52 protein-coding genes and 1 pseudogene are annotated in these 56,663 nt (G+C 67.3%); 21 read left to right on the top strand and 32 right to left on the bottom strand.

What is annotated here, in order from left to right:
- Positions 1-58: 58 nt before the first annotated feature.
- From ABIC51_RS30760 to ABIC51_RS30730, 7 genes are all read right to left on the bottom strand, one after another.
- On the bottom strand, positions 59-1,249 hold the full coding sequence (locus tag ABIC51_RS30760; protein ID WP_060197317.1) for an HlyD family secretion protein: 1,191 nt from the start codon (positions 1,247-1,249) through the stop codon (positions 59-61).
- On the bottom strand, positions 1,249-3,117 hold the full coding sequence (locus ABIC51_RS30755) for an efflux transporter outer membrane subunit (protein ID WP_354006761.1): 1,869 nt from the start codon (positions 3,115-3,117) through the stop codon (positions 1,249-1,251). The genes ABIC51_RS30760 and ABIC51_RS30755 overlap by 1 nt, the downstream gene beginning before the upstream one ends.
- An 8-nt stretch (positions 3,118-3,125) precedes the next feature.
- Positions 3,126-4,076 carry a glycosyltransferase family 2 protein gene (locus ABIC51_RS30750; protein WP_175897699.1) on the bottom strand — a complete coding sequence of 317 codons (951 nt, stop codon included), beginning with the start codon at positions 4,074-4,076 and terminating at the stop codon, positions 3,126-3,128.
- A gap of 10 nt (positions 4,077-4,086) precedes the next feature.
- Positions 4,087-5,688 (bottom strand): DHA2 family efflux MFS transporter permease subunit, encoded by a 1,602-nt coding sequence (locus ABIC51_RS30745; RefSeq protein ID WP_027789743.1) that lies wholly within the window; start codon positions 5,686-5,688, stop codon positions 4,087-4,089.
- Positions 5,685-6,968, bottom strand: coding sequence for a glycosyltransferase (locus tag ABIC51_RS30740; RefSeq protein WP_226128087.1), 1,284 nt, complete (start codon positions 6,966-6,968; stop codon positions 5,685-5,687). Before ABIC51_RS30740 ends, ABIC51_RS30745 begins: the two co-directional genes overlap by 4 nt.
- A 17-nt stretch (positions 6,969-6,985) precedes the next feature.
- Complete coding sequence (locus ABIC51_RS30735) at positions 6,986-7,555, bottom strand: methyltransferase family protein (RefSeq protein ID WP_027789745.1); 570 nt, start codon at positions 7,553-7,555, stop codon at positions 6,986-6,988.
- 67 nt (positions 7,556-7,622) lie between these two features.
- Positions 7,623-8,525 (bottom strand): alpha/beta fold hydrolase, encoded by a 903-nt coding sequence (locus ABIC51_RS30730; RefSeq protein WP_027789746.1) that lies wholly within the window; start codon positions 8,523-8,525, stop codon positions 7,623-7,625.
- Positions 8,526-9,244: 719 nt separating this feature from the next.
- Between ABIC51_RS30730 and betI the strand changes: the two genes are divergently transcribed.
- Genes betI through betA form a run of 3 tightly spaced genes read left to right on the top strand, consistent with a single transcriptional unit; the run spans position 9,245 to position 13,057 of the window.
- A complete protein-coding gene (gene betI / locus ABIC51_RS30725; protein ID WP_027789747.1) occupies positions 9,245-9,829 on the top strand; it encodes a transcriptional regulator BetI in 585 nt (194 codons plus the stop codon).
- A gap of 32 nt (positions 9,830-9,861) precedes the next feature.
- Complete coding sequence (betB, locus tag ABIC51_RS30720; protein WP_021160332.1) at positions 9,862-11,331, top strand: betaine-aldehyde dehydrogenase; 1,470 nt, start codon at positions 9,862-9,864, stop codon at positions 11,329-11,331.
- Between the two features lie 25 nt (positions 11,332-11,356).
- Positions 11,357-13,057: a choline dehydrogenase gene (betA, locus tag ABIC51_RS30715; protein WP_027789749.1), complete on the top strand. Its 1,701-nt coding sequence runs from the start codon at positions 11,357-11,359 to the stop codon at positions 13,055-13,057.
- A gap of 84 nt (positions 13,058-13,141) precedes the next feature.
- On the opposite strand, the gene ABIC51_RS30710 is transcribed toward betA, so the two are convergent.
- From ABIC51_RS30710 to ABIC51_RS30655, 12 genes are all read right to left on the bottom strand, one after another.
- Positions 13,142-14,428: a type II toxin-antitoxin system HipA family toxin gene (locus ABIC51_RS30710; protein WP_146254160.1), complete on the bottom strand. Its 1,287-nt coding sequence runs from the start codon at positions 14,426-14,428 to the stop codon at positions 13,142-13,144.
- Complete coding sequence (locus tag ABIC51_RS30705; protein ID WP_146254159.1) at positions 14,421-14,738, bottom strand: helix-turn-helix domain-containing protein; 318 nt, start codon at positions 14,736-14,738, stop codon at positions 14,421-14,423. Before ABIC51_RS30705 ends, ABIC51_RS30710 begins: the two co-directional genes overlap by 8 nt.
- A 414-nt stretch (positions 14,739-15,152) precedes the next feature.
- The gene (locus ABIC51_RS30700) at positions 15,153-15,743 is read right to left on the bottom strand and encodes a dual specificity protein phosphatase family protein (RefSeq protein ID WP_021160329.1); all 591 of its coding nucleotides are present in this window, start codon (positions 15,741-15,743) and stop codon (positions 15,153-15,155) included.
- A gap of 13 nt (positions 15,744-15,756) precedes the next feature.
- The gene (locus tag ABIC51_RS30695; RefSeq protein WP_124840972.1) at positions 15,757-16,251 is read right to left on the bottom strand and encodes a hypothetical protein; all 495 of its coding nucleotides are present in this window, start codon (positions 16,249-16,251) and stop codon (positions 15,757-15,759) included.
- Positions 16,248-17,390 carry an MGDG synthase family glycosyltransferase gene (locus tag ABIC51_RS30690; protein WP_124546093.1) on the bottom strand — a complete coding sequence of 381 codons (1,143 nt, stop codon included), beginning with the start codon at positions 17,388-17,390 and terminating at the stop codon, positions 16,248-16,250. The genes ABIC51_RS30695 and ABIC51_RS30690 overlap by 4 nt, the downstream gene beginning before the upstream one ends.
- A 469-nt stretch (positions 17,391-17,859) precedes the next feature.
- Positions 17,860-18,951 carry a hypothetical protein gene (locus tag ABIC51_RS30685; RefSeq protein WP_146254158.1) on the bottom strand — a complete coding sequence of 364 codons (1,092 nt, stop codon included), beginning with the start codon at positions 18,949-18,951 and terminating at the stop codon, positions 17,860-17,862.
- Positions 18,952-19,185: 234 nt separating this feature from the next.
- Positions 19,186-19,692 (bottom strand): PraA/PraB family alkane oxidation protein activator, encoded by a 507-nt coding sequence (locus tag ABIC51_RS30680; protein ID WP_226128089.1) that lies wholly within the window; start codon positions 19,690-19,692, stop codon positions 19,186-19,188.
- A 180-nt stretch (positions 19,693-19,872) separates the two neighbouring features.
- The gene (locus ABIC51_RS30675) at positions 19,873-20,376 is read right to left on the bottom strand and encodes a PraA/PraB family alkane oxidation protein activator (protein ID WP_021160324.1); all 504 of its coding nucleotides are present in this window, start codon (positions 20,374-20,376) and stop codon (positions 19,873-19,875) included.
- Between the two features lie 121 nt (positions 20,377-20,497).
- The gene (locus tag ABIC51_RS30670) at positions 20,498-21,322 is read right to left on the bottom strand and encodes an OmpW/AlkL family protein (protein ID WP_175897704.1); all 825 of its coding nucleotides are present in this window, start codon (positions 21,320-21,322) and stop codon (positions 20,498-20,500) included.
- A 74-nt stretch (positions 21,323-21,396) separates the two neighbouring features.
- Complete coding sequence (locus ABIC51_RS30665) at positions 21,397-22,650, bottom strand: DUF2957 domain-containing protein (protein WP_027789760.1); 1,254 nt, start codon at positions 22,648-22,650, stop codon at positions 21,397-21,399.
- Positions 22,651-22,721: 71 nt separating this feature from the next.
- A complete protein-coding gene (locus ABIC51_RS30660; protein ID WP_059589851.1) occupies positions 22,722-24,317 on the bottom strand; it encodes a DUF2957 domain-containing protein in 1,596 nt (531 codons plus the stop codon).
- A gap of 617 nt (positions 24,318-24,934) precedes the next feature.
- Positions 24,935-25,231, bottom strand: coding sequence for a cupin domain-containing protein (locus tag ABIC51_RS30655; protein WP_175854173.1), 297 nt, complete (start codon positions 25,229-25,231; stop codon positions 24,935-24,937).
- 442 nt (positions 25,232-25,673) lie between these two features.
- Between ABIC51_RS30655 and ABIC51_RS30650 the strand changes: the two genes are divergently transcribed.
- From ABIC51_RS30650 to ABIC51_RS30635, 4 genes are all read left to right on the top strand, one after another.
- A complete protein-coding gene (locus tag ABIC51_RS30650; RefSeq protein ID WP_027789763.1) occupies positions 25,674-26,621 on the top strand; it encodes an ABC transporter ATP-binding protein in 948 nt (315 codons plus the stop codon).
- A 3-nt stretch (positions 26,622-26,624) separates the two neighbouring features.
- On the top strand, positions 26,625-27,386 hold the full coding sequence (locus ABIC51_RS30645; RefSeq protein ID WP_021160316.1) for an ABC transporter permease: 762 nt from the start codon (positions 26,625-26,627) through the stop codon (positions 27,384-27,386).
- Between the two features lie 160 nt (positions 27,387-27,546).
- Positions 27,547-28,968 (top strand): MFS transporter, encoded by a 1,422-nt coding sequence (locus ABIC51_RS30640; protein ID WP_059698476.1) that lies wholly within the window; start codon positions 27,547-27,549, stop codon positions 28,966-28,968.
- 203 nt (positions 28,969-29,171) lie between these two features.
- A complete protein-coding gene (locus ABIC51_RS30635) occupies positions 29,172-29,873 on the top strand; it encodes an oxygen-binding di-iron domain-containing protein (protein ID WP_175862650.1) in 702 nt (233 codons plus the stop codon).
- A gap of 46 nt (positions 29,874-29,919) precedes the next feature.
- Here the strand turns inward: ABIC51_RS30635 and ABIC51_RS30630 are convergent, their stop codons facing one another.
- The gene (locus ABIC51_RS30630; protein WP_027790668.1) at positions 29,920-30,150 is read right to left on the bottom strand and encodes a hypothetical protein; all 231 of its coding nucleotides are present in this window, start codon (positions 30,148-30,150) and stop codon (positions 29,920-29,922) included.
- Between the two features lie 209 nt (positions 30,151-30,359).
- Between ABIC51_RS30630 and ABIC51_RS30625 the strand changes: the two genes are divergently transcribed.
- The 5 genes and pseudogenes from ABIC51_RS30625 to ABIC51_RS30605 all read left to right on the top strand — a co-directional run.
- Positions 30,360-30,791, top strand: coding sequence for a YciI family protein (locus tag ABIC51_RS30625; protein WP_060358273.1), 432 nt, complete (start codon positions 30,360-30,362; stop codon positions 30,789-30,791).
- Between the two features lie 140 nt (positions 30,792-30,931).
- A complete protein-coding gene (locus ABIC51_RS30620) occupies positions 30,932-31,738 on the top strand; it encodes a DinB family protein (RefSeq protein ID WP_175862651.1) in 807 nt (268 codons plus the stop codon).
- Positions 31,735-32,529, top strand: a complete 795-nt coding sequence (locus tag ABIC51_RS30615) for an alpha/beta fold hydrolase (protein WP_175897706.1) — start codon at positions 31,735-31,737, stop codon at positions 32,527-32,529. Before ABIC51_RS30620 ends, ABIC51_RS30615 begins: the two co-directional genes overlap by 4 nt.
- A 79-nt stretch (positions 32,530-32,608) precedes the next feature.
- A complete protein-coding gene (locus ABIC51_RS30610; RefSeq protein WP_059552768.1) occupies positions 32,609-33,487 on the top strand; it encodes an alpha/beta hydrolase in 879 nt (292 codons plus the stop codon).
- 10 nt (positions 33,488-33,497) lie between these two features.
- Positions 33,498-33,740: pseudogene (locus tag ABIC51_RS30605) on the top strand (aldo/keto reductase); the annotation flags it as partial.
- Positions 33,741-33,833: 93 nt separating this feature from the next.
- Here ABIC51_RS30605 and ABIC51_RS30600 read toward each other — a convergent pair.
- Together ABIC51_RS30600 and ABIC51_RS30595 are read right to left on the bottom strand one after the other, a co-directional pair.
- Positions 33,834-34,067, bottom strand: a complete 234-nt coding sequence (locus ABIC51_RS30600) for a hypothetical protein (RefSeq protein ID WP_021160304.1) — start codon at positions 34,065-34,067, stop codon at positions 33,834-33,836.
- A gap of 207 nt (positions 34,068-34,274) precedes the next feature.
- Complete coding sequence (locus tag ABIC51_RS30595) at positions 34,275-35,174, bottom strand: hypothetical protein (protein WP_059620307.1); 900 nt, start codon at positions 35,172-35,174, stop codon at positions 34,275-34,277.
- A 78-nt stretch (positions 35,175-35,252) separates the two neighbouring features.
- Between ABIC51_RS30595 and ABIC51_RS30590 the strand changes: the two genes are divergently transcribed.
- The 3 genes from ABIC51_RS30590 to ABIC51_RS30580 all read left to right on the top strand — a co-directional run bounded on the left by ABIC51_RS30590 (position 35,253) and on the right by ABIC51_RS30580 (position 38,557).
- Positions 35,253-35,591, top strand: a complete 339-nt coding sequence (locus tag ABIC51_RS30590) for a helix-turn-helix domain-containing protein (protein WP_175897707.1) — start codon at positions 35,253-35,255, stop codon at positions 35,589-35,591.
- A 24-nt stretch (positions 35,592-35,615) separates the two neighbouring features.
- On the top strand, positions 35,616-35,816 hold the full coding sequence (locus ABIC51_RS30585) for a hypothetical protein (RefSeq protein ID WP_175897708.1): 201 nt from the start codon (positions 35,616-35,618) through the stop codon (positions 35,814-35,816).
- A gap of 812 nt (positions 35,817-36,628) precedes the next feature.
- Positions 36,629-38,557 (top strand): S53 family peptidase, encoded by a 1,929-nt coding sequence (locus ABIC51_RS30580; protein ID WP_060197380.1) that lies wholly within the window; start codon positions 36,629-36,631, stop codon positions 38,555-38,557.
- A 69-nt stretch (positions 38,558-38,626) separates the two neighbouring features.
- Here the strand turns inward: ABIC51_RS30580 and ABIC51_RS30575 are convergent, their stop codons facing one another.
- The 9 genes from ABIC51_RS30575 to ABIC51_RS30535 form a co-directional block, all read right to left on the bottom strand.
- On the bottom strand, positions 38,627-39,049 hold the full coding sequence (locus tag ABIC51_RS30575) for an ExbD/TolR family protein (RefSeq protein ID WP_146254152.1): 423 nt from the start codon (positions 39,047-39,049) through the stop codon (positions 38,627-38,629).
- Positions 39,046-39,789 carry a MotA/TolQ/ExbB proton channel family protein gene (locus ABIC51_RS30570; protein ID WP_124840982.1) on the bottom strand — a complete coding sequence of 248 codons (744 nt, stop codon included), beginning with the start codon at positions 39,787-39,789 and terminating at the stop codon, positions 39,046-39,048. The genes ABIC51_RS30575 and ABIC51_RS30570 overlap by 4 nt, the downstream gene beginning before the upstream one ends.
- Before the next feature lie 14 nt (positions 39,790-39,803).
- Complete coding sequence (locus tag ABIC51_RS30565; RefSeq protein WP_301763490.1) at positions 39,804-40,757, bottom strand: energy transducer TonB; 954 nt, start codon at positions 40,755-40,757, stop codon at positions 39,804-39,806.
- A complete protein-coding gene (gene pqqE, locus ABIC51_RS30560; protein ID WP_059698500.1) occupies positions 40,733-41,872 on the bottom strand; it encodes a pyrroloquinoline quinone biosynthesis protein PqqE in 1,140 nt (379 codons plus the stop codon). The genes ABIC51_RS30565 and pqqE overlap by 25 nt, the downstream gene beginning before the upstream one ends.
- A 1-nt stretch (position 41,873) precedes the next feature.
- Positions 41,874-42,155 carry a pyrroloquinoline quinone biosynthesis peptide chaperone PqqD gene (gene pqqD / locus ABIC51_RS30555; RefSeq protein ID WP_021160296.1) on the bottom strand — a complete coding sequence of 94 codons (282 nt, stop codon included), beginning with the start codon at positions 42,153-42,155 and terminating at the stop codon, positions 41,874-41,876.
- Positions 42,152-42,871 (bottom strand): pyrroloquinoline-quinone synthase PqqC, encoded by a 720-nt coding sequence (gene pqqC, locus ABIC51_RS30550; RefSeq protein WP_175897710.1) that lies wholly within the window; start codon positions 42,869-42,871, stop codon positions 42,152-42,154. Before pqqC ends, pqqD begins: the two co-directional genes overlap by 4 nt.
- Before the next feature lie 2 nt (positions 42,872-42,873).
- Entirely contained in the window at positions 42,874-43,797 is a 924-nt protein-coding gene (gene pqqB / locus ABIC51_RS30545) for a pyrroloquinoline quinone biosynthesis protein PqqB (RefSeq protein WP_060312868.1), read from the bottom strand.
- 61 nt (positions 43,798-43,858) lie between these two features.
- A complete protein-coding gene (pqqA, locus tag ABIC51_RS30540; RefSeq protein WP_006485436.1) occupies positions 43,859-43,933 on the bottom strand; it encodes a pyrroloquinoline quinone precursor peptide PqqA in 75 nt (24 codons plus the stop codon).
- A gap of 312 nt (positions 43,934-44,245) precedes the next feature.
- Entirely contained in the window at positions 44,246-46,264 is a 2,019-nt protein-coding gene (locus ABIC51_RS30535; RefSeq protein WP_027790657.1) for a sigma-54-dependent Fis family transcriptional regulator, read from the bottom strand.
- Positions 46,265-46,579: 315 nt separating this feature from the next.
- Here ABIC51_RS30535 and ABIC51_RS30530 point away from each other — a divergent pair, with 315 nt between their 5' ends.
- Positions 46,580-47,614: an alpha/beta fold hydrolase gene (locus ABIC51_RS30530; RefSeq protein WP_354006760.1), complete on the top strand. Its 1,035-nt coding sequence runs from the start codon at positions 46,580-46,582 to the stop codon at positions 47,612-47,614.
- A 46-nt stretch (positions 47,615-47,660) separates the two neighbouring features.
- Here ABIC51_RS30530 and ABIC51_RS30525 read toward each other — a convergent pair whose 3' ends face one another.
- Complete coding sequence (locus tag ABIC51_RS30525; protein WP_354006767.1) at positions 47,661-50,060, bottom strand: TonB-dependent receptor; 2,400 nt, start codon at positions 50,058-50,060, stop codon at positions 47,661-47,663.
- A 429-nt stretch (positions 50,061-50,489) separates the two neighbouring features.
- On the opposite strand from ABIC51_RS30525, the gene ABIC51_RS30520 reads away from it, so the two are divergent.
- From ABIC51_RS30520 to ABIC51_RS30500, 5 genes are all read left to right on the top strand, one after another.
- Positions 50,490-52,211, top strand: coding sequence for a methanol/ethanol family PQQ-dependent dehydrogenase (locus ABIC51_RS30520; RefSeq protein ID WP_027790654.1), 1,722 nt, complete (start codon positions 50,490-50,492; stop codon positions 52,209-52,211).
- 71 nt (positions 52,212-52,282) lie between these two features.
- Positions 52,283-53,524 carry a c-type cytochrome gene (locus ABIC51_RS30515; RefSeq protein ID WP_175897714.1) on the top strand — a complete coding sequence of 414 codons (1,242 nt, stop codon included), beginning with the start codon at positions 52,283-52,285 and terminating at the stop codon, positions 53,522-53,524.
- 87 nt (positions 53,525-53,611) lie between these two features.
- Entirely contained in the window at positions 53,612-53,926 is a 315-nt protein-coding gene (locus ABIC51_RS30510) for a high-potential iron-sulfur protein (RefSeq protein WP_027790652.1), read from the top strand.
- On the top strand, positions 53,910-55,817 hold the full coding sequence (locus ABIC51_RS30505; protein WP_175897732.1) for a sigma-70 family RNA polymerase sigma factor: 1,908 nt from the start codon (positions 53,910-53,912) through the stop codon (positions 55,815-55,817). The genes ABIC51_RS30510 and ABIC51_RS30505 overlap by 17 nt, the downstream gene beginning before the upstream one ends.
- Positions 55,818-56,094: 277 nt before the next feature.
- A partial coding sequence (locus tag ABIC51_RS30500; RefSeq protein WP_334045935.1) for an acetyl-coenzyme A synthetase N-terminal domain-containing protein occupies positions 56,095-56,663 on the top strand: 569 nt, incomplete at its 3' end.

Genomic DNA, 56,663 nt, shown 5'->3' with positions numbered 1-56,663 from the left:
CGTGACGCGCGGGGGCGGGCCGGTCGTCGCGACCGGCCGCCCCTCTCCCGGGCAGGCGCTACCCGCCCTGATTCTCGCGAATGATCGCGGCCGCCGCCGCTTCCGCGTCGCTCGCCACCCCGTCGTGCACGCGCGTGCTGACGGCCGGCGTCGGCGGCTCGCTGTCGAGCGCATGGCCGTTGCGGTCGTGCGTGTCGACCGTTGCGCGCATCGACAGCCCGACGCGCAGCGGATGCGCGGCGAGATCGCGCGGCTCGAGCGCAATGACGACCGGCACGCGCTGCACGACCTTGATCCAGTTGCCGGCCGCGTTCTGCGACGGCAGCATCGAGAACGCGCTGCCCGTCCCCGCCGAGAAGCCCTGCACACGACCGCGATAGGTCACGCGCGAGCCGTAGAGATCCGACACGACCTCGACCGGCTGCCCGATGCGCATGTGGCGGATCTGCCCTTCCTTGAAATTCGCCTCGATCCACAGCCGGTTGAGCTGCACGATCGACATCAGCGGCACGCCGGGCCCGACCTGCTGGCCGACCTGCACCGAACGCTGCCCGATCGTGCCGTCGACGGGCGCGACGATCGTCGTGCGCTTCAGGTTGCGGTACGCGAGCTTGAACTGCGCGGCCGCCTGCACGACGGCCGGGTTTTCGTCGACGGGCAGCCTGGTGCCGAGCGCGCGCGCCGCGTCGAGCTGCGCCTGCGCGGCCGCGAGATTCGCCTGCGCACCGGCGACCGCGGCCCGTGCACGCGCGAGCTCCTCGGGTGCGACGATCTCGACCGATGCGCCCGAGCGCGCGGCGAACGCGCGCTGCGCGAGCGACAGGTCGGCGCGCCGTGCGTTCACGGCCTCGACGTACATCGTGTTCGAGATCTTCGCGTTCGCGACCTGCCGTACGGCCTGTGCGAGCTGCGCCTTCGCCTGCGCGAACGCGACGGACGCCTCGGTGTCGTCGAGTTTCACGAGCGTCTGGCCGGCGCGCACGGCCTGCGTATCGGCGACCACGACGTCGGTCACCGACCCCGGGATCTGCGCGGCGACCTGGACGATGCTGCCGGCCACGTACGCGTCGTCGGTGTCTTCGTAATAACGATCGCTCAGCAACCAGTATGCGATCCATGCAAGCGCGGCCACCAGCACGACCGCGAAGAACACGATGAAGCGCTTGCGACGCGTCGCGCGGCGCGCGTCGAGTGCAGGATCGTTCAGTGCGGCCGGCGGCGCGGCGGTATGTAGGTTGTCGTGGTGCATCAGTCGCTTTGCGTGACGATCAGACGATCGTGCTGGAACAGGGGGATCGGCGGCATGACCGACAGGCTCGGCGCCGGAGTCGCGGCCGCCGTGCGCGCGGGAACGGGGGTGCCGCGAGGCGTCGCGCCGACGGCCGGCGTGCGTGCCGCGTCGTCGCGTCGTGCGGCCCCGGTATCCGATGCAGCGACGACCTGCGGGACGGACACGCTCCGCGCACGCGCATCGGCGGACGGCCCCGCCACCGATGTGCTCGCGTTCGCGGCGGATGCGGTCGTGGCGGTCGCAGCCGCCATCGCGGGCGCGGCGGGTGCGACGGTCGACGCACCTCGCTTCGCCGCCCCGCTACGCGCCCGATGCGCGGCCGGCGCCTGCGCGACCGTCGCGCCCGCATCGAACCCGCCGCCCAACGCACCGACCAGCCCGACGCGCAGCGTGCGCTGCCGGCCGAGCAGCGCGATCAACTGCGCGCGCTCGTCGATCAGCGTGAGATCCGCGACATCCACGTCCTTCTGCATCAGCACGCCGCGCCGGTGGCGGTCGGTCGCGATCTGCACGATCTTTTGCGCGGCCGCGACCGCATCCTGCTGCTGCGCGACGAGCGTCTGCGACGTCTGCAGCGACGTGACGAGCTGCGCGACCTGCCCGAGCGCGTCGTCGACAGTCTTGTTGTACAGCCCGATCGCCACGTCGGCCTGCGCGACGTCCGCACCGAGCTTCGCCTTCAGCCGGCCGCGATCGAAGACCGGCAGCGAGATCGCCGGGCCGACGGAACCGGCGAGCGCGTCGCGCGAGAACAGCGACGCGGGCGTCAGCGCGAACACGCCGCCGAGCGCGACGAGGTTCACGTCCGGATAGAACTGCGCACGCGTCGAATCGGCATTCGCGAACGCGGCTTCGACGCGCAACCGCGCGGCGACGATGTCGGGCCGGCGGCCGAGGAGTCCGGCCGGCAGCCGCGCGGGCAGCGCGCCGCCGGCAAATGCGCCGACGCGCGGCCGCTGCAGCGCGAGCCCGCGCTCCGGGCCGCGGCCCGACAGCACGCCGAGCTGCAGTTGAGCGAGCTTGATCTGCTCGTCGTTCTGCGCGATCTGCGCGAGCAGCTTGCTGCGCTTGATCGCGGCATCGCTCGCGTCGTATGCGTTGTCGAGCCCGCGCGCGGTGCGCTCGCGCAGCACGGTCGTCACGCGCTGGCTCACCTTCAGCTTCTGCTGCAGCAGTTCCTGCATCGCATAGGCCTGGTCGAGCTGGCAGTACACGGTGACGATCGCGACCGCCAGCGTGAGCCGCACCTGCTCGGCCTCGACCCGCGCCGCTTCACGCAGCGACATCAGGCTCTTCGTCGCCGCGCGGTTCTTGCCCCACAGGTCGAGCTGGTAGTTGAGCCCGACGAACACCGACGACGGCGATACGTTCGGATCGCCGAAGATCTCGACCGGCACACGATAGCCGCCGACCGACACGTTGGCGACGTCGTCGCCCGGCTTCGGCATCCGCGCGCGGCTGACCGTTGCGCCGGCCGTGCCCGTCAGCCCCGTCAACGAATCGAACTGCTGAAACTGCGCCTGCGCGATCCGCAGCCGCGCCTGCGCAACCTGCAGGTCGGGGTTGTTCTGCGATGCCTCGGCGACCAGCGCGTCGAGCTGCGGATCCTGCAACTGCTTCACCCAGTCGGGCGCGGGCCACGCGCCGTTCACGCCGGGGCCGGCCGTCTGCGCGAGCGCATCGTCGGCCGGCGCGTGCAACGACAGCGACGGCAGGAAGCCCGTCGGCACGCATCCGCCCAGTGCCAGCGACACCGCCGCGGCAACGATCACCGTGCCGCCCTTCATGCGATGCGCCCAACCCGCTGCTTGTTTCACACGCCGCATCTCGCTCCTCATCCCTGCTGAATGCGCCGCTCAACGCGCCGCGCCCGCTCGGCCAGCCGCGGCCGCGTGCGCTCGAGCGGGCCGAGCCGGCCGAACAGGCCGTCCGCGATGCCGAACAGGATGCCGGCGAGCTTCGCGCGCTTGTCGCGTTCGACGAGCGCGATCTGCGCGACCTGCCACACGGTCAGCAGGTTCGGCACGATCGCCACCGGAAAGCGCAGCCCGTACTGCATCCCGAGCTGCACCGCATTGCGTGCGCTGTAGTAGCGCCGTTGCCACGAGTGATTCATCGACGTCATTTCGAACGGGCCGATCGCGTGACGCTGCTTCGCGCCGATCCGGTGCGGCAGCACCAGCGACGGCACGACATAAAGCGGCACGTTGCGCGCCAGCGCGCGGAAGCTGTACTCGGTGTCGACGTGATCGATGAACAGCGTCTCGTCGAAGCGGCCGAGCACGTCGAACGCATCGCGCGACACGACGCAGCCCGACGAGATCAGGAACGCACAACGCTGCAGCGGCGCGCCCGGCTCGATGCGCAAGCGGCGCAGCCCGATCCCGTTGGTCGAGAGTTCGGGCAGGAAACTGCGCGCGTTCTCGTCGAAAATGCGCGGGCCGGCCAGGAACGCGCGCCCCGCGAGCCCGGCGCAGACGTCGCGCATCGCGGGGAAATACGCGGCGGGCACGGACGAATCCTGGTCGAACAGCGCGACGGCATCGACGCGGTCGCGAAACAGCGTCGCGAGGCCCGCGTTGTACGCGCCGGCAATGCCGCCGCGATTGCCGTGATGCAGCAGCGCGATGCCCTCGCGCGCGCACAGCTCGCGGGCCCGCGCATCGGGCTGCGGCGTGTTGTCGACGACGAGCAGCGCATCGCACGCGTGCCGCCAGGTGCCGAGCGCGTCGAGCTGCGCGTCGCTCGGGTAATACAGGATCACGAGTGCGCCGAGTGTCGTCATGTTCCTCTCCTCAATGCCCGAACGACGCGGCCGCGCCACGCTTCGGCCGCGTCAGCCACATCATCGCCGCGAGTGCGAGACACGTCATGCTCGCCATCCAGAACATGTCGTTGGTCGCCATCATGTAGGCCTGCTGCATCACGACCTGGTGCAGCGTCGTCAGCTCGCGTACGCCGTCCACGCCCATCGCGTTCAGCGTGTGCACGAAGCGCTGCGTGTTCGCCGATGCGTGCGTGACGGATTGCGACACGACGTCGTAGTGATAGGTCGCGCGGTTGTCCCACAGCGTCACGCTCATCGCGGTGCCGAACGCGGCCGACAGCGTGCGCAGGAAGTTCGACAGGCTCGACGCGGCGGCGAGCCTGTCGTCCGGAATGCGCGACAGCGTCGCGGCCGTCAGCGGAATGAAGAAGCACGGCAGCCCGATCCCCTGGATCAGCCCCGGCGCGGCGATCTGCGCGAACGTCATCTTCAGCGTGAAATGCGCATCCCACGCGAGCACGGCCGCGAACACGAGGAAGCCGAAGGTCGCGAGCACGCGCGCGTCGAAGCGGTGCGCGTGGATCCCGACGAGAATCGAGAACACCAGCGCGAGCACGCCGAGCGACGCCGTCGCGAGCCCCGCGTGAAACGCGTTGTAGCCCATCACGGCCTGCATCCACAGCGGAAACACGACGCCGACCACCGAGAAGCTCATCATCCCGAGCGAGATGATCAGCACGCAGAACGAGAACGTGCGATCGCGGAACAGGCTCAGGTCGACGACGGGATGCGCCTCGCCCGCCTCCCAGATCAGCAGCGACACGATCGCGAGCCCCGCGACCACCGCCAGCGTGACGATCAGCGGCGAACCGAACCAGCCGCGATCATGGCCGAGATCGAGCATCGCCTGCAGCGAGCCGACGCCGATCACGAGCAGCACGATGCCCGGCACGTCGATCGGGCCGGCCGTGCCGCGTTGCGCGTCGGGGCGCAGCATCGCGGTGCAGACCGCGAACGAGAACAGCCCGATCGGCAGGTTGATCAGGAAGATCCACGGCCACGAGAAGTTGTCGACGATCCAGCCGCCGACCACCGGCCCGAAGATCGGCGCGAGCAGCACCGTCATCGCCCACAGCGCGAGCGCGATCGTGCGCTTGTCCGGCGGGAACGTGCGCAGCAGGATCGTCTGCGACAGCGGCACCATCGGCCCCGAGCACAGCCCCTGCAGCGCACGGCAGATCACGAGCACGTGCAGGTCGCGCGCGAGCCCGCACAGCAGCGACGTCAGCGTGAACAGCAGCACCGCGCCGACGAACAACCGCAATTCGCCGACGCGGCGCGCGAGCCAGCCCGTCAGCGGCACCGCGATCGCGGCCGCGACCGAATACGAACTGATCACCCACGTGCCCTGGCTGTTCGATACGCCGAGACTGCCGGAAATGGCCGGCACCGCGACGTTCGTCACGGTCGAGTCGAGCACCTCGATGAAGGTCGCGAGCGACAGCGCGAACGTCAGCAGCGCGAGCCGGATACCGCGCACCGGTTGCGCGGCCGGTTCCGACGCCGGGGCCGGCGCGTCGAACGCGGACGCCGCGACGGGCCCGTCGTGAAGCGGCGACGCGGTGCTCATGCGCCGGCCACCGCGGCTTCGGGCCGTGCGGCTGGCCGCCCGCGCCGCGGCGCGAACCGCTCGATGAAATCGGCGGCGGCGGCGCAGCCGTCCCGCTCGGCCGCCAGCCGTGCGCGTGTACGCGCCGCGTGCGCCGCAAACGCGGGCTCGCCGAGCACGCGCGCGAGCGCCGCGCCTAGGCGCGCACCGTCGATCGGGCCGTCGACCCGCACGCCGCAGCCGCTCGCGGCAACCCGTTGCGCGTTGTCGAACTGGTCGTGCGCGAACGGCGTGACGACCTGCGCGATCCCGGCTTCGAACGCGAGCGCCGCCGTGCCGATCCCGCCGTGATGCACGAGCGCGCGGCAGCGTGGCAGCAGCGTGCGCATCGGCACGAAGCGGCGCACGAGCAAACGGTCGCCGTCCGGCGCCGCATCGTGCGGCGTCAGCAGGATCCCGCGCGCGCCGGTCGCGCGCAGCGCGTCCGCCACCGCGCGCGCGTAGGCCGCGTGATCGACGCGTGTCGAACCGGCCGTGAACACGACCGGGGGTTCGCCGGCCGCGAGAAACGCATCGAGTGCCACATCGTCGTCGGGAGTCGCAATATCGTTGAACAACGGAAAACCGCTTTGCAGATGATTCGACGGCCAGTCCGGCTGCGGCGGCGCGAACCAGCCGGGAAACAGGCACAGCACGCCGTCGGTGGAATGCAGCCAGCGGCCCAGCACGCGCCGCGCGGGCGCGAGCCCGAGATCGCGGCGCACCGCGTTGAGCGCGGGGCCGCATGTGCGATCGAGCACCTGACGCTCGATCAGCGTCATCAGCGCCGCCTTCACGGGCAGCGGCCAACGCGCGGGAATCGTCAGGCGCGGGTGGGTCGGCGGCGCATGCGCGGACAGCAGCGTCGACGGCGACACCTGCACCGACACGTACGGCGTGCCGTGCAGCTCCTGCATGAAGCGCGCGGAGAACGCCCACAGCGTGCCGACGAGCACCGTGTCGCCGTCGGCCAGCGCACGCAGCGCGTCGTAGTGCGGGCGCAGCGTCGGTGCGATCACCTGCCACAGCGTGCGAAACGACGTGCGCGAATCCCACAGCGCGGGGTTCGCCATCGCGGCCTCGTATTCGGCCGCGGTGCCGATCGGCACGAATTCGAACCCGCAATGGCGCACGGCCGCCTCGAACGGCGCGTGCGTGCAGAACACGACGTCGTGACCGCGCGCCGCGAGCGTGCGCGCGACGCCGAGCAGCGGATGCACGTCGCCCGCCGAGCCGATCGCGGTCACGATCATCTTCGCCATCGCGCGCCTCGCGGGGATCAGTAGAAGCCGGGAATCAGCGCCGCGACCTCGCGGCGGTACTGCGTGTATGCCGGCCCGAAATACCCGGTCAGCCAGCTTTCCTCGACGCGCACCTTGTACGCGAGCGACGCGAACACGAGCAGCACGCCGATCGCGCCGCGCCATTCGCCGCCGATCAGCGCGGCGCCGACGAGCGCGATCAGGCAGCCCGTATAGATCGGGTGACGCACGAGCGCGTACGGCCCGGTGCGCACGAGTTCATGGTCTTCCTTCAGCGTGACCGACACGCTCCAGTTCGTGCCGAGATGCAGCCGCGCCCACACCGAGAACAGCAGGCCCGCGACCAGCACCGCGAGCCCGCACTGCGCCTGCAGGCCGAAACGCTGCCAGTCGGGCACGAGCGCCTGCCACGACGGATCGGGCAGGATGATCAGCGCGCCGCCGACGATCAGCGGAATCGACTGCAGCGTGCGCGAGCGCGACGCTTCCTTGCGCACGGTCGCCTTCACGCCTTGCGAAGTGGCGATCCAGTAGGCGAGCCACGCGGCCCACGGAACGACGATGGCGATGGTCTGAACGATATTCACGGCTGGCCTGCCTCGTTGGGATGGGAATTCGGATGCGCGCTGCGTACCGGACGCACGGCGCGCGGCGTCACGACGACAGCGCGTGCATCGGCGCGGGCACGCACGCCTGCGCGGCGGCGAGCGCGATGCCGGCGGCGAGCGACGACTCGCCGCAGAAAAAGTCGAGCAGCGCCGCACGCGTGTATTCGCGCTGCGCGCGGCCTTCGATGTCGAGGAAGTGGCCGGCGTCCGGCACCGTCGCGAACCGCGCGCGCGGCACATGCGCGCCGAGCTGGCGCACGTCGGCGGGCGTCGTGTATTCGTCACGCTCGCCGTTCAGGAACAGGAGCTCGCAGCCGATGTTCGAGAACTCGCTGAGGTAGCGCTCGGGCTGCAGCGACAGGATCTGGTCGACGTGGAACGCGACCTGGTCCTGCTCGTCGCGCGGCAGGCGCGTGAGATAGCGGTAGTTGTACAGCTTCATGATGCGCGGCAGGTAGCGGCCGACGGTGTCGTTCAGCAACTGCGCGGCCTTCAGGTTCTCGCCGGCCGCGATGTGGTCGCGAGCGCGCGTCACGTAGTCGACCATCGCGTCGTTCAGGAACGGCGAGAACGAGCAGATCGCCGCGCGCCGCACGCTCGGGCAGCCGCGTGCGAGCGCGAACAGCGACGCCACGCCGCCCCACGACACCGACACGAGGTAGGCCGGCGCGAAACGCTCGACCAGGTACTGCAGGATCGCGGCTTCGTCGTCTTTCGTCAGGATGAAGCAGCCCGGGTTGTGCTGGCGCGACTGCCCCGCGTACGGCAGGTCGAAGCAGATCGTGTTCATCCGCTCGCCGAGATACTGGACGGTCTGCCCGAACGACGCGGTCGTCGCGAGCGCGCCGTTGACGAGCATCGCCGTGTCGAACGCCGGGTCGAACACGTTCCGTTCGACGTAGACCTTCAGACCATTCGGTAGCGGGACCACGTGTTTTTCGGTCAGCATCGTCGTTCTCCGGTGGATGCGGCGTCTCGACGTCGCGGCATGCTGCAGGTGCGCAATGGCTGCGCCGGTTTTCGCGCGCAATCCGAATCGCGCGATTGGCCAATGCACCGCGGCAATACCGGCGGCATCGATTCATTCCTCGTAGTGCGGCGCCATACTAATACGGACAATATTACTGACTCAAGTCATTCCAACGATACCCTCTACTCTGTCAGGAAATACCGCCGCTTCAAATTATTCCGCCATTTTTTATGGTAGGCAGAATCCTTTCGAGGGTGATCGCAATCGTTTGCGGAGCACCGTTCGAACCACTCCTTATCATGCGATATTCATTTAAATTCAATAACTTGAACCGTTTAATTCACCTATTTAAAACGAATTTTCATGAATGAAACGTGACGTCGCTTCTTCAACCGGCTTCCATATTTCACCGAATATCACACAGCTCAATATTCTTTCATTCCGTAATCGCTTCGACACCCGTAACGATTAACCGGATTGATCGCCGACTTCAGAAAGCGTTTTAAACAAACTTCTGTTTTCTTAACCATCTTTCGATTATTTTTCCGCACCTGCACAACGCACGGCCGACTGCCCTTTCGTCTGCCCGGCACCCGCCGTCACCGTCAGACCCCGATTTTTTGTTGATTGAACGATCAATAAAAAACCGCTAAGCTCTCGACTTCCATGGACGGCCCGTCCGGGCGAAGGGAGTCGCGATGCCGAAAGTCGGAATGCGGGAGATTCGCCGCGCACAGTTGATCGACGCCACGCTGCGTTCGATCGACGAAGCGGGCCTGCCCGGCACGACGCTCGCGTCCGTCGCGCAGCGCGCGAACATCTCGACGGGCATCGTCAGCCACTACTTCGGCGACAAGGACGGCCTGCTCGAAGCGACGATGCGGCACGTGCTGCGCGACCTGTGGTCGGCCACCACGCGCCGCCGCGTGGCGGCACGCAAGGACCCGCGCTCGCGGCTGCGCGCGATCGTCGCCGCGAACTTCGACGACACACAGGTGAGCGCGCCCGTCATGAAGACGTGGCTCGCGTTCTGGTCGCAGAGCATGCACGACCCGATGCTCAAGCGCCTGCAGCACGTCAACACGCGGCGCCTCCATTCGAACCTGTGCGCGGAATTCGCGAAGGCGTTGCCCCGCACGCAGGCGCGCGAGGCCGCCGGCGGCCTCGCCGCGCTGATCGACGGCCTGTGGCTGCGCGGCGCACTCGCCGGCGGCCCGATCGACACCCGGGCTGCATTGAAGCTCGCCCACGATTACATCGACCTGCTGCTCGCGTCCGACTGACGCGCGACGCAGTCGCCCTCAAGGAGATCCTCATGTCCGTATTCGGTTTGCAGCGCCTCTACATCGGTGGCGGTTACGTCGACGCCACGAGCGGCAAGACTTTCGACACCTTCGATCCCGCCACCGGCGAACTGCTCGCGCAGGTGCAGCAAGCGAGCGCGGCCGACGTCGATCGCGCGGTTGCATCCGCGCAGGAAGGCCAGCGTGAATGGGCCGCGATGACCGCGATGCAGCGCTCGCGCATCCTGCGCCGCGCGGTCGACCTGCTGCGCGAGCGCAACGACGAACTCGCGGCGCTGGAAACGCGCGACACGGGCAAGCCGATCGCCGAGACGCTCGCGGTCGACATCGTCACCGGCGCGGACGTGATCGAGTACTACGCGGGCCTCGCCACCGCGATCGAAGGGCTGCAGGTGCCGCTGCGCGCCGAATCGTTCGTCTACACGCGGCGCGAGCCGCTCGGCGTGTGCGCGGGCATCGGCGCATGGAACTACCCGATCCAGATCGCGTGCTGGAAGACGGCGCCCGCGCTCGCGGCCGGCAACGCGATGGTGTTCAAGCCGAGCGAAGTCACGCCGCTCACCGCGCTGAAGCTCGCGGAAATCTACACGGAAGCCGGCGTGCCGGCCGGCGTGTTCAACGTCGTGCAGGGCGACGGCTCGGTCGGCGCGCTGCTGACGGGCCATCCGGACATCGCGAAGGTGTCGTTCACCGGCGGCGTCGAGACGGGCAAGAAGGTGATGTCGCTGGCCGGCGCATCGTCGCTGAAGGAAGTGACGATGGAGCTCGGCGGCAAGTCGCCGCTGATCGTGTTCGACGATGCGGATCTCGACCGCGCGGCCGACATCGCGGTCACCGCCAACTTCTTCAGCTCGGGCCAGGTCTGCACGAACGGCACGCGCGTGTTCGTGCACCGTTCGGTCAAGGACGCGTTCACGCAGAAGGTGCTCGAACGCGTGAAGCGCATCCGCGTGGGCAAGCCGACCGACGCCGACACCAACTTCGGCCCGCTCGTATCGGCCGCGCAGCTCGACAAGGTGCTCGGCTTCATCGAAAGCGGCAAGGCCGAAGGCGCGAAGCTGCTCGCGGGCGGCACGCGCCTGACAGACGGCCACTTCGGCGGCGGCCAGTACGTCGCGCCGACCGTGTTCGGCGATTGCCGCGACGACATGAAGATCGTCCGCGAGGAAATCTTCGGGCCGGTGATGAGCATCCTCGATTTCGAATCGGAAGACGAAGTGATCACCCGCGCGAACGACACGCATTACGGGCTCGCAGCCGGCGTCGTGACGGAGAACCTGTCGCGCGCGCACCGCACGATCCATCGCCTCGAGGCCGGCATCTGCTGGATCAACACGTGGGGCGAATCGCCGGCCGAGATGCCGGTTGGCGGATACAAGCAATCCGGTGTCGGACGCGAGAACGGCATCACGACGCTCGAGCACTACACTCGAATCAAGTCGGTGCAGGTCGAGCTCGGCCGCTACAACCCGGTGTTTTAAGGATCACGAAAGGAGATTGACCGTCATGACGACACGCGAATACGACTACATCATCTGCGGCGCGGGCTCCGCGGGCAACGTGCTCGCAACGCGCCTGACGGAAGATCCGGACGTGACGGTGCTGCTGCTCGAAGCGGGCGGCCCCGACTACCGCTTCGACTTCCGCACGCAGATGCCGGCGGCACTCGCCTATCCGCTGCAGGGCCGCCGCTACAACTGGGCGTACGAAACCGACCCCGAGCCGCACATGGACAACCGCCGGATGGAATGCGGGCGCGGCAAGGGGCTCGGCGGCTCGTCGCTGATCAACGGGATGTGCTACATCCGCGGCAACGCGCTCGACTACGACAACTGGTCGACGCACAAGGGCCTCGAGAACTGGACGTATCTCGACTGCCTGCCGTACTTCAAGAAAGCCGAGACGCGCGACGTCGGCCCGAACGACTATCACGGCGGCAGCGGCCCCGTGTCGGTCACGACCAGCAAGCCGGGCGTGAACCCGCTGTTCGAGGCGATGGTCGACGCGGGTGTGCAGGCCGGCTATCCGCGCACCGACGACCTGAACGGCTATCAGCAGGAAGGCTTCGGCCCGATGGACCGCACCGTCACGCCGAAGGGCCGCCGGGCGAGCACCGCGCGCGGCTACCTCGACCAGGCGCGTGCACGGCCGAACCTCGAGATCGTCACGCATGCGCTCGCCGATCGCATCCTGTTCGACGGCAAGCGCGCATCGGGCGTCACGTACCTGCGCGGCAACGAACGCGCGACCGCGCACGCGCGCCGCGAAGTGCTCGTGTGCAGCGGCGCGATCGCGTCCCCGCAACTGCTGCAGCGCTCGGGCGTCGGCCCCGGCGCGTGGCTGAAGGAGCTCGACATTCCCGTCGTGCTCGACCTGCCCGGCGTCGGCCAGAACCTGCAGGATCACCTGGAGATGTACATCCAGTACGAGTGCAAGGAACCCGTCTCCCTGTACCCGGCGCTGAAGTGGTGGAACCAGCCGAAGATCGGCCTTGAATGGATGCTGAACGGTACGGGCCTCGGCGCGAGCAACCACTTCGAGGCGGGCGGCTTCATCCGCACGCGCGACGACGACCTGTGGCCGAACATCCAGTACCACTTCCTGCCGGTGGCGATCAACTACAACGGCTCGAACGCGATCGAGATGCACGGCTTCCAGGCGCACGTGGGCTCGATGCGCTCGCCGAGCCGCGGCCGCGTGAAGCTGCGCTCGCGCGATCCGAACCAGCATCCGAGCATCCTGTTCAACTACATGGCCGAAGCGCTCGACTGGCGCGAGTTCCGCGATGCGATCCGCGCGACGCGTGAAATCATGCGGCAACCCGCGCTCGACCGCTATCGCGGCCGCGAGCTGAACCCGGGCGCCGATTGCAAGACCGACAAGGAACTCGACGCGTTCGTGCGGGCCCGCGCGGAAACCGCGTTCCATCCGTCGTGCTCGTGCAAGATGGGTTACGACGATATGGCGGTGGTCGACGAAGAAGGCCGCGTGCACGGGCTGGAAGGGCTGCGTGTGGTCGATGCGTCGATCATGCCGATCATCACGACCGGCAACCTCAATGCGCCGACGATCATGATCGCGGAGAAAATCGCGGACAAGATTCGTGGCAAGCAACCGCTCGCGCGTGTCGACGTGCCTTATTTCGTCGCGAACGGGGCGATGGCGCGGAATGTCGCGAAGGCCGTGCGGCAGCCGGAGACGGTTTGACGACGGCGGACGCACTGCCCGCTCATCAATATACTGACGAAGCGCCGCCGACAGGGATTGTCGGCGGCGTTTTTACGTGCATCCTCACCGGCGAGCGCGACCCACGGGAGCCTGGCGAAGCAGGGCAACGTTCTCGTTGATGCGGCCCTGGATCGTGCGCAGGGTATCTCGAGTAATGATCCGCGGGTACATGTTCTCGGCCATGTCCGAGAATTGACCGGCCACTTCGCAAATGTCGTCGATCATCCTGCCGGCAACGTCCTGGGGCACTTCGGCTTCCTCGGCAAACCGAAGCATGTGCGTGCGGGAAATCTCCAGTGCCTCACCCATCACGTCCATCTGGTGATATCCGCCGGGCCCCTCGCAGAAGGTCACATCGTAGGCCGGCGCCAGTCTCCACTGACCATTTGGCGCCATGACGTAGGCGAAGTTCTTGGGATGGTCGTCGCGGTTGTTGAACGCGACGTTGAAGACGGCGCGCTCGAAGGCCCTCCTCATCTCTCGCACGTCGTTGGTACAGATCCGGGTCGCCCGCAAGAAGTTGAGGTAGTCCAGCGAACCCGCCTGCCGGTAATCGGCCCCCGTAAACGCCGCGAGACTCTGCATGGGGACACGCGATCCATCATGCCGATCAAAGCGCTTGCTGGCGAACGCCGCCAGCCCATTGGGCAAACTGAAGTACTGCGTGTCCGGAGTCTCGATGCCACATCTGCGCAGACATTCGGCGTAGACCATCTCGATGGCGCACACCTCGGCGTGCTCGTCTCTTGCGGGGAACTTGACCAGCCAGGCTTCGAAGCCCGGTGTGGCGGCCGTGGTCAACCCGCCGGTTTGCGGATCGCGATAGATCAGGACCTTGGGCCTTGCACCTTGGGGCGAGCCGCCCACCCGCAGCAACGTCTGCAGGAACTCCCCCCCTTCACCATGGAGCACGTCCTGAACTTCGGCAGCAAGCTGTTCCAGCGGGATGTGGACGTCCGGCGCCTCTCCTTCGGGTGCGACGGGTTCGAACGCCATGGCCCCCATCGCGTTGCTGCCGATACAGGCCAACCGCTCCAGGGCGCCAATGCGCGCCGTGTTGAGCCCACGGCGCCGGAACATACGGTCCATCAGCAGCATGCCCCACCCGTCCGGCAACGCGTCATAGACAGGCCCCGGCAGTTGCAATTGATGAACCGGGAAATCTCGCCGCAACCGGGGGCCCTCCAGCGGCAATGTGTACAAAGACAGCTCCAGGCCCCTCTGCCTCGCCTCGTTGCTGTACTCGAACACAATCAGGGGGCGACCGGTCAGGGCAGTCGTGGAGACCAGCGTGCCCCAAAGCCACCGCTCCCCCCAGCCCTCGTAGAAAACATTCACTTGTTCAGGCATCGCCGGACTTCCTCCTCGTACGGAGGCGCTTGGCTGATTTCTCGTAGCGCAGAATGTCCTCGATGCTGTCCAGCTTTGGCTGGAACAGGCCTTCGAGCTCCTTGATTCGGCCGAGCGCCATCGCCACCCGGACCACGGCCTCGAAGCCGACATTGCGCCCGGCCTCCAGGTTCGACACGGTGTTGGTCGCGATGCCGGCACGCCCGGCAAGATCCGACTGCGTCAGGCCCACAGCCAGACGCTCGGTGCGCAGGCGCTCGCAGAGTCGCTTGACGACCTCGCTCGGCTTGCTGAAGCTTAAATCCAACATAGTGTGTCTTACACCCTATCCATGCCGGTTAACACCCAAAATTATAGAATTAACGCCACCTTGGCTCAAGGAGACTAATTCTTTAATTCTGCGTTTTATCGGCAAAATTACCCACTTAGCCACAATATGTTGGATTTAAGTAGCTTCCCGTCAAAGATGCGGTCGATCAGATCGCCCCGGGGCTGCGCGAACGATCCGGGGCCATGCAGAGGTCGGATCCCGTGTTGCACGGGTGCACGGCCTTGTTCGCGCCTCTTCGAGGATCGTGGTGGGGCTGACTGGCTGCTTGGACTTTGCTGCAGCTCGTGGGTGAAGAACCCGCTGCATGCCGGGAAAGTCGGCTTTCTGCTGCTGCAGCGTAGACGAGCGCTGAGCACTACGGTGACGTCGGGAGCTGGTCCTCGCAGGTCGGGCTCAGCCGCTATTGACCTCCTGCCGCAACCGCTCGACATCCACGCGCTTCAGGTAGTTCGTGATGTTCTGCCAGATCGGATGGAACCCGTAGCCTCCATGCTGCAGCTCGTCGAGCGCCTGCTCGCGCGTCCAGCCCTGGTACACCATCCGGTACAACGCCGACACGAGGCCGGTACGATCGGCGCCGTGCTGGCAGTGGATCAGCACCGGGCCGTCCTGGTCGGCCGTACGCAGCGCCTTCAGCGCCGCGACCATGTCTTCGTCGCGGATGTCCCAGGTGTTGATCCGGATGCGCTGCATCTTGATCTGCGTGCCGGCCAGGATGCTGTCGTCCGCGTGAAACGAACGGAAGCTGATGACCTTGCGAATGCCGAGCTTCTGCAGTTCCGGCACATCCGCGCGCGACAGCTGCGCACTGCGGTACAGCGTCGGCGTGATCCGATGCAGGTTGTTCACATGCGCATCGGTCACGCCCTGCGCCCATTTGATCGGCCTCGGCCGGGCGGACACCTCGGAGGCCGGGTCCGCATGGGCCGGCTGCACGAGCCCGGCGAGCGTGACGGAGAGCGCGGCAATGAAGGCGAGTTTCATGTCGGGTCGGGGATCAGTAGAACGCGCGCTTGCGCTCGCGGGAAAGAATGAACAGCACGATCGCGGCGGCGCTCATCGTCCAGTAGTCGGTCGGTGCCACGCCGAACCAATGGATATGCCACGGCACGTTGGCCGGATTGAAACGGGCGAGACCGTAGGCCGGATTCAGCACGAACCACAGGAAATCCTCGGTCAGCCAGAACACCATGATGCACGCGACGATCCGCGCTTCGATGCGCCACGACCACCGTCCGTTGAACACGGCCGGCCAGTGAAAGAACAGCGCGACGAACGGGAACACCCACGCGTGGTAGCCGGTCATCGGCCGCCCGCCCCAGAAGATGTCGAGCAGCCAGTGATGCTCGATGCGCCACGTCGGCAGGTTGGCCGCCCAGCCCGCGCTGCCTTCGATCTGGATCTCCACGTTCGCGAAGAAATACGCGAGCAACACGACCCATGCAACGACAAACAGCGTATGGCGCGTCGGCACGAAGCGCGCGATGCTCATGCGGCGGGCTCCAGGCCCAGCACGCGATCGAGCACGAAGCGGCCGGCGAGCGGCCGGCCGAGCGGCGCGAGGCGGCGGCGCATGTCGGCGAGACGCTCCGGCGCCTGCAGCAGCGCGCGGATCCGGTAGACGAGCGCGTCGTCGTCGATCGCCTTCAGCGCGACACCCTGTTCGAGCAGGAAATCCGCATTGCGCTCTTCCTGGCCCGGAATCGGCGAGTTGACGATCATCGGCAACTGCATCGCGAGACATTCGGACGTCGTCAGGCCGCCCGGCTTCGTGATGACGAGGTCGGCGCAGGCCATCAGGCGCTCGACCTGCTGCGTGAAGCCCTGCGGAAACAACCGGCCCGGATGTTGCGCGGCCAGTTCCTGCAACGATGCCAGCATCGCCTGGTTTTTGCCGGCCAGCGCGATCAGCTGGAAGTCGGCATCCATCCCGAGCAGGCGCGCCGCCAGCACGTCGAGCCCGCCGAGGCCCGCGCCGCCGGACATCATCAGGAAGGTCGGGCGCGCGGGATCGAGGCCGTACTCGGCCGCGCAGGCCGCGCGATCGAGAGGCTGACCGAACGCCGGCATGATCGGGATGCCGCTGACGTGCACCGTTTCAGGCGCCATGCCGCGGGCATGCATGCGCCACGCGATCTCGTCGTTGGCCGCGAAATAACCGCGCATGTTCGGCACGACCCACATGCTGTGCAGGTCGAAATCGGTGACCTGCACCCACACCGGCGTGTCGACGCGCTCCTTGCGGATCTCGCGCGACAGCAGCTCGGCCGGCAGGAAGTGCGTGCAGATGATCGCGTCCGGGCGCTGGCGTTCGATCTCCGCGAGCAGCGGCCGGCAATTGAGCCGCTCGATCGCACGCCGGATCTTCTGCGACGGGGCGGCGGGATCGACTTCGTCCGTCTTCTGGTACAGGTAGCCCCACAGCGCCGGCTGGCTGCTGACGAGCTTGATGTAGAGATCGGTGTACAGCTTGCGGAAGCCGGTGGACACGAAATCCATCACGTCCAGGTGGGTGGCTTCGATGCCGGCGGGATGGTGGTCGGCGAATGCGCGGATCGCTTCGGCCGCTCGGGTATGGCCGGCGCCGGCGCTGACGCTCAGGAGGAGGATTTTCTTGTTTTGCTTTGACATCTGACTGACCGTTTCGATGAAGGTGGTCGGAACGCGGGTTCGCGGCAGCGCTCTCACACTGCGGCTGTTTGCGTCCGGCTTACAGCAAGCTTGGCAGATCTTCGGCGACGCGGGCGGGCAGTGACGTCGAAGCGGTCGCCGGCATCGTTTGCGGAATCATACTGCGTTCGGGCGATGGCGCCGGAATCGGGGCGCGCAGGCGGGATGGATGGTGCGGTGTGCGGTGTGCGGTGTGCGGTGTGCGGTGTGCGGTGTGCGGTGTGCGGTGTGCGGCCAGTGTGGACTGGTGATGGCATGACGGCTCGGCGCGCTGCCGCCCGATGCCCGTTCGCGTGAGCGAACGGGGTCCGGCATGGCGCGCGAATCAGGATGCGCGTACGCGAATCGTTTGGCATCCTTGCGGATTACTTCGAAAGAGGCTTCGGAAAAGCTGGCGCGTCGAGCCGGCCTTGCCCCCTTGCTCGTGAAATCAGGGCGCTACACCGGCCCGCTTCCGCATCCGCTTCCCGCGGACGATCGGATTCCATCGCGATGTCAGGCTCATTGCGCCGCGCAGGCGGTCGAATGCGATGTCCTCCTTCGGCCCGAAGCGATTGACCGCCGGCCACGCGAGCACGTGATCGAGGCACGCCTGCCACTCGTCGCCATGAAAACGGCGACCGATTTCCCGCACGGCGTCAGGCGCTGCAATCGCGATACCCGCCAGCAGGTAGTAAGCCCAAAAGCTGCCCGCGCCGACGAGTCGATCCAGCCTGCACACGGACAACGCCGCGAGCACCCCGTCCACCGACGCCAGATCGGCGCGATGCGTGCGGATCGCCCGCGCAACGAGGTTGTGCTGACCGCCATACGCGGCGATGGAGGCCCCGTCGCCGGCGGCGAGCACGGCCGAGAACGTCACGAGCGCAGCCATCTCGTCGATACGCGATGCATCGTCACGTGGCCCGCATACACGCAGCACGATCGCGTCGATGACGGCGCCCGGCAGGGTCGACGTCTCTCCGCTCGCCGCCGCGATGACGGCGAGCCTGTCTCTCAGGTTCTTCGCAGGCAGCGTGTCGCCCTGCGCGCCCGTCTCATGTGCGGTGCATGTGCCGGCATCCCCCCCGCTGCATTCGAGACCGCCGGCAATCCGCTCGAGTGCGGCCCAGCCGACATCGGGATCGTCGAATGCGCACGCATCGATCACGCCGTGCGCGGTGTCGAACACGGCACGCGAGCCGGGGCAGCAGCGTTCGGCTTCGGCGAGTTGCCGTATCGAAGGCACATGCGAGCATGCGCCGCGCGGGTCGGTCAGGTCGCATTCGCAGGCGCCGCCGTCCGATGCGATCCACGGCGCGAGCCCGTGAAGCACGGCCGTTGCGTCACGCGACAGATTCGCGCCTGTCCGCATCCGTATCGCCTGCGACGCGGCAACGGTCGTGTCGCCCCCGTCAGCCGCCATCGCTACGCAAGCGGCAGCGTCGAGATGTTCGATCAGGTACTGCAGCCACGCGGCCGTGCGCAGCCGGTCAGGCGTCGCGCCGCGCGCATCTCCATACTTTGCTGGATCGGTAAGCATGGGTCTTCCGGGATAGTTCTGGCCAATTTGGAATAGTGGTAATTCAGTCGAATCGGATGGCGCGGTACGCCGTACCGACCCTGCAACGCCACACGCATCGGATCGCGATACGTGCGGCCAGCCTGTCGTCACGCTGATACGGAAGACGGCTCGAGCGCATCGACGAAGCGGCAACCCGCGCACATCCCGCACGGCCTTCGTGCAAGGCGAGTTCCCCGCATCGATGCCCGACGCTTACTGCACGTGGAACTTCGGCGACGTCATGATCCAGCCGTTCACCGTGCAATCCGGCGTCAGCACGGCGTTGTTGAGCGTCAGCCGCGAGTCCGGATCACTCCACGCCGTCGTGACCTTACTCGGTCCACAAGTACCGAGCACCCGCATGTCCAGCTTCACGTTGTCGATCGACACTTGCGTCGTGCTGCCCACGTTTCCCGTCCATGGCGCCGCACTGCTCGCGCTACCGGTGAACAACACGCACAATGTGCCGCCGGTGAACTGGGTCGACGTGATGTTGACGATGCCGGTCGGCGTGACGGTGCCGTTGACCGTCGTCGTACAGTTGATCGGACTGAACGCGCCCTTCTGGAGCGATGTGAGCCCCGACGCGGAAAACGGTTCGCCATTGGGATTCATCGGCAGGCCGTCCACGCGCGAAACGGTCACTGCAAAAGCAGGCGCGGCCGAACCCGCGGTGAATGCCACTGCAGCAACAAGCGATGCAATTTGACGAATGTTCATCTGTACGGCCTCTCTCTTAATATATGGCGGCCTTACACGAGAATCGCGACCGCTCTGTCGAATGAATCCGGCCGTCGCGCCGATGCACGCGACGGCACGAACCCTTCGAATCCGCAAATACCCGCCGCACCTGTCGCACGACCCTCGCGCGCGGCGGGTACCCGCTTCGATCCGCGACGCTTACTGCACGTGGAACTTCGGCGACGTCAGCACCGTGCCGCCCACCGTGCAATCCGGCGTCAGCGTGGCGTTATTGAACGTCAGCGAAGAGTTCGTATCGCTCCACGTCGTGACAACCTTGCTCGGCCCGCAGGTGCCGAGCAGCGTGACGTTCACCTTCACGTTGTTGATCGACAATTGCGTCGTGCTGTCGGCCTGCCCCGTCCACGGCGACGTGCTGCTCGCGCTGCCGTTGATCAGCGAGCATGTCGCGCCGCCCGAGAACGTCGTCGACGTGATGTTGACGATGCCGGTCGACGTGATCGTGCCGTTGAACGTCGCGGTACAGCCTGCGCTGATCGCGCCCTTGCTGAGGTTCGTGAGCCCGGTCGCCGAGAACGGCTCGCCATTCGGGTTCATCGGCTGACCATCAGCCCGCGAAACGGTGACTGCGAAAGCAGGCGCGGCGGAAACCGCGGTGAAAGCCACTGCAGCAACAAGCGATACGATTTTGCGAATGCTCATTTGAACTGCCCCCTCTCTTCACAAATGGCGGCACGCCGCCAGGAACGCGACCGCCCGGCCGGATCGTTCCGGCCCGACGGTCGCAGGAAGCCGCCGGTGCGCGTCATGCGCGCCGGACGGCTCAGAACTTGTAGGAAATCCCGACGAACGTGATCAGCGGATCCGCCTTCAACCGTGTGCGCGTGGTGGCGAGCGTCGAACCGTCGGCCGCCTTGATCACGAGCGACGAGTAGGTCTTCAGCGGCATGTACGTCAGCGTCGCCGTCAGCCCCCAGTGCTTGTCGATCGCGTAGCTCGCGCCCACGTTGTAGACCGGCGTGAGCGACGACGACGCCTTGCCCTCGACCGACGTCGGCCCCGGCTTGCCGGCGCCCGCCGCGAGCACGCTGCCGAGGTTTTCGTTGATGTCCTTCGCAAAGTTGCCGTTCAGTTCGATGTTGCTGAACCAGCTGTAGGCCACGCCGATCCCGACGAACGGGCGGAACTTCGCCGTCGGCGAATTGAAGTAGTACTGCAGAATGATCGTCGGGCTCCACTGCCTTGCGTTCTTCACGGCCGGCTGGTTGGCCGGGTTGTCCATGTTGACGCTGCCCAGCGCGCCGGACGGGCCCGGCGGCTTGATCGTGCCGTGCCCGGTCAGCGTGAACTCGGGCGGCACGCCGAGCACCGACGTCACGGCGATGTGGTCGGTGAAGAAGTGCGTGAGCGTCAGGCCGACCGTATCGGCGTTGTTGACGGTCAGGCTCGTGCCGGGCGACGTGAACGACCCGGGCAGGCGCAGCGGCCCGTTGATCGGCATGCCGGCGAGATTCGTCGTGAGCCCGTTGGTCGAATCCTGCGGCATGATGTGCAACCAGCCCAGCGTCGCGACGTTGTCGCCCGCCTGCTGGGCCGATGCGAGCGTCGATACGCCTGCGACGACACCCGCGACAATCAGCTTCTTCATGAAGTCTCCTTCTCGTTCTGTCCGGGCGCCGCGCCCCTTCGCGCGGCGCCGCCGTGTCTCCATCCGGGCTTGCGTCACTGCACGAAGGCGCCGACCGTGAAGTACGGATTGCTCGTATCGTTCATGTCGAGGAACCCGAACACGCCGCCGGTGAACACGAACTTGCCGGTCGCCGGCCCCGATGCCGCATCCGCATGCACGGTCGTGACGACACCCGGCACCTTCTGCGTGAAATCGAGGTTCAGTGCGCGCGTGAGCGCGGCCTGCGACGCGTTGAACGGATCGAGCAGCGTGGCCTGCGCGCCGACGAGCGCGGTCGCGCGGTAGTTGAACGCGCTGTCGACACCCGTGTACTCGCCGTTCTGCGAGCCTTGCGTGATCGCCGTCTGCGGGCTCAGGAACGAGATGCCCGATTCGTCGTCCGCGCTCGGCGAGCCCTGCGTCAGGTCCGCATTCGCCGCGCCGGTGCGGATGAAGATCGGCACGAGCTGGTTGCGCAGCTTGCCGACGATCAGGATTCCCTTGCCGGCCTTCGCGGGATCGACCGCCGCGAGCGTCGGCGGAATCTGCGGCAGGTAGTTGAGCGACTGGAACGCCGGCGCATCCGGACGCAGCGTGAACGGCTGGTTCACGGTCGCGCTCGACGCGAGCGGCTGCCCGCCGTTCTTCTTGCCGAAGTTGTCGGTCTCGACGTAGCTGCCGTCCGCGTTGATCGTCACCTGCTGGTCGAGCGCCACCGGCTGGAAGCTTTGCGACGGCACCTGGTGGTAGCCGAGCTGGTTGTACTTGCCGGCGATCTTCGTCAGGTCGGTTTCCAGCGACGAGAAGCTGATGAACGGGTAGTACGGGAACGTCGTCTTCGGGATCTTGCCGACGCCGATCACGCCGTCGAACTGGATCGTCGCGCCGGGGATCGCGCCGCCCAGCACGCCTTCGCCGAGGAACAGCCGCGCGGGGCGGCTCGGGTCGAGGCTCGCGTTCTGCATCCGGAACGTGCACTGGTTCAGCTTGACCGTCGGCAGGCCCGTCTCGTCGGCCAGCGTGCCGTCGACCACGTTCGCCGGTGCCGTGTCGCGCGTCGGCTGCACGGTGCCCGTGGTGGCCGGCACCGGCGACGCGAGATAGGTCATCCGGTACGTCATCTTCGTCGTGTCGAGCTGCACCTTCACGAGCTCGCCCGACCCCGACCCACCGATGAACACGGTGTTGTAGTCGATCGTCTGCGGGCACAGCCGGACCACCGGCGCGGGCGGCGGGTCGCCGTCTCCGCCGCACGCGGCCAGCACGGGCGCGAGCGACGCCGCGGCCATCCATTGCTTCAAGTTCATAGGAATCCTCTTGAAATTCGATTCGCCGGCGGCGACGCATGCGCCGCCGGTGTTACGTGTTCAATACAGGGTTACTGGACGAACGCGCCGACCGTGAAGAACGGGTTGACCTGGCTGTTGTTGACGACCATCGCGTAGACATTGCCGGCCGTCACGAGCCAGCCCGTGTCGCCCTTCTTGAAGATCGCCACGTTGCCGCTCGCGCCCTTCGCGTTGAAGTCCTGCGTGGCCGTGACCTTGATCTTGCCGGGCGTCGCCTGCGTGTAGTCGAGCCCGAACTGCGAGGTCACCCCCGACGTCTGCGGATCGATGAACGCCGCGGTACTGCCCTGGAACAGCGTGGACGTATAGTTCGCGGCCATCGTCGAGACGGCCGTGCCGTCATCGCAACTGCCTGCTACCGAATAGAAGGTGTTATTGGTGAAGACGCCGGGCAGGTCTGGGTGCGGCATGTTCGGGTTGAAGCTCGGCCCCGGCGACGTCACCTTGTTCGCCTGACCGCTGGATGTCACAACGCCGCATGCGGATGCGCTGGTCGCACCGATATATCCCCCCTTCAGGGAGTTCGCGGCAATCGCTTTCGTCGACGCCAGCATCGAGATGCCGACTTCGGCATCGGCGACCGATGCGAACAGATTGACCGTATCGACGTGCGTATAGCCGACACGAATCACGATCGGCACAAGTACGCCGTTCAGCCTGCCGACGATCATGATGCCTTTCGCCTGACTCGGTGCAATGATCAGCGTCGAGCCCTGCCCCGCGATCGGATACCCCTGCCCCACCGGATTGCTCACGAATACATTGTCTGCCGATCCGTCCGCGTTCTTGCGCTGCGCCCACGGCGTCCCGGTCGTCTGACACGAGTAGTCGCTGCCCTGCGTGATAGAACACGAACCGTCCGCATTGAACGTCTGATTCCAGTTGACGACGTCGGGCTCCCAGCCGACCGGCCCGGTCGGGCTCTGACCATCACCGCCGATCGGCGACAGATGGATGCCGACCTCGTTGTAGTTGCCCGCCACTTTCGTGAAGTCGGTTTCGGTGTCGGTGAAGCCGATGAACGGATAGAAATCGAAGGTGCGCGACGGTACGACGCCGAGCGTGATGCCCGGGAGCAGCGGGATACCGGCGAACGCAATCGTCGCCCCCGGAATCCCGCCGCCCACCACGCCATTGCCGACGAACAGCATCGGCGGATCAGCACGGTTGATCGTCACCGAATACGCGCCGTCGCTCGTCGCGCCGCTGTCGAGCACGAACGCACAGCGGTTCTGCTCGGCGGTCGGGAGCGTGGTCGGATGATGGAACGCGCCGCTGATCGTCAGGCCTGCGCGCGTATTGTTGACCTGCCCCGCCGACGTCGGCACCGACGATTCGATGAACTGCATCTGGTAGGTCATCTTCGTCGTGTCGAACTTCACCTTCACGTACTCGCCGCTGCCTGCGCCACCCGTGTACGTCGTCGTGTAGTCGAGCGCGTCCGGGCACAGCTTCGTGACGACGGGCGGCGTCGTGACGGAACCGCTCGGCCCGCACGCGCTCCCCGAGCACTGCGGCACGTTGATCGGCCCCGGATCGTCACCGCCGCCGCAACCGGCGACGAACGGCAAAGCGATGACCGCGCACGACAGGATCGCTTTCCGCCATTCAGGAATGCAAATCATCAACCCCTCCTTTTCAGGTACGACAAGTCTCGTCCGGACAAGCTGCATGGCCCGCCGGTTGGTATCGCGCCGCCGCACGAACGCGCGGCGCATGACGGTGTGCGCAAGGCTGCCGCGATGCCGGTCAGGCAAATGCGGCACGCGCCGCGGCGGCAGACAAGCGCTCTCCCGCGGCGCCGTCATGCGGCACGGCGCCGTGAGAACAATCGAAACGGGATGTGGTTCGCCGCTACACGGCGATATGACAACGCAGGTACGCGACCTGCATCGCGCCTGCGTTCAGCGAAAAAACGGGAAACGGCAGTCCGACTGGCCCCGCGGATAGGCGTCTCATCAATTGGTCTCCATCCGTACGCTTGATTCGTTATCATGATGCGTCGTTTGACGAGACTATGATCGGACGATTCCTACAAGTAAATGGATGCAGAGTTCCAAACGGCCGAAACCGCGCAATCGCAGTGCGTGCCGGGGATTTGACAGATTTTCAAACAGCCTTCAATTTATTTGCTCAGACAAATACATGACCCGTATAACACGCGTTTGAATAACCGCGGCCGATCCGCGCTCTGCCTTGCCTGCCGGCCCTCGACGATCCGCCTGCATGCTGCAGCGCAACCTCACACATCGACGATCGCGAGCGTGCCGTGGCTGCCCGGCAGCACCGCGTGAGACGTGCCGGCAAGCGCCAGGTACATTTGCCCGGCCTCGACGACGACCGTCTCGCCCCCGACCTCGAGCATCATCCGGCCGTCGAGCACCAGCAGCCCCTCGTTGTAGTCGTGCACTTCCGCTTCGTAAGCCTGCGCATCCATGCGCAGCACCTTGATCCTGGCCGGCCCGACCTCGCCGACGATCGTGGATTTCCACGCGACGGCCTGCGCGGCCGCCACGGATTTGAAATCGACCAAAGACATGCGCTCTGCTCCGTAAACGGTGAAAGGAACGCATTATCGCGAGCGCGGCGCACGCCGTCCCGGTACGGCGCGGCGGCCTTCGGGCGGCACAGTCGGCCGGCCGGCCGCGCCGCCGCCGGGCGGGCACGCGATCGCATCCCCGTTCGCATAAAACGGCACGCATTGTTCAACCGCCGCAAATAAAACACCACGTTATTGGGTAATGCGCCGTCAATTCACGCCAATCCAGCACCGGCAACGCTCGCCCTTTCCACGAGAATGCATTTCCATCTGTCGATTGCTAATATGGCGATCCCGCGATCCTGCGATCCCGCACCACAACGCCGTTCGACATGACGCCCGTTCGCCATGCCGTCCCCGGTCCCGGCCGCTTCGCAGCGGCGGCGGCACCGGGCACGCGCGGCGCACACCGTTGCGCCGGCCGGCCGTGCCATCCGTGAGCATGCAACCGATCCTTTCCGTCTCCGACCTCTCCAAGACTTACGCGTCCGGCTTCCAGGCGCTGAAGCACGTGACCCTCGACATCCGCCCCGGCGAGATCTTCGCGTTGCTCGGGCCGAACGGCGCCGGCAAGACGACGCTGATCGGCTCGATCTGCGGCATCGTCACGCCGACCTCAGGCCGCGTGACGGTCGGCGGCCACGACATCCGCGATCACTACCGCGCGGCCCGCGAAATGATCGGCCTCGTGCCGCAGGAGCTGACGACCGACGCGTTCGAAACCGTCTGGGCGACCGTGTCGTTCAGCCGCGGCCTGTTCGGCAAGGCGCCCGATCCCGCACATATCGAGAAGACGCTGAGGGCGCTGTCGCTGTGGGACAAGCGCGACAACAAGCTGATGACGCTGTCGGGCGGCATGAAGCGCCGCGTGATGATCGCGAAGGCGCTGTCGCACGAGCCGCGCATCCTGTTCCTCGACGAGCCGACGGCCGGCGTCGACGTCGAGCTGCGCCGCGACATGTGGAAGCTCGTCGATTCGCTGCGCGAAAGCGGCGTGACGATCCTGCTGACCACGCACTACATCGAGGAAGCCGAGGAAATGGCCGACCGGATCGGCATCATCCTGGGCGGCGAGCTCGTGCTCGTCGAGGAGAAGCGCGAGCTGATGCGCAAGCTCGGCAAGAAGCAGCTCACCGTGCAGCTCGAGCACCCGCTCGCGGACGTGCCGCCCGCGCTCGCGCCGTTCGGCCTCGAACGCGCGGACGACGGCGCAGCGCTCGTCTACACGTACGACTCGCAGCGCGACGATGCGAGCATCGCGACGCTGATCAACGCGCTCGGTTCGGCCGGCATCGGCTTTCGCGACCTGCATACGACGCAGAGCTCGCTCGAGGACATTTTCGTCAGCCTGATCGACAACCGCCGCAACGGCGTGCAGCAAGGAGCCTGACGCATGAACCTGCATGGAATCCGCGCGATCTACCGCGCCGAAATGGCCCGCACGCGCCGCACGCTGATGCAGAGCATCATCGCGCCGGTGATCTCGACGTCGCTGTATTTCGTCGTGTTCGGCTCCGCGATCGGCTCGCGCATCAGCGACGTGAACGGCATCGGCTACGGCTCGTTCATCGTGCCGGGGCTCGTGATGCTGTCGCTGCTGTCGCAGAGCATCTCGAACGCGTCGTTCGGCATCTACTTCCCGCGCTTCACGGGCACGATCTACGAGATCCTCTCCGCGCCCGTGTCGTACTGGGAGATCGTGATCGCGTATGTGGGCGCGGCCGCGTCGAAGTCGATCCTGCTCGGCGTGATCATCCTCGCCACGGCCGGCCTGTTCGTGCCGCTGCACATCCTGCATCCGTTCTGGATGGTGCTGTTCCTCGTGCTGACGGCGGTCACGTTCAGCCTGTTCGGCTTCGTGATCGGCATCTGGGCCGACAGCTTCGAGAAGCTGCAGCTCGTGCCGCTCCTGATCATCACGCCGCTCACGTTCCTCGGCGGCAGCTTCTACTCGGTCGACATGCTGCCGCCCGCGTGGCGCGTCATCACGCTGTTCAACCCGATCGTCTACCTGGTCAGCGGCTTCCGCTGGTCGTTCTACGGACTCGCCGACGTGCACGTGTGGATCAGCCTCGCCGCGACCGGGCTGTTCCTCGTGATCCTGCTGGCGATCGTCGCGTGGATGTTCCGCACCGGCTACAAGCTGAAGAACTGATACAAAGCGGCCGCACCCCGCGCCGCCGCCGATGACGCATTTGGGCAAGCAGGCGGCGTTTTTCCTCTGATGCGGCATTTTGTGGTCGCGTCTACTGAAGACGAAGCATCGGGGCCGCGAAGCACGCGCTTCGCGGCCCCTTTTCATTTCAGAGGACGCCATGCCCGCCGCCACCGCTCCCGCCTCCGCCGCCGCCCGGCTCGAACGCCTGCCGTTCTCCGGCTATCACAAGCGGATCTTCTTCATCATCGCGATCGCGTTCTTCTTCGACTCGGTCGACCTCGGCACGATGACGTTCGTGCTCGGCTCGATCCGCAAGGAGTTCGGCCTGTCGACCGCGGCCGCCGGCCTCGTCGCGAGCGCGAGCTTCTTCGGGATGGTGCTCGGCGCGGCCGTCGCCGGCCTGCTCGCCGACCGCTTCGGCCGCCGGCCGGTATTCCAGTGGAGCATGGTGCTGTGGGGCGCGGCCTCCTACCTGTGCTCGACCGCGCAGAGCGTCGACGCGCTGATCGTCTACCGCGTGCTGCTCGGGATCGGGATGGGAATGGAATTCCCGGTCGCGCAAACATTGCTGTCCGAATTCGTGCCGACCGAGAAGCGCGGCCGCCTGATCGCGCTGATGGACGGCTTCTGGCCGCTCGGCTTCATCACGGCCGGCATCGTCGCGTATTTCGTGCTGCCGCAGTTCGGCTGGCGCACGGTGTTCGCGCTGCTCGCGATTCCCGCCGTGTTCGTGCTCGTCGTGCGCCGGATCGTGCCCGAATCGCCGCGCTGGCTCGAGCATGCGGGCCGGCACGCGGAAGCCGACACGGTGATGCACACGATCGAGGCGAAGGTGATGCGCTCGGCCGGCGTCACGACGCTGCCGCCGCCGTCGCGGCTTGCGGAACCGGTCGTGGCACGCGGCCACGGCGCGCTGCGCGAGATCTGGAGCGGCGTGTATCGTCGCCGCACGGTGATGGTGTGGCTGCTGTGGTTCTTCGCGCTGCTCGGCTTCTACGGCCTCACGTCGTGGCTCGGCGCGCTGCTGCAGCAGGCCGGCTTCGAGGTCACGAAATCGGTGTTCTACACGGTGCTGATCTCGCTCGGCGGCGTGCCGGGCTTCCTGTGCGCCGCGTGGCTCGTCGAACGCTGGGGGCGCAAGCCGACCTGCATCGCGTCGCTGATCGGCGGCGGTGCGATGGCATACGCATACGGCCAGAGCGCGCTCTACGGCGGCAGCACGACGCTGCTGATCGTCACCGGCCTCGCAATGCAGTTCTTCCTGTTCGGGATGTGGGCCGCGCTGTACACGTACACGCCCGAACTGTACGGCACCGGTGCGCGCGCCACGGGGTCGGGCTTCGCATCGGCGATCGGGCGCGTCGGCTCGCTGATCGGGCCTTACGTGGTCGGCGTCGTACTGCCGGTGTTCGGCCAGGGCGGCGTGTTCACGCTCGGCGCGCTGTCGTTCGTCGCGGCGGCCATTGCAGTGTGGACGCTCGGCATCGAGACGAAGGGGCTCGCGCTGGAACAGCTCGCGGCAGGCGACGAAGCGGGCGGCGGCGGCCGGTATGCGGCAGCGGCCGACAAGATGTCCTGAGCGCCGCATCGACGGCCCGGGCATGCTTTCCGGCCGGCATGGCGTTCAGCGCCGTGCCGGCTGCTGCGTGAACTGACAGGATTCGCGCCTGGAGCGGCGCTGCTAGACTGCGTCGAGGCACCGTGTCGCGCGCCCCTGGTGCATCGCGGCGCGCGCGATCGGGGTGCCCCGCCCCCCCCACTGCCCGCGCAAGGACCGCCTCGATGGACACCGCCCGTATCGAAGAAATCCGCAGCGGCCTGTTTCGCGCGACGACCTACATCGACAAGCTGAAGCTCGGCTTCAGCCAGTTCTTCGTCCGGTCGCCCGACGGCGACGTCGTCTGCATCGAAACGGGCACGCGTTCCAACTTTCCGCAACTGAGCGCGAGCCTCGCGACCGTCGGCATCGCGCCGTCGATGGTGAACAGCGTGGTCGTCCCGCATTTCGAAGTCGACGAGATGGGCGCACTGCCCGACTTCCTCGCGGCCAATCCGGCGCTCGTCGCGTATGCGCATCCGATCTGCGCACACGGGCTGGCCGATATCTTCGGCGTGCGCGCGAAGCCGCTGAAGGACGGCGAGCCGACGACGATCTCCGGCGTCGACGTCGTGCCGATCTTCACGAAGCATGTCCATCAATGGGATGCGCTCGTCGTGTATCTGCCGGCGTACAAGGCGCTGCTGTCGTCGGACATCCTGATGCGCTTCGGCGACGAAGCCGCCGACGACCCGCTGCCGGCCATCCTCGATTCGATCCGGCGCTCGGACTACCTGCCGTCGCTCGCACACTTGGCGAGCGCGCTGCGCCGGATCCAGGCGCTCGATCTCGACGTCATCCTGCCGATGCACGGCCCGGCCATCACACACGACATCCCGCGCGTGCTCGCCGGCGCAATCGCGCATTGCGAGGCCGCCGCCGCGTAAGCCGCGGTGGCGGCAACCCGGACGACGGTCCGGCAGGTTGTTCCGGTCAGGCGCCGGCGACGACGAACTCTTCGGCCGCCTTGCGCTGAACCGCGGCCATCACCGCCAGTTCGCGCTTGCTGCGCGCATCGCCGGACACGACACCCGTCGCGTTCTTCGCCTTCGCGCCCAGCGGGAAAAAGACAAACGACGCGCCGGCCGGGGCCGCCGGTTCCGCGCGCAGGCGTTTGTTCAGGATTTTCAGGTACTTCTTCTTCGACACTTCCTTAGCAGCCATGGCACCCTCCGCGTGAACGTGGTGAGGATCAGCATAACAGTTTTGGCAAAGGGCTCCGCCGCATCGCCCGCCGGTGCGTGCGTCCCCGAATATTCGTCGGGCCAGATGTCGATTCGCGTCGCCGCCGCGCGTCGTGTTGTCGTAACCGATCGTTTTTGCCGTCGGCGCGGCCGTCGGCGCCCCCTGATTCCTTTCAAGGAGATACGACCATGCGCGTCCTGGTAATCGTCAAGGCCACCGCCGATTCCGAATCCGGCCGAATGCCCGACCCCGAAATGATCGCCGCGATGGGCCGGTTCAACGAAGAACTGGCGCAAGCCGGCATCCTGCTCGCCGCCGACGGGCTGCACCCGAGCATGCGCGGCAAGCGCGTGCACTTTGCCGGCAGGAACCGCACCGTCATCGACGGCCCGTTCGCGGAAACGAAGGAACTCGTCGCCGGCTTCTGGCTGTGGCAGGTGAAATCGATCGAAGAAGCGGTCGAATGGGTGAAGCGCTGCCCGAACCCGATGCCCGGCGACTCCGACATCGAGATCCGCCCGCTGTTCGAGGCCGAGGATTTCAGCCCGGCATTCACGGCCGAGTTGCAGGAACTGAAAGCGCAGCAGAGTGCGCAAGCCGAGGCGGGGAAACACGCGTAAGACTGGCGGCGTCAGGCGGTCTTGCGTGACCGCCGGGCGCCGGCAACGCTTGATGCAGCGCATCGCGCACATCCCGCCGTTGACGCTACCGGCCGAGTAACGTATCGTTTTGAGACGTTACTCGGCCGATTCTTTCCATCATGCATTCCCGTTTCGACCGCTTCCGCACCACCGCGCTCGGCGCCCAGCTCGAAGCACTGATCGCTCAACCCGAGCGCTACGTCGAATTCGCGGCGCTGTCGCGCGTGGGCGTCGCCGCGATCGGCGCGATCCAGCACGAGATCGCGCTGAAATTCCCCGAAATCGAAACCGACACGACGGCCCGCCAGTTTTGCGGCGCGATGGTCGCGGACGTCATGCGCCGCCACGGCCACGACGTCGTGCAGGCGCGCGGGCGGCTCGGCGGCACGCTGTTCAGTTACGGCGCGGTGTTCAGCGCGCATCCGCAGTTGTTGCCGTTCGCCGGTGTCGTCGCCGCGCTGGCGCAACTGCCCGATCGGCTCGCCGCGTATGCGGCGCACGTGCCGGCCGCACTGCGGACGCGCCGCCCCGGCGGCACGGGCTTCTCACTCGTCGAGCATGCGTGCCACCTGCGGGATCTCGACGCAGTGTTCGCCGAACGCATCGACACCGTACGCACCCTCGACCTGCCGGTGATCGCCTCCGTCGACGGCACCGCACTCGCCGCGCAACGCGACTATCTCGCGCAGCCGCTCGACGCGGCGGTCGCGGCATTCCGCACGGGTCGCGCGGCGCTGTGCGCCGTCGCCGCCGCGCTCGATCCCGCGCAGCTTGCACGCTGCGGGCTGCGCGACGGCATCCGCCGCATGTCGCTCGACGAGCTCGTGCGCGAACTGCTCGACCACGACCGCACGCACGTGCTCGAACTCGACGAACTGCTCGCCGAACTCGCATTGCCGCCCCTTCCTTGCCCGCCCGCCCCATGACCCAGCCCACGCCCGTCGTCTTCATTCACGGTTTCATCGGCACGCTCGACGTGCGCGGATGGAACGGCCCGCATCTCGCGCCCGACCTGCTGGGTTACGGCGCATATCGCGCGGTGCCGTTCGACGCGATCTCGCTCGCCGCTCAGGTCGAGCATGTGCGCCAAACCGTCGATGCTCACTTCGGCGCGCAGCCGGTCGATGTCGTCGGCCACTCGGTCGGTGGCGCGATCGCGATGCTGTTCGCGCATGCGCACCCGGAACGCGTACGGCGGATCGTCAACGTCGAAGGCAACTTCACGCTCGACGATGCGTTCTGGTCGGCGTCGGTCGGCCGCATGACGCCCGGCGAGGCCGACGCGATGCTCGACGGGCTGCGCGCCGATCCGCTCGGCTGGCTGCGCGGCGCGATCGACGCGCCGTCGCCGGGCCAGCTCGACGACGCCTGCCGCTGGCTCGCGCATCAACCTGCATCGACGCTGCGCGCGATGGGCCGCTCCGTCGTCGCGACGACGGGCGAACCCGGCTACCTGCAGGCGCTCGCGCAAGTGTTCGAGCGTCATCCCGTCCGGCTCGTCGCCGGCGAACGCTCGCGCGCGGGCTGGCACGTGCCCGACTGGGCGCTCGCGCGCTGCGCCGGCTTCGACACGATCGCAGGCTGCGGGCACTTGATTCCGGCCGAGCGGCCGGATGCGTTTCGCGATGCAATCGGGCGCATCCTGGGCGCAGCAGGCATCTCCGGTCGTCAGGCGGGGAAAATGTCGAAACCGTATGATTCGCCGAAATTTGGTTGAAAGGCGCGGTTGCTAGAGTCACCGGAACAGGGTTTTCCCGGCGTCCGGCGCCGGACTGGGTCGACACATGCAACGATCGATGCACCTGGCACGTACCTTCTGGCTGCTTCTGCTGCTGGCCGTCACGAGCCCTGCCTTCGCGTTTCATGCGCGGGTCGTCGCGATCCCGAGCGCCGCGATGAGCGAGACGCTGAAGGCGACGATCGTGCTGCCCGACGATTACGCGCGCGACAACCGCGGCAACGAACGCTATCCGGTCGTCTATCTGCTGCACGGCTCGGGCGGCGACCATACCGACTGGACGTCGAACACGCACATCGCCGCGCTCGCCGACCGCTATCACGTGATCCTCGTGATGCCCGACGGCGGGCACGAAAGCTGGTACATCGACAGCCCGTTCGATTCGGGCAGCCGCTACGAAACCTTCATCGGCGATGAAGTCGTGTCCTACGTCGACCTGCATTTCCGCACCATCGCGACGCAGCACGCGCGCGCGATCACCGGGCTCAGCATGGGCGGCTTCGGCGCACTGCGCATCGCACTCGACCGGCCCGACACGTTCGGCGCGGTCGGCAGCATCAGCGGCGCGGTCGATCCGCGCTGCTGCGCGGACGAGCCGGGCATCGACCACGTGTTCGGCGATCCCGAACGCCATTCGTCATTCTGGAACCGCAACGTGATCGTCGAAAGCGCGCGCGCGTTCGTGCGCGCCCATCTCGACCTGGCGATCGATTGCGGCCGCGACGATTCCTTCGTCGGCTCGAACCGCACGCTGCATGAGCGCCTTCTCGCGCTCGGCGTGCCGCACGACTACACGGAGCGGCCCGGCGGTCATACGTGGGATTACTGGGCGAATGCGATCCGCTACCAGATGCGGTTCTTCGCGACCTCGTTCCAGCATCGCGGCTACGCGTACCATCCCGCACCGGCTGTGCCGGAGATGACACGCGCGGGCTGACGCGTATGCCGCGCCGCCGCGCGGTACGACATCGGTGGCATTCGCGCTCGCGTGGGTCATGAAGAACCGCATCGTCGGCTCGACGATAGCGGGGCCGCGCACCGAAGCGCATCGGGACAGTGACATCGATGCGCTGACGCTCGGACTCGGCCCGGACGACGAACGGTTCGTCGGTTCGCTCGTGCCGCCCGGGCACGCATCGACGCACGGGTATACCGAGCCCAGCTATCCGGTCGAGGGCCGCAAGGTCTGAAATCTGAACGGGACGAATGAGATGCCGGGCTGCCCTGCCCGGCATGAAGAGGCATGCGCGCACTCGACGCGCGGACACATGGAAGCGGCGGAATCAGCTGTCGTGCGCAGTGGTATCGGCGCCGACCACGCGATCGAAGAACTCCTGCGCACGCGCCAGCTCGGCGAGCGCGCGATCGAGGCGCGACATCGCGCGCGCGTATTCGGCCGACGAACCGTCGTCGTCGCTTTCGCCGCGCACGGCGCGAAAGGCCTGATCGACGTTGCGCGTTGCTTCGACGAAGCGTTGCGCGGCCCGGGCTTCCCGCGAACAGATGTGGGTCGACATCGACACTTCTCCCTCAGGGTTGCAGTGTGAAGCACGCCGACGCCCCGTGTGCGTGGTGCGCATGTCGGCAGCGTGAACCACGAACCGTCGATCGTCGACGCATCGGCCGCCGCGCAGCGCGCTTCGAGCCGATTGTCCCTCTGCACTCGCCGCTCCGCTATGGCGAGATTGCAACAAATTCTTGCGCGACGTGCCGCGCGCGATTCGTCACGCGCGCCCGATGCGCGGATGTGCCAGGCCCGCGAACGCGGCCGCTTCACCCGGCGACAGGTCGAACAGGTCGCCCGTGAGATCGCGCGGATGCTCGGCCGCCGGCCGGTTGCGCAAGCGCGCCACGTGCGTGGGCGCCACATACGCGGCCGCCGTTTCGATCGGCGGCACGTCGAACAGATCGCGCGTGACGCCGCGCACGGCGTCCGTCGGCGAACGGCCGCGCAAGCGCGCGACGAGTTCGACGAAACGATCGAAATCACCGGCGCGCGTCGCCTTGTTCACTTCCGCGAGATCGCGCGCCTTCAGCACGCACGGCTGGGCGAGCCGCACGAAATACGGTGCCTCGAGCTCGACCGACAGCGCGAGCGGATAGCTCTTGCCCGTCTGCTCCTTCGCTCGCCCGACGCAATCGACCACGGCCGCGCCCTGTGCGGCGCCGAGCGCCTTGCCGGTGCTCACGCTGCGCAGATGATCGGGAAACACGCGCAATTGCGTGCCGACCGTCAGCGCGGTGGAGGACGCGCAGACGAGCGCGTAATGCTGTTCGCGGCGCCGGCCCGACGGCAAGGTCGAGCGGCTCGCGATGAAGGTATGCGGCGGCAACGGCCGCACCTGCCCGCTCGCGTCGATCCATGCATTCCACAACAGCGCGTCCTTGCGTTCGCCCGCGCGCGGGCGCGACGCGACCGGCGAGAACAGCGCGAGCAGCGAGCCCGTGCGATGCGCGGCGATCTGCGCGCTGTTGCCGAGCGGCTGGTTGATGCCCCACAGAAAACGCCCGCCCCCGAGCCGGCGCTCCCATTCCTTGCGGAGCACGACGGTCGGCAGTTCCTCGCCGGACTCGGTACCGATCTTGGTCCAGCAGAACGTGGGTGGGAGGTGTTTCAGTGTCATCAACTTTCTCGGGATACAGCCTCGCTGGTGACAGCAAGCCCATTCAACAGCCGTAACTGTATAGGTATAATGCATCGCATGGAAGCCCCGGACCAAGATTTTCCCGTACAAGACCTGTTGCGCCGCCTGCTGGCAGATACACGCTCGTCCAGCGAAATAGCGCGACTCTCCGGGGTCAGCCAGCCGACCGTATCGCGCCTGAGGCTGTCGAACGGGCATCGGCTGCGCCGCAGCGCGCCATTCAATAAGCTATGCAATTTCTACGGCGTCGATACCGAGCCATCGCGCCGCCAATACAACGACCTGTTGCGCGACGCGATCGTCGACGCGTGGGACGGATCGGACGAGCACGGCCGCGCGCTGCTGGTCGTGATCCAGGGGTTGAAGGGATTGCAGGTCAAGGCGGACGACGGATGATCGCCGGGCCGTGATGCACGGCATATGACGCGCGACCTGCGCGCCGCCGCTGCGGGAATCGGGAAAGCCGGCAAGAAGGAAAAAGAAGATGCCGTGCAACACCGGGCGTGCGATCCGCCCGGCTTCAATCGAAGGGAATCGAGCGCTGCGCCGCACGCGTGCTCTCCCGCCACACACCGACAAGGAAACCTCGAGAGCCGGTTTCAGAACGCCGCCGCGAAATGACAGCGGCCGCGCCGGTTCTCGGCAACGCCTGCGCTGCGCCTGCATTGCGTCAATGCCTCATTCGTCAACGATGACGAATGACTTACATAATCGTTTTCCGTTTATAAAAAACACCCTGAGAAGCGATTATCTAAACTTTTTAAACCTAATCAAAAAAAGTTTGACTCGTCGTTTTCTTTCTTGTTATCTTTCCCCGCAAGCAATATCGCCGGGAAATCGAATCCGCATCAGGAAATCAATGGCCCGACAATCAACTTCCGTTTTTATTACGTTTAAAACGAGAAGTAGCTGATTCGTAAGCCGCAGCACCCGCTCGCAACACACAGCTCCCGCTTCACCGGTCATCCGTTCCGCTTATGGCGGAAGAGGACGATGTCGACATCTCTCCCGGTTGACCGGGACATTCGATTTCGCCCGCAGCACCTCACACGAAACACGCACACCACGTCGTCGCTCGACCATGTATTGCCTGCTTATACGGATTTCATTCATTGGATTCCTAATTAAGTGATAACGCAGCGAAACATCCGCAACAGCAGATTGAAGGGAAACAGATGGTCGGCACACGCGCCGTTGCTGCGACGCGAGCCGGCACGATAGCAGGCCGTGCGCGGGATCGATGTTCGCGATACGCGAATCCGACACCCGGGCCGGCCTCCGATCTTGATGATGGGAGGGGGAGGAAAACATATGTCGCCGTGAATCACGCCGGTCGGTCCGGTCTTGCGTCAGGTTGCATGCGCCGCCCTGCCGCTACCCGCGATCCGGGTCGCGCGCTGCACCGGTTCTTCGTCGAAATCTCGGAGCTCACAATGCAGAGAACTCAGCACGTCAATCGCACACTCTCGCAACGCTTTGCCCTCGCCGCACTGCCGCTCGCGGTAGCCGCCACGCTGGCGCCGCTGCCCGCCCAGGCCGCTACCAGCTGGGTGCCGACCCGCACCGCCGCTTTCCTGCTGTCGAATGCGCCCGCCGCGGCTGCTTCGGCCGCCTCGCAGGCCCAGCCTGCGTACTCGCTCAACAGCATCGGCACGCCGGCGCTCACCGACACGCACGTCACCCCGCTCGAACTGAGCCAGCCGCTGCATGTCACCGTGGTGCTGAAGAACCGCAACACCGACCAGCTCGACGCGTTCCTGCGCGACGTCAACCAGCCGGGCAGCGCGAACTACCGCAAGTACCTGACGCCGGCGCAGTTCAAGGCGCGCTTCGCGCCGACCGACGACCAGGTCGCGGCCGTCGTGGCCCACCTGAAGGCAAACGGCTTCAGCAACGTCACGGTGTCGGAGAACAACACGCTGGTCTCCGCCGACGGCAACGCGACCAACGCACAAAACGGCTTCCACGCGAGCATCAAGCGCTTCAACTATCGCGGCAAGCCGGTCTTCGCGAACGATTCGGCCGCGTTGATCCCGGCGTCGCTCGGCCCGGTCGTCGATGCGGTGCTCGGCCTGCAGAACGCCGCGGTGCCGCACCGCCTGCTCCACCGCTTCGCGCCGGCCGCCGCCATCGAGCCGAACAAGATCGCGAAGAACGCGGCCGCCGCGTCGCAACAGGTCGGCCACCAGCCAACCGATTTCGCGAAGATCTACGATGCGAGCGGCCTGCCCGCCGCGACCAACACCACGGTGGGCATCATCACCTGGGGCGACATGACCCAGACCATCGCCGACCTGAACACCTTCACGCGGAATGCCGGCCTGCCGACCGTCAACACGGCCGTGGTCGCGGGCGGATCGGGCACGCTGGCCGACGACGGCGATCCGGGCGAATGGGATCTCGACAGCCAGGACATCATCGGCACGTCCGGCGGTGTCAAGCAGCTGATCTTCTACTCGGCGGTGAACGGCGACAGCAACGACAGCGGCCTCACCGACGCGACGCTGACCGCGGCGTACAACAAGGCCGTGACCGACAACAAGGCGACCGTCATCAACGTGTCGCTCGGCCTCGACGAAACCGCCGCGAACTCGGACGGCTCGCTCGCCGCCGACGACGCGGTGTTCAAGCAGGCCGTCGCGCAGGGCCAGGTCTTCTCGGTCTCGGCCGGCGACGCGGGCGTCTATCAATGGTCGACGTCGCCGCAAGGCGCGCCCGGCTACATCGGCACGTACAACGGCACGTCGGTCAGGACGACGATCAACCTGTCCAAGTACAGCGTGTCGTCGCCCGCGAGTTCGCCGTATGTCGTCGCGGTCGGCGGCACGACGCTCTCGACCACCGGCACCACGACGTGGGCAGGCGAAACCGTGTGGAACGAAGGCGTCGCGTACGCGGATCTCGACAGCAACGGCAACCCGGTCGACAACGCCGTGCGGATCTGGGCCACAGGCGGCGGCGTGAGCGCGTTCGAAACCGCGCCGAGCTGGCAGACGGCCGCGCTCGGCAGCACGGTGACGAAACGCGTGGTGCCCGACGTGGCGTTCGACGCCGCGCAATCGACGGGCGCGTACATCGTCATCAACGGGCAGACCAACCAGCTCGTCGGCGGCACGAGCCTCGCTTCGCCGATCTTCGTCGGCGGCTGGGCGCGGGTCGAATCGGCGAACAACAACAGCCTCGGCCTGCCGACGTCGGCGTTCTACCAGAACTTCCCGACCAATACGTCGCTGCTCCACGACGTGACCTCGGGCAACAACGGTTATAGCAGCCACGGCTATACCGCGAAGGCCGGCTGGGACGACGATACGGGCTTCGGCAGCCTGGACTTCGCGAAGGTCAGCGCGAGTTCGGCGAAGTAAGCCCCCGGCGCGATGCGGTGCGGCGAAGGTGCCGCACCGCATCGCCCATGCAACGCGACACCGCGCGAGCTATCGGCCGCGAGCGGGCGCGGTAACGAAGCCGACTTTCGTGAGACCGGCCGCCTGTGCGGCCGCAAGCAGTTTTGCGACGCTGTCGTAGCGGGCCGCGCGATCGGCGGACAGGCGCACTTCCGGTTGAGGCGCGGTGCGGGCCGCCGCCGCGAGACGCGCCGCCAGCCCGGTTTCGGACACCGGCTGCGCGTTCCAGCTCACGCCGCCGCCCGCATCGATCGAGACATCGACATGCGGCACGCTCGTATCCTCGCGCGGGCTCTCCGCCTGCGGCAATGCAACGCGCGCGGCGTGATGCAGCACCGGCAGCGTCACCATGAACACCACCAGCAGCACGAGCATCACGTCGATCAGCGGTGTCATGTTGATCTCGGCTGCGAGCGCATTTCCTTCGGGCGCGTCGTCCGGGCCGGCGTTCATGCTCGTGCTCCGTCGGCGGCAGGGTGCAGGTCGGCCGGCATCCTGGTCGCCGGTTCGGGCCGCGCGGCGGTCTCGGGCACGCTGCCGGTCAGCAGCAACAGATGCAGCCCGTGCGCGAAGCGGTTGAGCCGCGCAACGATATCGCGCGACAGCCGCACCAGCGTGTTGTAGCCGAGCACGGCGGGGATGGCGACGCACAGTCCGAATGCCGTCATCACCAGCGCCTCGCCGACCGGCCCCGCTACCCGGTCGAGGCTCGCCTCGCCGGTTGCGCCGAGCGACAGCAGCGCGTGATAGATCCCCCAGACGGTGCCCAGCAGTCCGACGAACGGTGCGGTGCTGCCGATCGATGCGAGCACGCCGAGCCCGCGCTGCATCCGCGCCGCGGATTCGTCCACCGACGTCTTCAGGCTGCGCGACAGCCAGTCGCTCGCGTCGATCCGGTCGTGCAGCCGGTGCCTGCTCGCTTCGTGATGCGCGATCGCCGCCTGGCCCGCGCGAACGAGATCGACGAACGGCCTGTCCTGCCCCCCGAGCGCGTGCATCGCGCCGGCCGCGCCGCCGTCGTCCCGAAAGCGCGCTTCCGCTCGCGCCGCGCGGCGCCGGATGCCGACGAGCTCGATCGCCTTGATCACGATCACCGTCCACGATGCGATCGACATCGCGACGAGCAACAGCGCGACCGCGCGCGTCATCGGGTCGCCCTGCGTCCATACGTGCTCGATTCCGTAGATTGTCATGATGAAGTGTCCTGTCAGTCGTCGAGATTGAACGCGATCGGCGCGCGTGCCCGCGTCGGCACCGGCGCGCCGTCGAACACATGCGGCGCGCAGCGGCTCGCCAGTACGGCTTCACGCGCCGCCGCGTCGAGACGCGGATAACCGCTGCCGGTCACGACACGCGCGGCGACGATCTGCCCCGCCGCATCGGTCTCCAGTTCGACGACCACGGTGCCGTGCTCGCCCAGCCGCAGCGACTGCGGCGGGTAGTCGGGTTTGACCAGCGCGCAGTCGGGATGCGCGACGAAGCGCGGCGGCACCGACACGGAAGACGATCGGGATTCGGGTTGAGTCTGCGTCTGCGTCGGCATTCGTACGGCCGCATCGTCGCGCGGCGTATCGCGTTGCGCCGCGGCCGGCGAGGACGGACCTGGCCGTGCCGGAGCCGGCACAGGCGCGTCATGCGCCGGCGGGCGGGCACGGCCGGACGCGACCTGCCGGTTCGTCCTCAACGCACTGCCTACAGATGATCGGGGCGCGGACGTAGCCTCCTGCACCGCGTGCGACGCGGCAACCGGCTTCGCCTTCGCGGCCGCCATCGTCGACGCCTCCGGCACCGCCGCGATCAGCATCGCCACCATCACCTGCCGTTGCAGTGGTTCGCGTCGTACGATCTGCTCATGTGCGAGCAGAACGAACAGGGCGGCATGCAGAGCGCATACGACAGCGAAGACCGACGCGACGCAAGTTCCGCGACGGCGTACCCGATCGCCAGCGGCACCACGCACGCCGGTTGCCTGCCGCGTTCCGAAAGCAGCGGTGCTCATCGCACCCGCCTTCGCGCGCTCACCCATCCTCGTACACGCGCGCCACATCGCCGACATGAAGAGGAATGCATATCTATCGATCCGGCTTCCATCGCGTTGCCTTGCCCTGTTCACCCCGCCGCCGTCGCCGTGCCTTGTCAGCAGTCGCAGGCCGCCCCACATTGCGCGAGCGAATTCTCCTTGCTGCGGAACACCAGCGGCTGTTCGTCGCGCGGCGCGGGTCGCCGCGCGAATTGCACGGCCTGCTCGACCCGGCCGTGATGCGCGGACTTCTCGCACACCGGATCGGGCTGCGCCGGGTCGCCGGCCAACTGGTACGCCTGGCACCGGCAGCCGCCGTGATCGACATGCCGCTCGTCGCACGTGCGGCACGGCTCGCGCATCCAGTCCTCGCCGCGATACGCGTTGAATGCGTCGCTGTCGTACCAGATTTCCTTCAGCGACCGGTCGCGCACGTTCGGCAGCGCGAGCCCCGGCAGCGACCGCGCGGCATGGCAGGGCAGCGCGGTGCCGTCCGGCGCGACGCCGAGAAACACCGAACCCCAGCCGTTCATGCACGCTTTCGGGCGCCGCTCGAAATAGTCGGGCACGACGAACAGGATCTTGCAGCGTTCGCCGACCAGCTTGCGATAGCGGTTGACCGTTTCCTCCGCCTCGCGCACCTGCTCGACGGTCGGCATCAGCTGGTCGCGGTTCACCATCGCCCAGCCGTAGTACTGCGTGTTCGCGAGCTCGAGGTAATCGGCGCCGAGGTCGAGCGCCATCTCGATGATCTGTCCGACGTGCGGCAGGTTGTAGCGATGCAGCACGCAGTTGAGCACCATCGGGTAGCCGTGCGCCTTGATCAGCCGCGCGACGCCGCGCTTCAGCTCGAACGTGCGCGTGCTCGTCAGGAAATCGTTCAGCTCGCGCGTCGAATCCTGCAGCGACAACTGGATATGGTCGAGCCCGGCCGCCTTGAGCCGCTCGATGCGCGTGACGTTCAGCCCGACGCCCGACGTGATCAGGTTCGTATAGAAGCCGAGCCCGCGCGCATGCGCGACGAGCGTCTCGAGGTCGTCGCGCTGCAGCGGCTCGCCGCCCGAGAAACCGATCTGCGCGGCGCCGAGCGCGCGCGCATCGCTGATGACCGTGCGCCACGCATCGGTGTCGAGCTCCGCGCCGTGCGTCGCGAAATCGACCGGGTTGTAGCAGAACGCGCAGTGCAGCGGGCAACGGTACGTCAGTTCCGCGAGCAGCCACAGCGGCGCGGACGGCCGGGAAGTGTCGGGAGCCATGTCAGTCGAGCCAGCCGCGCAGTCGCGCATGATCGAGGAAACGGTACACGTCGGTCGCGAGGTCCGACTGACTGAACAGGCGCTCGAGTTCGCCGATGATGTCGTCCAGCTCGCGCGTACCGTCGCAGCGCGCGAGAATCTCGCCGGCACTCGGGTTCAGTTTGACCATTCCTTCCGGATAGAGGAGCACGTACGCATCCTGGGCCGCCTCCCATTGCAGGCGGTACATGCCCCTGAGGCAGGGGCGCAGCGGCACGCCGCTGGCAGCTTCGATCGCGTTCATAGCGGGTAGGCCTTTTCGACGGCGTCGAGCATCGACCACAGGATGTCGAGCTTGAATTGCAGGATGCCGAGCGCACGCTGCTGCGCATCCGGCGTCGTGAAGTGCTGCAGCGTCACCGCAAGCCCGTGCTCGACGTCGCGCTGCGCAAGCGGCACGCGGCTGCGGAAGTAATGCAACCCGTCCGGCTCGATCCACGGGTAATGCGACGGCCAGCCCGCGAGCCGGTCGAGATGGATCTGCGGCGCGAACATCTCGGTCAGCGACGAGCACACGGCTTCCTGCCATGGCGCGCGCCGCGCGAAATTCACATACGCGTCCACCGCGAAACGCACGCCGGGCAGCACGTGCTCGAGCGACCACAGTTCGTCATGCGAGAGACCGCACGCCTCGCCGAGCCGCACCCAAGCCTCGATGCCGCCTTCGTTGTCGCCCTGCCCGTCGTGGTCGATCAGCCGCTGGATCCAGCGGCGCCGCGTGTCGCGGTCGGGGCAGTTCGACAGGATCGCCGCATCCTTTAGTGGAATGTTGATCTGGTAGTAGAAGCGGTTCGCGACCCAGCCGCGGACCTGCGTGGGCGAACAGGCACCGCTGTTGAGCCGGCGGTTGAACGGGTGATGGATGTGATAGCGCGATTCGAGCGCGCGCAGGCGCGCCTCGAATTCGGTCGCGCTCCAGGGCGTCGGATGCAATGCCGTAGCGGGAATCGGTGCGTTCATGGTCAGACCTGGAATTGCATGCCGTCGTGCGCGACGTCGATGCCATGCGCGCGCAGGTGCGCGTGCTCGACGGAATGCGGATCGAGAATCGGATTCGTGTTGTTGATGTGCGTGAGCACCTTGCGCGTGTGCGCGGGCAGCGTGTCGAGCCAGTCGATCATGCCGGGCCGCCCGTGCTCCGCGCATTGCGCGAGATGCCCCATGTCGGCCGCGTGCTTGCCCGACAGGCCGAGGTCGATCATCTCGGTGCCGCTCCAGAACGTGCCGTCCACCAGCACGAGATCGGCGCCGTCCATCGCGGCGCGCACGTCGTCGGTGACGGCCGCGAGCCCCGGCGCATAGAACGCGCGCCGGCCGCTCGCGACATCTTCGATCGACAGCGCGATGTTGTCGCCGGGCGCGGCCGACGCACGCCGCGGCGAATAAGGCGGCGCCTTGCTGTCGACGGGAATCGCGGTGAAGCGGATCCCGCTCGCCGCCGGCACCGTGAACGGCTCGCCGAGCACGATCGTATGCGCGGCGACGCCGCAGTAATGGCCGAGCAGCGGCACGAGCGGCAAGCCGGTCGACAGGTCGTCGAGCACCGGCGCGCTCGCGTAGAGCGGCAGCGGCGTCGAGCGCTCGCGCAGCATCAGCAGGCCCGTCACGTGATCGATCTGCGCGTCGCACAGCACGACGGCGGCGATGCCGCTGTCGCGAATCGCGCGTGCCGGCTGCAACTCCGGATCCGCGCGCAACTGGGAAAGGATGTCGGGCGACGCGTTGACGAGGATCCAGTCGATGCCGTCGTCGCTGACCGCGATCGACGACTGTGTGCGAGGCAGCACGTGGCCGCTTCCGCTGCGCGCGCGGCGACAGTTCGCGCAATTGCAGTTCCATTGCGGCAGGCCGCCGCCGGCTCCCGAGCCGAGTATCTTGATCTTCATGGGCGTCAGCTCCCGACGCCGCCCGCGCCGATCACGGCAAAGCGGGCGGCACGCTCGGCGATCAGCGGTTGGCGATGTACATCGTGATTTCGAAGCCGAAACGCAGGTCGGTGTAAGACGGGGTGGTCCACTGCATGATGTGTCTCCTGATTGAGTAGATGAGTTGCGTCGGTGAGTCGTACAACCGCGGCAATCGAGCGGTCGGTTCCTATTCAGCAAGGAGCGTGCCGAGGCCGCACTTCGACGGCCCGACAGCGATACGCGGCGCTCGCCCGGGCATCGGGACGCAATCCTTACGATTTGCCTACGCGATTCGCGCGAATGCGGTTCGACGCCACGGCCGCACGATGCGCATGGGCGGTGACAGGTGTTGAATCGTTGAACACCGGTGTTGCAACTTGACACACCGGCTGTGACAGGCCGCGCGGCCGCGAACCCGTGGCGCGCGTCAGCTTTCGTCGGACGGCTGGCGCTGCGGGTCGGCGGCCGGCATCTTCCGGTAGATCGTGTTGCGCGACACGCCGAGCGCGCGCGCCGCCGCGGACACGTTGCCGCCGTGGCGCGCGAGCGCAGCGGCAATCGCGGACGCGGCGACATCCTGCAACCGCGCGTCGCCTGCCGGAAGCGCGTCCGCGGGCCATGCCGCGGCGGACGGATCGTGCGCGGCCGGCTCGGCCCGGGTATCGTCGCGGCGCAGGTCGTCGAAGAAATCGTCCGGCAGGTGCTCGCGCCGGATCTCGCCGTCGTCGTCGACCATCGCCGCCGCCGTGCGCAGCAGGTTGCCGAGCTGGCGGAAGTTGCCGGGCCACGCGCAGCGCACGAACAGCGCCATCACGTCCGGCGCGACGGACAGCGGCGGCCGGCCCGGGCCCGCGTAGGCCTCCCGTTGCAGCATCTTCTGCACGACCACCGCGAGATCCGTGCGGTCGCGCAGCGGCGGCAGGCGTACCACGAGGCCGTTCAGCCGGTAGTACAGATCCTCGCGAAAGCGGTTCTGCGCAATCATGTCGCGCAAGTCGCGGTGCGTCGCGCAGATGATCGCGATGTCCACGGCGATCGTCTTCGTCGATCCGAGCGGGTTGACGAGGCGCTCCTGCAGCACGCGAAGCAGCCGCACCTGCAGCGGATACGGCATGTCGCCGATCTCGTCGAGAAACAGCGTGCCGCCGTTCGCCTGCAGCAGCTTGCCGATCGAGCCCTTGCGGCGCGCGCCGGTGAATGCGCCCTCTTCGTAGCCGAACAGCTCGGACTCGATCAGCGTCTCCGGAATCGACGCGCAGTTGACCGCGACGAACGGCGCATCGCGCCGCGGCGAGTCGTTGTGGATCGCCTGCGCGAGCAGTTCCTTGCCGGTACCGGTCTCGCCGGTGATCAGGATCGGGATGTCCTTGCCGATCACCTTGCGCACCTTCGCGATCACGCATCCAACCTGCGGATCGCCGGTGTCGAGGTAGTTGAGCCGCGACAGGCCGGCCGACGTGCCGGCCGCCGGCGCGGGCACCGCGTTCGCGCGCGCGGCCGGCGCACCCGCGTCGTGAACGTCCGTCGGCCGGCTGCCTTCGGCGAGCGTCGCGCGCCGGAAATGCACGCGCGCGCAGACCACCGCGCCGGTGCCGAGGTTCAGCATCAGGTGCCGGTCGGTGCTCGCGCGCATGCGGTCGATCAACTGTGCGCTCGTGACGTCGAACAGCGACGACAGCGTGTGCGCGCGCAGCGCGGCGAGCGGCATGCCGAGCTGGAACTGCGCACTGCGATTGGCCGACAGGAAACGGCCGTCGGCGGTGAAGGCGACGATCCCCTCCATCAGCGTGCCGAGGAACTCGGGGCGGCCATGGAACGACACCTGCAACGTCTCCTGAAAGGTCGTCGTAAACAGGTGATTCTCGATCATCTGCACCGACATCTTCGCGAGCGCCATCGTGTGCTGGTGGTAGCTGCGATGGTCGCCGGTCACGTCGAGTACACCGATCGCGTCGCCGTACGGATCGAGGATCGGCACGCTCGAACAGGTGAGGAAGCGGTTCGCAGCGAGGAAGTGCTGGTCGCCGTGAACGACCATCGGGCACAGCTCGGCGAGCGCCGTACCGATCGCGTTGGTGCCCTGCCGGTCCTCCGCCCAGTTCGCGCCCGGGCGCAGCGCGACCTTCTCCGCGCGGCGCAGGAAATCGTCGTCGCCGATCGAATGCAGGATCAACCCCTGCGCATCGGTCAGCACGATCATGCTCTGCGTGTTGACGATCTGCTCGTGCAGCGTCTCCATCACCGGCATCGCATGCGCGCACAGCACGCGGCTCTGCTCGCGCTTGAGCACCAGCGCCGCGCTCGACAGCACGTCGTAGTCGGGGCGTGCCGAGACCTGCAGGCCGAACGTCTCGGACCGCTCATGGGCTTTCTGGATCGACGGCGCGGGCCAGCCGGCGGAATGCGCGGCCCGCGATCCGGCCGCCTGCTCTACGTCATCGCGCATTGTCTCCTCCGGGGATCTTCCGGTCAGTTGCCGGACTCTTTGCCGTCATTGCAAGCAAGCATCGGGCCACGCGAGGGGCACGGCCCCGATCGAAAGCAGATTGCAAGACACGATCCGGTTCCGCCGGGCGTGTCGAGTCACCGGACGGGCCGGTCTTCGTGATACCGCGTCTGCCCGACGCGTGACTACCCGTGCGAATCCCGATCTTTGCGGCTGGCGCGTTTCTGGCTTTGTCTTGGATCAAATACAGTGGTCGCCCGGGCACCCGTGCGGCCGCGTGACGATTGCCCCGATTCCCCGAACCGATTCGACACGATGCCTGCCCAGATTCGCACCCTATCCCGATCCCGACCCGCGTCGCCGGCGTCACCATCCACGCCCGCCGCGCCCGTTCGCGGACGCTTGCACCGCGACGCGCAATCGATCGCGTTCTCCGTCGCCGGCGCGGCGCACGGCCATCCGGTCGTGGTGCTGCACGGCGGGCCGGGCAGCGGCAGCCAGGCCGGCATCCTGCGGCTGTTCGACCTGACGCGGATGCGCGTCGTGCTCGTCGACCAGCGCGGCGCGGGCGCGTCGGCGCCACGCGGCGGCACACGCCACAACGACACCGCGCGGTTGATCGACGATCTCGAAGCGGTGCGCGCGCAGCTCGGCATCGCGCGCTGGGGCGTCGTCGGCGGCTCGTGGGGCGCGGCGCTCGCACTTGCATACGCGGGCACACATCCCGCACGAGTCACCGGCGTCGTGCTGCGCGGGCTGTTCCTGACGTCGCGACGCGAAGTCCGCCGGTTGTTCACGACGTCGCGAACGCGCGCGCCCCGCGAATGGCGACGCCTGTACGCGGCGGCCGGCTGCAGCCAGCCGGATCGCCTGCTGTCGTGCTGCGCGCGGCGGCTGCAACCCGGCGCGGGCGCGGCCCGGCAGCGAGCGGTGGCGCTTGCGTGGCACGCGTACGAGAGCGCCATCCTCGCATCGCCGAACCCGCGCCGCTCGCCTGCGGATGCGATCCGCTCGCACAAGACCGTCGCCCGGCTGATCGACAAGTACCGGATCCAGGCGCACTACCTGCGACACGACTGCTGGCTCGGCGAGCGCCGCGTGCTCGCGCTCGCGCGCCGGGCGGCGCAGGCTGGCGTGCCGCTGTTCGCCGCGCACGGAATGCACGATCCCGTCTGTCCGGCCGCCAACGTCGCCCGCCTCGCGCGTGCCGTGCCCGCGGCCGCGATCGAACACGTGAGCGCCGGGCACCTCGCAAGCGACCCGGCATTGGCGCGCAGCATCGCGCGCGCCGTGGCCGCGATGTTCGCGGCGGCACCGGTGGCCCGACCGGGCCCGTCGCGCACATCTTGAGCGCCGCTCGGGCTGCGACGCGGCAATGCACGCAGCCGGGCAAAGCTCAATCCCACGCGTAGCGCACGCCGACCCACGCACCGCGCGGCGCGCCCGGCCCGACGAACTGCTCGTTGACCGGATTCGCACCGTCGAACGTGTGATTCGGCCCGTTGAAGAAGTTCTGGCCCAGCACGCCGAAACTCGCGTAGCGCTTGTCAAACAGGTTCGTCACGCTCGCGAAGACTTCGAAGCGCTTCGTGATCCGGTAGCGCATGTCGAGATCGACGAGCACGTAGCCTGAAATCCTGCCGTTCACGTCCTGGTTGTTCTCGTCGCCGCGCGCATACACGCCGCTGCGCCACGTGACGTTCGAGCCGATATCCCACCTGGGCGTCGCCGCGTAGTCGAGCCGGAGCTTCACCGTGTGCGCGGGAATACCCGGGATATGGTCGCCTTGCTTGACGGCCACGTTGCCGTTCGCGTCGGCCGCCGAATTCGCCGGGCTGTGCTCGGTCCACGACGACCGGTAGGTCGCATCGACATAGCTGTACGAAAGCCCGACACCGAGCGGGCCGAACCGCGTGCGGCCCGCGAGTTCGATGCCTTGCCGCCGCGTATCGCCGACGTTGCGGAAATAACCCTGCGCGCTTGCCGGGCTGCTGATGAACTGGATGTCGTCGGTCAGCGTCGTGCGGTAGGCAGCGGCACTCCAGGTCGTCGCGGCGCCGATGCGGCCGCGCATGCCGGCTTCGAACGTCTTCGAGATCACCGGCTTGAGCGCCGGGTCCGCGATGAAGTCGTTCGGCAGCGAGCACGGCGCGGCCGGGTCCGCGCATGCGAGTTCGATCGCGGTCGGCGAGCGCATCCCTTCGTTGTACGTCGCATAGACGGTGAAGCCCGCGACCGGGTTCCAGTTGAGCCCGAGCGCCGGGTTGAACCGGGAGAACGTATGGTTGCCGTCGAGCAGCGGCTGCACGCCGCTCTCGTCGCCGATCTGCGCCTTCGACCAATCGTAGCGGCCCGACACCGTCAGCGTCCAGTGCGGCGTCAGCGACAGTGCATCGCTCAGGTACACGCCGAGGTTCGCATTGCGCGTCTTCGCGCGGGTCTGCGGCTCGAAATCACCGACGCCGATCGCCGCGCGCGTGTCGGTGAAATACGCGTCCTGCGACGACGCGACGTAGCTCGAGTTCGCGACATCCGCCGCCACGCCCGCGATCAGCTGGTTCGCCATCCCGCCGAGCTTGCCGAGCAGCGTGAGCTGCAGGCTGCCGCCGTAGCTGTCGGTCACGATCGTCGACTGCGCGTTGGTGCCCTGCACCGCGTCGACCGTGCCGTCGTCGCCGACCGATCCGTAATCGGTATTGTTGTTGCTGCTGATGTTGGTGTTGCGCAGGTGCCGATAATACGCATTACCGCTCAGCTCGACGTGCTCGCCGAAGAAGCGATCGCCCGACAAGGTCAGGTAGCCGGCGCTGTTGCGGTTCAGGTCGGGATAGGTGTACGCCTGCTTCCGGTTGTCGAGGAACGAGCGCGGGATCGTCTGGGTGCCGTACAGCGCGTTGTCGGCGCCGCCGGCGGAAATCGACAGCGTCGTGTCCGAATCCGTGTAGCGCAGCTTGCCGAACGCCTGCCGCACGCGGCTCGCATTGTGGTCGGCCCAGCCGCCGTCGTTCGCGACGTTCGCCGTCGCGTAGTAGTCGAGGTTCGAGCCGATCGTGCCGCCCTGCTCGATGGCGGCCGTCTTGCGGCCCCACGAGCCGCCCGACACCTCCGCTTCGCCGCCCGGGTTCGACTTGCCGTTCTTCGTCGTGATCGCCAGTGCGCCGCCGAGCGTATTGCGTCCGTACACCGGGTTGGAGCCCGGTATCAATTGCATCCGGTCGATTGCCTGCGTCGGCAGGATGTCCCAGTTCACGACGTCGCCGAACGGTTCGTTCACGCGCACGCCGTCGACGAACACCGACAGCCCCTGCGGCGTACCGAGCAGCGGCGATGCGGTGAAGCCGCGATAGTTGACGTCCGTCTGGTACGGATTGCCCTGCGCCTCCGAGATCGTCACGCTCTGCAGGTTCGCGGCGAAGAAGTCGGCAAGCGTCGCGCGGTGCTGCGCATCGAGTTCCGCCGCGCGTACCGTCTGCACGTTCGCCGGCACCTTCTGCAGCGGCGTACCGATCCCGAGCAGCGGCGTCGTGCCGACGACCACCACCGTCGGCAATGTGACGGCCGGCGCTTGCGGCGCTTCCTGCGCGACGGCGACGGCGGCCGGCGGCACGGCGCCGCCTGTCGCGGCCGTGCCGTCCGCAGGCTGCTGCGCACGCGCGCTGGCCGTCGACAGGCCGAACAGCGCGATGGCGCCGAGGGCCGGCCCGAGAAGCGCGCCACGCATCGCGCCACCGTGCCGCGCGCGACGCGCGCGTCGCATCGCGCCGCCCTTTCCGGCTGCCTTTGGCCTCCTGATCATTTCATTCGTCTCCATGCTTGTATTCCGCCGCGGTGTGCCCCGCACCGCGCGGCGTGCTGTTGTCGCGAAGCAGCGTGCGAGAACCGTGCCAGCCGCGTCGGCACGACGCCCGCGCGCGTCGCCGCGCACGGCGTGCGTGACACCGGCGCGGGCGGCGCTCCACCTGTCACGGATGCCGCGCCACCTGTCATGTTTGGCAACACTGCGCGCACGGGGGTGTACCTGAATGCAACACCTTCGTTGACACGTGCGCGCGACGCGTCCGACGCCGCACGACACACGACGCGCCCGTGTGCCGCTTCATACCGGCTTCGCGCCGCGGTGGCATGCGACTTGCGTGAACGGCTGCGCACTCGGCCCGGAATCCCCACCGTGCCGGCGCGACGAACCGTTCGCGGCGGTGCGACCACAATGACTCAGGAGACAACCATGAAGAAACTCTCGGCTTCAGCGAGCCGGCTGGCGACGATCGGCATCGCGGCGGCAGCGGCCGTCGCGCTGAACCCCGGCCTCGTCGAAGCGGCCGCGGACTACCCGGCCGTGACCTACCAGCGGCTGACCGATGCGCATACCGATCCGGGCTGGCTGACCTACTACCGCACCTACGACGGCCAGTCGCATTCGCCGCTCAAGCAGATCGACGCGTCGAACGCGAAGGAACTCAAGCAGGTCTGGGCCTACAAGTTCCCCGCCGAGCTGAAGCAGGGCTTCGAAGCCACGCCGATCATCAACGGCAACTACCTGTTCGTGACCACGCCGAAGGACAACGTCTACGCATTCGACGCGAAGAGCGGCAAGCAGCTGTGGAAATACGAACCGAAGCTTGGCGCGGCATCGTTCAAGACCGCATGCTGCGACGTCGTCAACCGTGGCGTCGCGCTGTACGGCAAGAACGTCTACGTCGCGATGCTGAGCGGCGAGGTCGTGGCGCTCGACGCGCAGACGGGCAATCTCGTCTGGAAGAAGCAGATGTTCGAGCCGGGCCTCGGTTATGCGTTCTCGCTCGCGCCGCTCGCGCTGGACGGCTCGATCATCGTCGGCACCTCCGGCGGCGAATACGGGATTCGCGGGTACATCGCCGCGCTGAACCCCGAAGACGGCTCGCTGGTCTGGAAGCGCTACACGATCCCGAGCCCCGGCGAAAAAGGCGCGGACACCTGGCCCGACGGGATGCAGGCGCACGGCGGCGGCGCCGCCTGGCTGACGGGCACGTACGACGCGGCAAGCCGCACGCTGTACTGGGGCGTCGGCAACCCCGGCCCGTGGCTCGCGGCGCTGCGTCCCGGCGACAACCTGTATTCCGACTCGCTGCTCGCGCTCGATCCGAAGAACGGCAACCTGAAGTGGCACTACCAGTACACGAGCAACGACACGTGGGACTACGACGGCGTCAACACGCCGATCCTCGCGGACATCAAGTACAAAGGCAAGGACTACGACGCGATCATTCACGCCGACCGCAACGGCTTCTTCCATGCGATCGATCGCACGACCGGCAAGCTGATCTACGCGGAGCCGTTCGTCACGGCAACGTCGGTCACCGGCTACACGGCCGACGGCAAGCCCATCGCGGACCCGTCGAAGTTCCCGAAGGCCGGCACGACGATCGACACGTGCCCGAGCTTCCTCGGCGGCAAGAACTGGTGGTCGGTGTCCTACGACCCCGCGCGCCACATCGCGGTCGTACCTTCCCTTCACGCGTGCATGAGCCTGTCCGGCAAGTCGGTCAGCTACATGGAAGGCCTGCCGTATCTCGGGGAAGGCTTCGAGATCAAGCCTGAACCGGGCAGCCAGGGTTATGGCGAACTGCAGGCCATCGACGTGAACACCGGCAAGAAACTGTGGGGCCACTGGTCGAAGAAGCCGTGGAACGGCGGCGTCGCGACCACCGCGAGCGGTCTTGCATTCAGCGGCTCGCTCGACGGCCACCTGTATGCCTTCGACACGGCGACCGGCAAGGTGCTGTGGGAGAGCCCGCAGCTCGCGAGCGGCATCATCGCGCAGCCGTCGGTGTTCGAGGTCGACGGCAAGGAATATGTCGCGGTGCTCGCCGGATACGGCGGCGCGAACCCGATCTGGGGCGGCCCGATGGCCGACGTCGCGAAAGACGTTCCGCGCGGCGGCACGCTCTACGTATTCGCGCTCGACTGAACGCGCGTCGCGCCCGGCATGCGCCCGATCCGGGCGCGACGCCCCCACTGTTTCAACCGGAATGCACGACCATGAAAACTCGACTCGCTCCCCTGACCCTCGCCAGTCTGCTCGCCGCGGGCGTGGCGCTGACCCCGATGTCCGCCGCGGCCGGCGGCGTGCGCGTCTGCACGCTGCCGGGCAGCCCGACCGCCGCCCTCGACATGTCGGTCGCACGTGAAGTGCTGCGAACCGCCGGCATCGCCGCCTCGTTCAACCGGCGCGGCGTGGACGACGACGGCGGTGACGACGGCATCTCCGCCGCCGAACTGAAGCAATCGCTCGAACGCGACTGCGACATGATCGCCGGCTTCCCGCGCTCGGCGATCGCCGATGCATCGAATGCCCGGATGAGTTTCTCGCAGGGGTATCTGCGCTCCAGCTACGTCAGCGTGACGCTGCGCGACGCGCATGCATCGTCCACCGGCAAGGAAACGATCGCGGCCACGTACTCGAGCCCGTCGCAACTGATCGCGGCACAGGCGACGAACGCCCGCTTCGATCTCGAGAACACGTCCGAGCAGACCATCGACGCGCTCGCGACCGGTCGCGCACAACGCGCGATCGTCTGGTATCCGAGCGTCGTGGCGTACCGGCGTGCGCATCCCGGCCAGCCGTTCCGGATCGCGGCCACGGCGTCGCCGTACTCGGACTGGCAGCTCGCGTTCGCGTTCGGCCCCGATCGGGACGCGCTGCGGCAGCGCATCGACGCGGCGTTGTCGCGGCTGAATGCCAACGGCCGGATCGCCGCGCTCACACGCGGCTGGAACCTGCCGGAAAACATCGCTCAAGCGGCCAATACGCCGTCGCGCGGCCGCTTCCTCGACGGCGCGGTCGCGTCGGCCGGGCATCCGCGCACCGGCGTGCTGCTCGCCGGCGGAACACCCGCGACGGGCGGCTTCATCAAGGTCTCGGCGAGTGACGAAAACGGCGTGCCGTCGTTCGACAATGCGCAGGCACAGCACGGCAAGAAGCTCTATACCGATGCCTGCGCGAAATGCCACGGCGACCAGCTCGAAGGCAATACCGCCCCTGCGCTGAGCGGGGAATCCTTCGCGCCCGAGGGCAAGTCGCACATCACGGTCGGCGGCATCTTCCAGTACATGTCGAACAACATGCCGGCCGATCGCCCCGGCAAGATGACGGCACAGGAATACGAGGACCTGATGGCGTTCCTGCTCTATTCGAACGGTTATGACGCATCGAAGAGCAAGCTGACCGCCGATGTCGCCACCTCGTCAAAGGCGCCGCTCGTCGCCGGCCCGCGCAAATAGCGCTTTTTTCTCCCTTCGCTTCGATCGACCGCCGCGCCGGGAAGCCATCCCGGCGCGCGGGGCCGGTTTTTTATTCAGGAAAACGACATGATCTCCCGCACTCGCAGAACCTTCATCGTTCAGACCGCCGGCCTGTGTGCCGCACTCGCAGCCGGAACCGGCGCATTCGCGGCAGCGCCGCTCGTCGACGAAAACGACGCGGCCGCGAAGACGCTCGGCTACCGCGCGAAGGCGACGACCGTCGATGCAGGCAAGTTCCCGAAGTACCAGGCCGGCCAGACGTGCTCGAACTGCCGCTTCTACAAGGCCGTCGCCGGCGAATCCTCCGGCACGTGCCCGATGTTCGGGGGCAAGGCGGTTGCCGCCGAAGGCTGGTGCAACGTCTATGCAAAGCTTGCTTGATCCCGGGCGCGGGCGCGAACACGACGGCGTGCCGCGCGGCGGCGCGAATGCGGAGCGCACGGACCGTTTGAATGCGCTGGTCGCGCTGGGCATCGGTCGCGGCTACGTGACGCGCGGCGAAATCGTCGACGCGCTGCCCGACGATGCCGCGGACGGCGCGGATTTCGACGCCGCCGCGTCGATGCTCGGCGAATGGGGAATCGAGGTACGCGAGCACGTCGACTCGCGAAGCGCATGGACGCTCGATCGTCATTTCGCGCGAGCGACGGACACGACGTCGCCGCTCGCCGACGCGCCGGCCCCGCTCGCGACCGCCGATCTGCTCGCGGCCCGCACGAGCGATCCCGTCCGCATCTATCTGCGCGAAATGAGCGCGACACCGCTGCTCGACCGCGAAGAAGAGATCGCGCTCGCGCTTCATCTGGAAAGCGGCCGCGCGGCGTGCATCGACGCATTGAGCCGCGACCCGGCTGCGCTCGACGCCGTCGCGTCGATCGCCGGCGACATCCGCGCCGGCAAGGTGGCGGCATCGGTCTACGTGACGGGGTTCGTCGGCGACGCCGAATCGCCTGATGAAGCGCCCGCGACCTTACCCGAGGAATCGCCCGGCAATGCAACGGCGCCTGATTCGACCATGGAATCACCGGAGGGGGAGGACGACACGGACCGCGCGCCGGACAGCCCGGCATGGCGCGACAGCGTCGTCGCATCGCTCGACCGCGCCGGCGCGCTGGCCGCCGGGATGCAGCACGCATTGCGTACCGGCGGTTTCGCGTCGGCCGGTTACCGGGCGCTGCTTCGCGAGGCCGTCGCGTCGACCGGCAGGATCCGCTTCACCGCGCGTGCGATCGAACGCATCGGCCGCGCGATTCGCGACCGTGCAACGCAAGCACGCAAGTTCGAGCAGCGCATCGTCGACATCCTGGCCGAATCGGGCATACGCACCGATTCGCCGCGCCGCGACCTCTTCATGCCGTGCGACGACGTGCGCGCATGGATGACCGACTGCATCGCCGCGCATGCCGGCTGTACCGCTGCCCTCACCCGCCGCGCGCCGGCGCTGATCGAAGCACGCACCGCGCTCGCCGGCCTCGCCGGCGAGTCGAGCCTGCCGCTCGACATCGCGATCGCGATCGACGCGCGACTGTCGCGTATCGAGCGCGCAATGCAGCCCGCGAGAACGAAGCTGTTCCAGAGCAATCTGCGGCTCGTCGTGTCGATCGCCAAGCGCTATCCCGATCGCGGCCTGCAGTTTCTCGACCTGATCCAGGAGGGCAATCTCGGCCTGATGAAGGCCGTCGATCGCTACGATCACCGGCGCGGCTTCAAATTCGCGACGTATGCGACCTGGTGGGTCCGGCAGGCCATCACGCATGCGATCGCCGATCAGGGCCGCACGATCCGCGTGCCCGCGCATACGGTCGACGCGATCAACAAGCTGGCCCGCCTCGCGCGAACGCATGCGCAACGAACCGGCGAGGTTGCCGGCGCCCCGACGCTCTCGGCGCAGATGCGGATCCCGGTCGACAAGGTGCGGGATCTGATGGATATCGTGCGCGAGCCCATCTCCGCGGACCTGCCCGTTTCTCCCGATCACGACCTCACGTTGTGCGACGTCGCGATCGACCACGCCGCGCCGACCCCGGAAGAATCCGCGAGCGCCCGCCAGCTTCGCGCGGCGGTTGCGGCGCTGATCGACCGCCTGCCGGCACGTGAAGCGTGGATTCTCCGCTTGAGGTACGGCATCGACGTCGAAAGCGAGTATTCGCTGCGCGAGATCGGCCGGCAACTGAACCTGTCCGCCGAACGCGTTCGCCAGATCGAAGTGTCGGCGCTCGAACGGATCAGACAGTTCGGGCACGCACCGGCGCTTCGGTCGCTGATCGCCTGACGCCGCCGGGTCACCCCGCCGCGCTCCGGATCGAGCGGCCGACCACCTTCCCCGGCACGCGCCACCTGTTGAGGACTGCAACACGATGTGCTGCATTTATGAACGGCCGGCTTCGGCTTGACGGTATCCACCCCGTCGCCCGTTCGACCGGATCGCCCGAAACGCGCGCGGTGCGCCGCGACTTCCGCCGAATGCGCGCATCGATCGTTGATGCTGGCATGCATGTTGCGTTTTCCCGAACAGCAGCCCTGCATCCCAAGAACGCATGGAGACACGCTTGTCCACGATTGAATCGGTTCTTCACGAAACCCGCCAGTTTGCGCCGCCCGCGGCGCTCGAGCAGGCGGCGACCATTTCCGGCATGCCGGCCTATCGGGCGCTCGTCGCCGAGGCCGAGCGCGATTACGAAGGCTTCTGGGCGCGCCTCGCGCGCGAGGGCCTCGCGTGGCACAAGCCGTTCACCAAAGTACTCGACGAGTCCAACGCGCCGTTCTACAAGTGGTTCGACGACGGCGAGCTCAACGCGTCGTACAACTGCCTCGACCGTCACGTCGAAGCCGGCAACGGCGAGCGCGTCGCGGTGATCTTCGAAGCCGACGACGGCACCGTCACGCGCGTCACCTATGCGGATCTCCTCGCCCGCGTGTCGCGTTTCGCGAATGCGCTGAAGAAGCGCGGCATCGGCAAGGGCGACCGCGTCGTCATCTATATCCCGATGTCGATCGAAGGCATCGTCGCGATGCAGGCCTGTGCGCGCATCGGCGCGACCCACTCGGTCGTGTTCGGCGGCTTCTCCGCGAAGTCGCTGAACGAGCGGCTCGTCGACGTCGGCGCGACGGCGCTGAT

It is taken from the genome of Burkholderia sp. 572, assembly GCF_040545135.1.
In the GTDB taxonomy this organism is placed as follows: domain Bacteria; phylum Pseudomonadota; class Gammaproteobacteria; order Burkholderiales; family Burkholderiaceae; genus Burkholderia; species Burkholderia cepacia.
The sequence above is the reverse complement of the archived record's forward strand: the minus strand, read 5'-3'. Positions and strand labels throughout refer to the sequence as shown.

Bases quoted from the DNA above. Each gene is read 5' to 3' on its own strand.
- ABIC51_RS30600 (WP_021160304.1), bottom strand. From the start codon at position 34,067: ATGTCGACCCACATCTGTTCGCGGGAAGCCCGGGCCGCGCAACGCTTC.
- ABIC51_RS30565 (WP_301763490.1), bottom strand. From the start codon at position 40,757: ATGTGGGGCGGCCTGCGACTGCTGACAAGGCACGGCGACGGCGGCGGG.
- ABIC51_RS30640 (WP_059698476.1), top strand. From the start codon at position 27,547: ATGCCCGCCGCCACCGCTCCCGCCTCCGCCGCCGCCCGGCTCGAACGC.
- ABIC51_RS30700 (WP_021160329.1), bottom strand. From the start codon at position 15,743: ATGAAACTCGCCTTCATTGCCGCGCTCTCCGTCACGCTCGCCGGGCTC.
- ABIC51_RS30530 (WP_354006760.1), top strand. From the start codon at position 46,580: ATGCCTGCCCAGATTCGCACCCTATCCCGATCCCGACCCGCGTCGCCG.
- ABIC51_RS30525 (WP_354006767.1), bottom strand. From the start codon at position 50,060: ATGATCAGGAGGCCAAAGGCAGCCGGAAAGGGCGGCGCGATGCGACGC.
- ABIC51_RS30610 (WP_059552768.1), top strand. From the start codon at position 32,609: ATGCACCTGGCACGTACCTTCTGGCTGCTTCTGCTGCTGGCCGTCACG.
- ABIC51_RS30695 (WP_124840972.1), bottom strand. From the start codon at position 16,251: ATGAGCATCGCGCGCTTCGTGCCGACGCGCCATACGCTGTTTGTCGTT.
- betA (WP_027789749.1), top strand. From the start codon at position 11,357: ATGACGACACGCGAATACGACTACATCATCTGCGGCGCGGGCTCCGCG.
- ABIC51_RS30595 (WP_059620307.1), bottom strand. From the start codon at position 35,174: ATGACACTGAAACACCTCCCACCCACGTTCTGCTGGACCAAGATCGGT.
- ABIC51_RS30505 (WP_175897732.1), top strand. From the start codon at position 53,910: ATGCAAAGCTTGCTTGATCCCGGGCGCGGGCGCGAACACGACGGCGTG.
- pqqE (WP_059698500.1), bottom strand. From the start codon at position 41,872: ATGGCTCCCGACACTTCCCGGCCGTCCGCGCCGCTGTGGCTGCTCGCG.
- ABIC51_RS30760 (WP_060197317.1), bottom strand. From the start codon at position 1,249: ATGCACCACGACAACCTACATACCGCCGCGCCGCCGGCCGCACTGAAC.
- pqqD (WP_021160296.1), bottom strand. From the start codon at position 42,155: ATGAACGCGATCGAAGCTGCCAGCGGCGTGCCGCTGCGCCCCTGCCTC.
- ABIC51_RS30515 (WP_175897714.1), top strand. From the start codon at position 52,283: ATGAAAACTCGACTCGCTCCCCTGACCCTCGCCAGTCTGCTCGCCGCG.
- ABIC51_RS30710 (WP_146254160.1), bottom strand. From the start codon at position 14,428: ATGCCTGAACAAGTGAATGTTTTCTACGAGGGCTGGGGGGAGCGGTGG.
- ABIC51_RS30755 (WP_354006761.1), bottom strand. From the start codon at position 3,117: ATGCGGCGTGTGAAACAAGCAGCGGGTTGGGCGCATCGCATGAAGGGC.
- ABIC51_RS30655 (WP_175854173.1), bottom strand. From the start codon at position 25,231: ATGTCTTTGGTCGATTTCAAATCCGTGGCGGCCGCGCAGGCCGTCGCG.
- ABIC51_RS30625 (WP_060358273.1), top strand. From the start codon at position 30,360: ATGCGCGTCCTGGTAATCGTCAAGGCCACCGCCGATTCCGAATCCGGC.
- ABIC51_RS30685 (WP_146254158.1), bottom strand. From the start codon at position 18,951: ATGCTTACCGATCCAGCAAAGTATGGAGATGCGCGCGGCGCGACGCCT.
- ABIC51_RS30520 (WP_027790654.1), top strand. From the start codon at position 50,490: ATGAAGAAACTCTCGGCTTCAGCGAGCCGGCTGGCGACGATCGGCATC.
- ABIC51_RS30650 (WP_027789763.1), top strand. From the start codon at position 25,674: ATGCAACCGATCCTTTCCGTCTCCGACCTCTCCAAGACTTACGCGTCC.
- ABIC51_RS30660 (WP_059589851.1), bottom strand. From the start codon at position 24,317: ATGATTTGCATTCCTGAATGGCGGAAAGCGATCCTGTCGTGCGCGGTC.
- betB (WP_021160332.1), top strand. From the start codon at position 9,862: ATGTCCGTATTCGGTTTGCAGCGCCTCTACATCGGTGGCGGTTACGTC.
- ABIC51_RS30670 (WP_175897704.1), bottom strand. From the start codon at position 21,322: ATGAAGAAGCTGATTGTCGCGGGTGTCGTCGCAGGCGTATCGACGCTC.
- pqqB (WP_060312868.1), bottom strand. From the start codon at position 43,797: ATGAAGATCAAGATACTCGGCTCGGGAGCCGGCGGCGGCCTGCCGCAA.
- ABIC51_RS30675 (WP_021160324.1), bottom strand. From the start codon at position 20,376: ATGAGCATTCGCAAAATCGTATCGCTTGTTGCTGCAGTGGCTTTCACC.
- ABIC51_RS30570 (WP_124840982.1), bottom strand. From the start codon at position 39,789: ATGACAATCTACGGAATCGAGCACGTATGGACGCAGGGCGACCCGATG.
- ABIC51_RS30745 (WP_027789743.1), bottom strand. From the start codon at position 5,688: ATGAGCACCGCGTCGCCGCTTCACGACGGGCCCGTCGCGGCGTCCGCG.
- ABIC51_RS30590 (WP_175897707.1), top strand. From the start codon at position 35,253: ATGGAAGCCCCGGACCAAGATTTTCCCGTACAAGACCTGTTGCGCCGC.
- ABIC51_RS30535 (WP_027790657.1), bottom strand. From the start codon at position 46,264: ATGCGCGATGACGTAGAGCAGGCGGCCGGATCGCGGGCCGCGCATTCC.
- ABIC51_RS30580 (WP_060197380.1), top strand. From the start codon at position 36,629: ATGCAGAGAACTCAGCACGTCAATCGCACACTCTCGCAACGCTTTGCC.
- ABIC51_RS30575 (WP_146254152.1), bottom strand. From the start codon at position 39,049: ATGAACGCCGGCCCGGACGACGCGCCCGAAGGAAATGCGCTCGCAGCC.
- ABIC51_RS30680 (WP_226128089.1), bottom strand. From the start codon at position 19,692: ATGAACATTCGTCAAATTGCATCGCTTGTTGCTGCAGTGGCATTCACC.
- pqqC (WP_175897710.1), bottom strand. From the start codon at position 42,871: ATGAACGCACCGATTCCCGCTACGGCATTGCATCCGACGCCCTGGAGC.
- ABIC51_RS30750 (WP_175897699.1), bottom strand. From the start codon at position 4,076: ATGACGACACTCGGCGCACTCGTGATCCTGTATTACCCGAGCGACGCG.
- ABIC51_RS30630 (WP_027790668.1), bottom strand. From the start codon at position 30,150: ATGGCTGCTAAGGAAGTGTCGAAGAAGAAGTACCTGAAAATCCTGAAC.
- ABIC51_RS30645 (WP_021160316.1), top strand. From the start codon at position 26,625: ATGAACCTGCATGGAATCCGCGCGATCTACCGCGCCGAAATGGCCCGC.
- ABIC51_RS30585 (WP_175897708.1), top strand. From the start codon at position 35,616: ATGACGCGCGACCTGCGCGCCGCCGCTGCGGGAATCGGGAAAGCCGGC.
- ABIC51_RS30615 (WP_175897706.1), top strand. From the start codon at position 31,735: ATGACCCAGCCCACGCCCGTCGTCTTCATTCACGGTTTCATCGGCACG.
- ABIC51_RS30730 (WP_027789746.1), bottom strand. From the start codon at position 8,525: ATGCTGACCGAAAAACACGTGGTCCCGCTACCGAATGGTCTGAAGGTC.
- ABIC51_RS30510 (WP_027790652.1), top strand. From the start codon at position 53,612: ATGATCTCCCGCACTCGCAGAACCTTCATCGTTCAGACCGCCGGCCTG.
- ABIC51_RS30740 (WP_226128087.1), bottom strand. From the start codon at position 6,968: ATGGCGAAGATGATCGTGACCGCGATCGGCTCGGCGGGCGACGTGCAT.
- ABIC51_RS30665 (WP_027789760.1), bottom strand. From the start codon at position 22,650: ATGAACTTGAAGCAATGGATGGCCGCGGCGTCGCTCGCGCCCGTGCTG.
- ABIC51_RS30620 (WP_175862651.1), top strand. From the start codon at position 30,932: ATGCATTCCCGTTTCGACCGCTTCCGCACCACCGCGCTCGGCGCCCAG.
- ABIC51_RS30705 (WP_146254159.1), bottom strand. From the start codon at position 14,738: ATGTTGGATTTAAGCTTCAGCAAGCCGAGCGAGGTCGTCAAGCGACTC.
- ABIC51_RS30635 (WP_175862650.1), top strand. From the start codon at position 29,172: ATGGACACCGCCCGTATCGAAGAAATCCGCAGCGGCCTGTTTCGCGCG.
- ABIC51_RS30690 (WP_124546093.1), bottom strand. From the start codon at position 17,390: ATGTCAAAGCAAAACAAGAAAATCCTCCTCCTGAGCGTCAGCGCCGGC.
- betI (WP_027789747.1), top strand. From the start codon at position 9,245: ATGCCGAAAGTCGGAATGCGGGAGATTCGCCGCGCACAGTTGATCGAC.